The 56,863-nt window shown below is 71.4% G+C and carries 50 protein-coding genes (2 of these 50 cut by a window edge); 23 read left to right on the forward strand and 27 right to left on the reverse strand.

Annotation, left to right across the window (positions count from 1 at the left end; all coding sequences use genetic code 11):
* The 6 genes from IE311_RS09860 to IE311_RS09885 all read right to left on the reverse strand — a co-directional run.
* Positions 1-1,059, reverse strand: partial view of a DUF6357 family protein gene (locus IE311_RS09860; protein ID WP_189831204.1) — the 5' portion only. It extends 207 nt beyond the left edge of the window; the window shows 1,059 of its 1,266 coding nt (coding positions 1-1,059); the start codon lies at positions 1,057-1,059; the stop codon falls past the left edge of the window.
* A 72-nt stretch (positions 1,060-1,131) separates the two neighbouring features.
* Entirely contained in the window at positions 1,132-1,785 is a 654-nt protein-coding gene (locus IE311_RS09865; protein WP_189831205.1) for a hypothetical protein, read from the reverse strand.
* A 134-nt stretch (positions 1,786-1,919) separates the two neighbouring features.
* Positions 1,920-2,792 (reverse strand): hypothetical protein, encoded by an 873-nt coding sequence (locus tag IE311_RS09870; RefSeq protein WP_189831206.1) that lies wholly within the window; start codon positions 2,790-2,792, stop codon positions 1,920-1,922.
* Between the two features lie 239 nt (positions 2,793-3,031).
* A complete protein-coding gene (locus tag IE311_RS09875) occupies positions 3,032-4,018 on the reverse strand; it encodes an MBL fold metallo-hydrolase (RefSeq protein WP_189831207.1) in 987 nt (328 codons plus the stop codon).
* Positions 4,015-4,473, reverse strand: coding sequence for a PaaI family thioesterase (locus tag IE311_RS09880; protein WP_189831208.1), 459 nt, complete (start codon positions 4,471-4,473; stop codon positions 4,015-4,017). Before IE311_RS09880 ends, IE311_RS09875 begins: the two co-directional genes overlap by 4 nt.
* A gap of 48 nt (positions 4,474-4,521) precedes the next feature.
* Positions 4,522-5,139, reverse strand: a complete 618-nt coding sequence (locus IE311_RS09885) for a LysE family translocator (protein WP_189831209.1) — start codon at positions 5,137-5,139, stop codon at positions 4,522-4,524.
* Between the two features lie 111 nt (positions 5,140-5,250).
* Here IE311_RS09885 and IE311_RS09890 point away from each other — a divergent pair, with 111 nt between their 5' ends.
* From IE311_RS09890 to IE311_RS09900, 3 genes are all read left to right on the forward strand, one after another.
* Positions 5,251-5,703, forward strand: a complete 453-nt coding sequence (locus IE311_RS09890; RefSeq protein WP_189831210.1) for an Lrp/AsnC family transcriptional regulator — start codon at positions 5,251-5,253, stop codon at positions 5,701-5,703.
* Between the two features lie 207 nt (positions 5,704-5,910).
* Positions 5,911-7,032: a glutamate--cysteine ligase gene (locus tag IE311_RS09895; protein WP_189831211.1), complete on the forward strand. Its 1,122-nt coding sequence runs from the start codon at positions 5,911-5,913 to the stop codon at positions 7,030-7,032.
* Positions 7,033-7,446: 414 nt separating this feature from the next.
* The gene (locus IE311_RS09900) at positions 7,447-8,556 is read left to right on the forward strand and encodes a nucleotidyltransferase family protein (protein WP_189831212.1); all 1,110 of its coding nucleotides are present in this window, start codon (positions 7,447-7,449) and stop codon (positions 8,554-8,556) included.
* Positions 8,557-8,594: 38 nt separating this feature from the next.
* Here the strand turns inward: IE311_RS09900 and IE311_RS09905 are convergent, their stop codons facing one another.
* The 5 genes from IE311_RS09905 to IE311_RS09925 are packed head-to-tail and all read right to left on the reverse strand — an operon-like array spanning position 8,595 to position 13,131.
* Complete coding sequence (locus tag IE311_RS09905) at positions 8,595-8,798, reverse strand: (2Fe-2S)-binding protein (protein WP_189831213.1); 204 nt, start codon at positions 8,796-8,798, stop codon at positions 8,595-8,597.
* Positions 8,795-10,123, reverse strand: coding sequence for an aminotransferase class III-fold pyridoxal phosphate-dependent enzyme (locus IE311_RS09910; protein WP_189831214.1), 1,329 nt, complete (start codon positions 10,121-10,123; stop codon positions 8,795-8,797). Before IE311_RS09910 ends, IE311_RS09905 begins: the two co-directional genes overlap by 4 nt.
* On the reverse strand, positions 10,120-11,085 hold the full coding sequence (locus tag IE311_RS09915; RefSeq protein WP_189831215.1) for a nucleoside-diphosphate kinase: 966 nt from the start codon (positions 11,083-11,085) through the stop codon (positions 10,120-10,122). Before IE311_RS09915 ends, IE311_RS09910 begins: the two co-directional genes overlap by 4 nt.
* Positions 10,991-11,923 (reverse strand): formyltransferase family protein, encoded by a 933-nt coding sequence (locus IE311_RS09920; protein WP_189831216.1) that lies wholly within the window; start codon positions 11,921-11,923, stop codon positions 10,991-10,993. Before IE311_RS09920 ends, IE311_RS09915 begins: the two co-directional genes overlap by 95 nt.
* Positions 11,920-13,131 carry a hypothetical protein gene (locus IE311_RS09925; protein ID WP_189831217.1) on the reverse strand — a complete coding sequence of 404 codons (1,212 nt, stop codon included), beginning with the start codon at positions 13,129-13,131 and terminating at the stop codon, positions 11,920-11,922. The genes IE311_RS09920 and IE311_RS09925 overlap by 4 nt, the downstream gene beginning before the upstream one ends.
* A 240-nt stretch (positions 13,132-13,371) precedes the next feature.
* Between IE311_RS09925 and IE311_RS09930 the strand changes: the two genes are divergently transcribed.
* The 10 genes from IE311_RS09930 (at position 13,372) to IE311_RS09975 (ending at position 24,624) form a co-directional block, all read left to right on the forward strand.
* Positions 13,372-14,052 carry an HAD family hydrolase gene (locus tag IE311_RS09930; RefSeq protein ID WP_189831218.1) on the forward strand — a complete coding sequence of 227 codons (681 nt, stop codon included), beginning with the start codon at positions 13,372-13,374 and terminating at the stop codon, positions 14,050-14,052.
* Positions 14,049-14,939, forward strand: a complete 891-nt coding sequence (locus IE311_RS09935; RefSeq protein WP_189831219.1) for an HAD hydrolase family protein — start codon at positions 14,049-14,051, stop codon at positions 14,937-14,939. Before IE311_RS09930 ends, IE311_RS09935 begins: the two co-directional genes overlap by 4 nt.
* A gap of 172 nt (positions 14,940-15,111) precedes the next feature.
* Complete coding sequence (locus IE311_RS09940; protein ID WP_189831220.1) at positions 15,112-15,816, forward strand: dTMP kinase; 705 nt, start codon at positions 15,112-15,114, stop codon at positions 15,814-15,816.
* A gap of 60 nt (positions 15,817-15,876) precedes the next feature.
* Complete coding sequence (locus IE311_RS09945; RefSeq protein WP_189831221.1) at positions 15,877-16,578, forward strand: hypothetical protein; 702 nt, start codon at positions 15,877-15,879, stop codon at positions 16,576-16,578.
* A 59-nt stretch (positions 16,579-16,637) separates the two neighbouring features.
* Positions 16,638-17,423: a hypothetical protein gene (locus tag IE311_RS09950; RefSeq protein WP_189831222.1), complete on the forward strand. Its 786-nt coding sequence runs from the start codon at positions 16,638-16,640 to the stop codon at positions 17,421-17,423.
* Positions 17,424-18,449, forward strand: coding sequence for a Gfo/Idh/MocA family protein (locus IE311_RS09955; RefSeq protein ID WP_189831223.1), 1,026 nt, complete (start codon positions 17,424-17,426; stop codon positions 18,447-18,449).
* Positions 18,446-19,216, forward strand: a complete 771-nt coding sequence (locus IE311_RS09960) for an SDR family NAD(P)-dependent oxidoreductase (protein WP_189831224.1) — start codon at positions 18,446-18,448, stop codon at positions 19,214-19,216. The genes IE311_RS09955 and IE311_RS09960 overlap by 4 nt, the downstream gene beginning before the upstream one ends.
* Entirely contained in the window at positions 19,213-19,905 is a 693-nt protein-coding gene (locus tag IE311_RS09965; RefSeq protein ID WP_189831225.1) for a pyridoxamine 5'-phosphate oxidase family protein, read from the forward strand. Before IE311_RS09960 ends, IE311_RS09965 begins: the two co-directional genes overlap by 4 nt.
* A 190-nt stretch (positions 19,906-20,095) precedes the next feature.
* On the forward strand, positions 20,096-22,807 hold the full coding sequence (locus IE311_RS09970) for a xanthine dehydrogenase family protein molybdopterin-binding subunit (protein WP_189831226.1): 2,712 nt from the start codon (positions 20,096-20,098) through the stop codon (positions 22,805-22,807).
* Positions 22,804-24,624 carry a ferritin-like domain-containing protein gene (locus tag IE311_RS09975; protein WP_189831227.1) on the forward strand — a complete coding sequence of 607 codons (1,821 nt, stop codon included), beginning with the start codon at positions 22,804-22,806 and terminating at the stop codon, positions 24,622-24,624. Before IE311_RS09970 ends, IE311_RS09975 begins: the two co-directional genes overlap by 4 nt.
* A gap of 121 nt (positions 24,625-24,745) precedes the next feature.
* Here IE311_RS09975 and IE311_RS09980 read toward each other — a convergent pair whose 3' ends face one another.
* Together IE311_RS09980 and IE311_RS09985 are read right to left on the reverse strand one after the other, a co-directional pair.
* Entirely contained in the window at positions 24,746-25,336 is a 591-nt protein-coding gene (locus tag IE311_RS09980; protein WP_189831228.1) for a snapalysin family zinc-dependent metalloprotease, read from the reverse strand.
* A gap of 296 nt (positions 25,337-25,632) precedes the next feature.
* Positions 25,633-27,561, reverse strand: a complete 1,929-nt coding sequence (locus tag IE311_RS09985; protein WP_189831229.1) for a propionyl-CoA synthetase — start codon at positions 27,559-27,561, stop codon at positions 25,633-25,635.
* A 312-nt stretch (positions 27,562-27,873) separates the two neighbouring features.
* Between IE311_RS09985 and IE311_RS09990 the strand changes: the two genes are divergently transcribed.
* Positions 27,874-29,571 (forward strand): right-handed parallel beta-helix repeat-containing protein, encoded by a 1,698-nt coding sequence (locus IE311_RS09990; RefSeq protein WP_189831230.1) that lies wholly within the window; start codon positions 27,874-27,876, stop codon positions 29,569-29,571.
* A 113-nt stretch (positions 29,572-29,684) separates the two neighbouring features.
* On the opposite strand, the gene IE311_RS09995 is transcribed toward IE311_RS09990, so the two are convergent.
* The 6 genes from IE311_RS09995 to IE311_RS10020 all read right to left on the reverse strand — a co-directional run bounded on the left by IE311_RS09995 (position 29,685) and on the right by IE311_RS10020 (position 38,701).
* Entirely contained in the window at positions 29,685-31,136 is a 1,452-nt protein-coding gene (locus IE311_RS09995; RefSeq protein WP_189831231.1) for a UDP-glucose dehydrogenase family protein, read from the reverse strand.
* An 84-nt stretch (positions 31,137-31,220) separates the two neighbouring features.
* Entirely contained in the window at positions 31,221-32,243 is a 1,023-nt protein-coding gene (gene galE, locus IE311_RS10000) for a UDP-glucose 4-epimerase GalE (RefSeq protein WP_189831232.1), read from the reverse strand.
* 40 nt (positions 32,244-32,283) lie between these two features.
* Positions 32,284-34,173 carry a glycosyltransferase family 2 protein gene (locus IE311_RS10005; RefSeq protein WP_189831233.1) on the reverse strand — a complete coding sequence of 630 codons (1,890 nt, stop codon included), beginning with the start codon at positions 34,171-34,173 and terminating at the stop codon, positions 32,284-32,286.
* Between the two features lie 172 nt (positions 34,174-34,345).
* Positions 34,346-35,437 carry a UDP-glucuronic acid decarboxylase family protein gene (locus IE311_RS10010; RefSeq protein ID WP_189831234.1) on the reverse strand — a complete coding sequence of 364 codons (1,092 nt, stop codon included), beginning with the start codon at positions 35,435-35,437 and terminating at the stop codon, positions 34,346-34,348.
* A gap of 413 nt (positions 35,438-35,850) precedes the next feature.
* Complete coding sequence (locus tag IE311_RS10015) at positions 35,851-37,965, reverse strand: SpoIIE family protein phosphatase (protein WP_189831235.1); 2,115 nt, start codon at positions 37,963-37,965, stop codon at positions 35,851-35,853.
* A gap of 67 nt (positions 37,966-38,032) precedes the next feature.
* A complete protein-coding gene (locus tag IE311_RS10020; RefSeq protein WP_189831236.1) occupies positions 38,033-38,701 on the reverse strand; it encodes a TetR/AcrR family transcriptional regulator in 669 nt (222 codons plus the stop codon).
* A gap of 53 nt (positions 38,702-38,754) precedes the next feature.
* Between IE311_RS10020 and IE311_RS10025 the strand changes: the two genes are divergently transcribed.
* Together IE311_RS10025 and IE311_RS10030 are read left to right on the forward strand one after the other, a co-directional pair.
* Entirely contained in the window at positions 38,755-39,735 is a 981-nt protein-coding gene (locus IE311_RS10025) for a GNAT family N-acetyltransferase (protein ID WP_189831237.1), read from the forward strand.
* A gap of 205 nt (positions 39,736-39,940) precedes the next feature.
* Positions 39,941-40,642 carry a 2-phosphosulfolactate phosphatase gene (locus IE311_RS10030; protein WP_189831238.1) on the forward strand — a complete coding sequence of 234 codons (702 nt, stop codon included), beginning with the start codon at positions 39,941-39,943 and terminating at the stop codon, positions 40,640-40,642.
* Positions 40,643-40,757: 115 nt separating this feature from the next.
* Here IE311_RS10030 and IE311_RS10035 read toward each other — a convergent pair whose 3' ends face one another.
* A complete protein-coding gene (locus IE311_RS10035; protein WP_189831239.1) occupies positions 40,758-41,153 on the reverse strand; it encodes an ArsR/SmtB family transcription factor in 396 nt (131 codons plus the stop codon).
* A gap of 96 nt (positions 41,154-41,249) precedes the next feature.
* On the opposite strand from IE311_RS10035, the gene IE311_RS10040 reads away from it, so the two are divergent.
* Positions 41,250-43,319 (forward strand): HAD-IC family P-type ATPase, encoded by a 2,070-nt coding sequence (locus IE311_RS10040; protein WP_189831240.1) that lies wholly within the window; start codon positions 41,250-41,252, stop codon positions 43,317-43,319.
* A gap of 73 nt (positions 43,320-43,392) precedes the next feature.
* On the opposite strand, the gene IE311_RS10045 is transcribed toward IE311_RS10040, so the two are convergent.
* Together IE311_RS10045 and IE311_RS10050 are read right to left on the reverse strand one after the other, a co-directional pair.
* Complete coding sequence (locus tag IE311_RS10045) at positions 43,393-44,343, reverse strand: LysR family transcriptional regulator (RefSeq protein WP_189831242.1); 951 nt, start codon at positions 44,341-44,343, stop codon at positions 43,393-43,395.
* Positions 44,344-44,548: 205 nt separating this feature from the next.
* Positions 44,549-45,244 carry a type 1 glutamine amidotransferase domain-containing protein gene (locus IE311_RS10050; RefSeq protein WP_189831243.1) on the reverse strand — a complete coding sequence of 232 codons (696 nt, stop codon included), beginning with the start codon at positions 45,242-45,244 and terminating at the stop codon, positions 44,549-44,551.
* Between the two features lie 520 nt (positions 45,245-45,764).
* On the opposite strand from IE311_RS10050, the gene IE311_RS10055 reads away from it, so the two are divergent.
* From IE311_RS10055 to IE311_RS10070, 4 genes are all read left to right on the forward strand, one after another.
* Positions 45,765-46,175 carry an SAV_915 family protein gene (locus IE311_RS10055; protein WP_189831244.1) on the forward strand — a complete coding sequence of 137 codons (411 nt, stop codon included), beginning with the start codon at positions 45,765-45,767 and terminating at the stop codon, positions 46,173-46,175.
* 14 nt (positions 46,176-46,189) lie between these two features.
* Positions 46,190-47,560: a diaminopimelate decarboxylase gene (lysA, locus tag IE311_RS10060; RefSeq protein WP_189831245.1), complete on the forward strand. Its 1,371-nt coding sequence runs from the start codon at positions 46,190-46,192 to the stop codon at positions 47,558-47,560.
* 244 nt (positions 47,561-47,804) lie between these two features.
* Entirely contained in the window at positions 47,805-48,638 is an 834-nt protein-coding gene (locus IE311_RS10065) for a maleylpyruvate isomerase family mycothiol-dependent enzyme (RefSeq protein ID WP_189831246.1), read from the forward strand.
* Positions 48,639-48,792: 154 nt separating this feature from the next.
* Positions 48,793-49,092 carry a DUF1876 domain-containing protein gene (locus tag IE311_RS10070; RefSeq protein ID WP_189831247.1) on the forward strand — a complete coding sequence of 100 codons (300 nt, stop codon included), beginning with the start codon at positions 48,793-48,795 and terminating at the stop codon, positions 49,090-49,092.
* Between the two features lie 36 nt (positions 49,093-49,128).
* Here IE311_RS10070 and IE311_RS10075 read toward each other — a convergent pair whose 3' ends face one another.
* A complete protein-coding gene (locus IE311_RS10075; RefSeq protein WP_189831248.1) occupies positions 49,129-49,761 on the reverse strand; it encodes a CBS domain-containing protein in 633 nt (210 codons plus the stop codon).
* A gap of 212 nt (positions 49,762-49,973) precedes the next feature.
* On the opposite strand from IE311_RS10075, the gene IE311_RS10080 reads away from it, so the two are divergent.
* Positions 49,974-51,128 (forward strand): YncE family protein, encoded by a 1,155-nt coding sequence (locus IE311_RS10080; RefSeq protein WP_229901826.1) that lies wholly within the window; start codon positions 49,974-49,976, stop codon positions 51,126-51,128.
* Between the two features lie 109 nt (positions 51,129-51,237).
* On the opposite strand, the gene IE311_RS10085 is transcribed toward IE311_RS10080, so the two are convergent.
* From IE311_RS10085 to IE311_RS10100, 4 genes are all read right to left on the reverse strand, one after another.
* Positions 51,238-53,322: a discoidin domain-containing protein gene (locus tag IE311_RS10085; RefSeq protein ID WP_189831249.1), complete on the reverse strand. Its 2,085-nt coding sequence runs from the start codon at positions 53,320-53,322 to the stop codon at positions 51,238-51,240.
* Between the two features lie 147 nt (positions 53,323-53,469).
* The gene (locus IE311_RS10090) at positions 53,470-54,063 is read right to left on the reverse strand and encodes a TetR/AcrR family transcriptional regulator (RefSeq protein ID WP_189831250.1); all 594 of its coding nucleotides are present in this window, start codon (positions 54,061-54,063) and stop codon (positions 53,470-53,472) included.
* A gap of 49 nt (positions 54,064-54,112) precedes the next feature.
* On the reverse strand, positions 54,113-54,691 hold the full coding sequence (locus tag IE311_RS10095) for a 3'-5' exonuclease (protein WP_189831251.1): 579 nt from the start codon (positions 54,689-54,691) through the stop codon (positions 54,113-54,115).
* 120 nt (positions 54,692-54,811) lie between these two features.
* On the reverse strand, positions 54,812-55,597 hold the full coding sequence (locus tag IE311_RS10100; protein ID WP_189831252.1) for a hypothetical protein: 786 nt from the start codon (positions 55,595-55,597) through the stop codon (positions 54,812-54,814).
* Between the two features lie 186 nt (positions 55,598-55,783).
* On the opposite strand from IE311_RS10100, the gene IE311_RS10105 reads away from it, so the two are divergent.
* Positions 55,784-56,863 carry the 5' portion of a DMT family transporter gene (locus tag IE311_RS10105; RefSeq protein WP_189831253.1) on the forward strand. The gene runs 399 nt beyond the window's last position, so the window shows 1,080 of its 1,479 coding nt (coding positions 1-1,080); the start codon lies at positions 55,784-55,786; its stop codon lies beyond the right edge, outside the window.

A 56,863-nucleotide genomic window follows, 5' to 3' on the forward strand; every position in this document is an offset into this window, starting at 1 on the left:
GGCGATGGAGTCCGTGTAGAAGTGGAGCTGGATCCCTTCGCCCCTCTTCTCGTCCTCGATGGTGAACACTTCGTTGTCCCCGGCGGAGCGATCGCCGACGAACTCCCAGAACTCCGCGGCGGCGGTGCGGGGACCGTCCTGCAGCCACTTCTTCTCGACGCCCTTGTCGTCGGTGAACGTCAGGGCTGTCTTCCTCGCACTCCTGTCGAAGTCGGCGCCGTGGCCGGCGGCCTCCTCGTCGTCCTCCATGGGTGTGCTCCTGGAGCGGGCCGCGGCCTCCGAGCACATGAGGAAGCTCACGGTACGCACCGCGTCATCGACGAGCTCCGGGTGTGCACGGCGCACGGCCGCTCCGACCGCCGTCTCCATCCGAGCCCAGTCGTGCTTGTCCGTGGCGCGGTTTCCCCGTCGCGGATCGCGGCCGATCCGCATTCCGGCGCACGCCCGCTCCGCGGTGCCGATCACCCGCGTGACCGCGGGCAGCAGTGAGGGGTCGACGGCATCGGGGATCCGCTTCGGCACCGTCGCTCCGTGCAGATACTGGCCCGTGTATCTCAGAATCGCGGCGTCGAGTGGACCGAGTACCGCTCCGCGCTCGGCGCGACGGCGGTCCGCGTGGTGCTCCTGAGCCCGCTTCTCGTTCGGCGTCTCCGTCGCCGTGCGCATCGCCGCGTACACCTGACCGCGTTCGAGCAGACCGCTGTCGGCGCCGTGGGCGATGAGCCGGCTCCTGTCCCACGGGATGCGCCGGAAGATCGTGTCGACGTCTGCGGGCGCGGCGAGGAGGATCGGATCCAGGAGCGCGACGGCACCGTTCTCGTCGAGCCGGCCACGGGTTCCGGCGGCGTCGCACAGCGGAAGGACCGCACTCCACAGCAGCAGGTGTCTGGCCAGGTCCTCCTGGATCACCCCGAGATGGGCTTCGCTGATCGAGAACGTGAACGTGCGAGGCTCGTGGTTGGCGTCCGCCCCGGCACCGAGCAACAGCTTCAGCTCGCCGTCCTCGCTGACGACGCTGGGGATCCAGCCGCTGTTGCGTGTGAAAACGATGTCTCTCATGGAATCAGTCTTTCCCGGGGCGGCACCGGCCGGCATCACGGCGATGCTGCAGCCCCGCCTCGCACCGTCCGTTCACGACCACCGTGCACATTCGACGTCGAGGCGTGGGTCGGTGCGCACCCAGACTTCGCCCCCGGCGGCCCCGGCCGGGGCCTCGACCCGTTCGATACCGAGGAACTCGATCAACTTGAGCAGTGCGGCTCGTTCGGCTCGGTCGTCGTCGACGCCGTGCGAGTCGAAGAAGACGTAGTACTGGTCGCTCGGGTCCACGTAGCCGGAATCGGCCCAGATCCGGGCGACCTCTTCGATCGCGGCCGCTTCCGTCGTGATCGCGGCGGCGCGGGCGGCACCACGAGTCTCCGGCGACGCGTCGAGATCGGCGAGGTCGGAGAACCACTGGCCGAAGCGGTCCAGGCCGGCGTATCCGTTCTCGAAGAACAGCATCGCGCTCGGAAGGTAGCGATTGCCCCTGTCGACCTGGAGGTATTCGGAGCGAGGCTGGTCCGTATCCCTGATCCGGGAGATCACACCCTGCTCCGGCATGAGGACCAGACTCTGCCCCGACGGTTCATCAGTGATGACGTAGGTGTCGGACTCCCGACCACGGAAGAACGCGGAGAACGCCACGTAGGCCTCCTGAGGGTCGCCCACGGAGACCTGCTGGTCGTTGCCGTCCCCGACAGCGAAGACGAACTGCTTCGGTCCGGGGTTGTAGGGGCGAGCCATATGCGTCCTTCGTTCACGGGTGATGGCTCCACCAGCGTAGACGAGCCGAACCGGAGCGGACGGGCCGTCCCCATGCCACTCGCTCCCTGCACACCGAGGCCCTGGCCGGCGCCCGACAGGTCGGCGACCTCGCCTCAAGGCCTCATGCCTGCCCCTCCTGGCGCCCACACGACCCGGGCGCGGTTGCGGGCCCGGAGCGCCAGGCGCTCCGCGGCCTCGGCGAGTACCGCGGATCTGGTCTCCTCTCCGGTGCCGAACGCCGCCGGGGAGAAACGGTCGCTGACTTTCGCGTGTCGTTCCCAGTCGTCCTGCCAGAACTCCACCGTCCAGCCCGGCCACGACTCCGCTACCTGGTAGGCCTGCGGCGAGGAGTAGAGGGACCACCAGCCCAGCCGGCGGTGTTCCGGGTCGAGGTGGATGCCGGCGTTGACGTGCAGGTGGCAGCGTCCGTGCTCCGGGGCGTCTGCCAGGCGGTCGAGCAGGGCGGCGCCCTCGTGGACAGGGTGGTCGAAGGCGTCGGAGGCGACGTGGCAGCGGCCGGTGCCGACCGTGATCACCACACCGCCCGGGTCGGGCCCGGTCAAGTCCTCGTCGTCGGGGGCGAGGAACGGGGTCGAAGCAGGGGCCGCATCGCGACAGCGGACGTACTCCGGGTCCAGCCCCACGTACGCACGCAGTTCGGCCGGGCCGTCGTACAGCCGGCGGACCTCCCAGCCCGGCCACGCGGCTCGGATCAGCTCGAACACGGCCGCGCGGTGGCGGAGCTCAGTGCTGGGCCCTTCCCAGGCGAAGAACAGCAGCACCTTCCGGCCGAGGTCGAGCAGGATTCCGCCCTGGGCCATGGTGTCGTCCAACCACCAGCCGTCCTGCCGGAGTTCGGGAAGCATGGCGAGAACCGGCGTCGGCCCTTCCAGCAGGTCGAGGTCGATGCCGACCGCCCAGCCGGTCCGGTACAGCTCATGCGCGCCGTTCTCGCGCACCACGACGACGTTGGCTCTGTCTCCCATCGGGTCAGGATGACCGGCCGGGTAGGCCGTCGGCCACCCGATTCCGCGGCTCCCGGCCTCCGGCCTCCGGCCTCCGGTGTCCGGAGAACCTGTTTCCCTTCGGGCGAAGAGTTGGGCGCGCGCCGAGGAGACAGAGCTGCTCCACGATCAGCGGTCCGCTCTCCGCGGCACCGTGAATCGCGCCGGGACGACGCGCTCGACACGGTGATTTCCTGCGGGGCAACTCGGGTCAACTCGGGTCAGCGCGGCTCGATGGCCGGCCAGGCTCGGGGGTGGGGCACGCGCAGCGTCTCGGGCGTCACGGGGGTGTGTTCGGCGGCGGCGTGGACGCGGCCGTCGCGCAGGACGACGGCGCCGCTGCCGAGCATGTTCGCGACCAGGTCGGCGGCGAGGATCTCGGGTTTCACGTTCAGGAGACGCGCGGCGTCGGCCAGCCAGTCACGGGCGTGGAGGTACGGCTCGACCTCGGCCGCCGGGATGCCGTCGCGGATCATCAGGGCGAAGGAGAGAATCCGGCGGGCGCCGTACCAGACCGCTCCGGCCGGGTCGTCGACGAGCCGCTGCGCCCGGCGCAGAGCGGCGGCGAACGCGGCTGCGGGGTCGGTGGGGATCGGACCGTGGGAGGGGAGGATCAGGCGGGGGCCGAGGTCGGCCATCCGTGTGAGGGAGGCGAGCGCGGTACCGGCCGCGCCGGGGCCGTCGAGGGCGAGGTTGACCCAGCCGACGTCGTAGTCCGACAGCGCGTCGCCGACCACGAGCAGCCGCTCCTCCGGCTGCCACAACGCCAGATGGCCCGGAGTGTGGCCGGGGGTGCGGACGACCTCCCAGTCGGCATCGCCCAGCCTGAGGACCTGGTGGTCGTCGAGCGGGACCTCCACGGTGTACGGGGCGACGGGCTGGTCCAGGTACTCGGCGGCGCAGCAGCCAGGGTCCCGGCGGGTGATCGCGTCGGCCTCCGGGGTTCCGGCGGCGACGGCGGCGCCCTGGGCCTGGAGGAGGGCGTTGCCGCCGACGTGGTCCGAGTGCCAGTGGGTGTTGACGACCAGGTCGATGCTCCCGGCGTGCGCGCGTGCCCAGGCGGCGGTCTCGTCGGCGTGTCCGACGAAGCCCGTGTCGACCAGGGCCGGGTGCCGTCCGGGCAGCAGGAGGGTGTTGGCGTCGGGGAAGGGACGCTGCCACCACGTCAGCCACGAAGGCAGGTCCGGAGCCGACCGCTGGGGGCTCATGCGGCGGGCCTGTTCACCCGGATCAGGGTCTGCTGCCCGTTGGCGACGAGCTTCCGGGCGCCGTCGGCCTGGACGCCGTAGACCTCCAGTTGGCAGACGGTCAGGGTGCGTCCGGGCTTGAGGACGGTGCCGATCGCTTCGAGGTGGTCGCCGGAGGCGGGCGCGAGGAGGTTGATCTTGTACTCGACGGTGAGGACCTCGGAGTCCTCGTCGAACAGCGTGAGCGCGGCATAGCCGCCGGCGCTGTCGGCGATGGCGCTGGTGGCACCGGCGTGGACGTAGCCGTGCTGCTGGGTCACCTCGGGGCGAGCCGGGAGCACGATGTGGACCCGGCCGGGGCCGATGTGGGCGAGTCTCGCGCCGAGGTGGGACATCAGGCCCTGGAGGTCGAAGCTGTCCTGGATGCGCTTCCGCACCGCGGGGCCCGCCTGTTCCTGCCGCGTCCCGTCTTCCACGGGCGTGCTCTCCTTCGGGTGCGTGTCGGGTGGAGCAGGACGGGTGCCTCAGCCGGCCAGACGTTCCGCCAGCAGGAAGACGCCGATGGCGATCATCATGGCACCGCTGACGCGGGTGACGGCCAGAGCGGCCGAGGGCCGGGTGCTCAGAACCGTGCGGGCCAGAACACCGACGGCGAGGTAGACGACGGCGCACGCGGTCAGATGCATCGTGCTGAGCAGACTGGTCTGCGCGGCGACCGGCCAGCCCGTCGCGGGGTCGATGAACTGCGGGAACAGCGAGAAGTACAGCAGTAGCGCCTTGGGGTTCAGGCTGCTGATCCCCGCACCCTTGAGCAGTACCTGCAGGCTGGAGCTGTCCGCCTGCTCCCCTGCGGCCGTCGGCACGGCCGGGCGCCGCAGGACGCCCCAGCCCAGCCACAGCAGGTATCCGGCCCCCACCACGGTCAGGGCGGTGAGAGCGGCCGGGGAGCGCGCCACGATCACGGCCAGGCCCGCGACGGCCACCAGCGCATAGGCCGCGTGCCCGGCGATCAGCCCGGTGACGGCCGGGACGACCGAGCGTCCCCGTACCCCGGCGGAGATCGCGTAGGCCCAGTCCGCACCCGGGGTGACCACCAGCAGCAGATCCACAGCCAGGAAGGCCGCCAGCGTCGTCGTATCCATCGATCGTTCCCTCTCACATGTCGTGCTCCGGTGGGAAGGCTAGGTCGGAAATGCCCGAAAGTGTTTGCGTCCTTACCCCGTGATCGCACGATGTGAGGGAGAATCTTCTCCATGGACGCCCTGGACCGGAAGATTCTTACCGAGCTGCAGCTCGACGGCCGCCTGACGGTCACCGAGCTGGCCGCTCGCGTGCAGCTCAGCGTCTCGCCCTGCCACCGCCGGCTGCGCGATCTCGAACGCGAGGGCGCCATCCGCGGCTACCGTGCCGTCGTCGACCCCGGCGCCGTCGGCCTGCACTTCGAGGCCCTTGTCTTCGCCACCCTGCGCTGGGAGAGCCCCGACACCGTCACCGCCTTCGAAGAGGCCGTGGCCGCCGTCCCGCACGTGCTGCAGGCGCAGCGCCTGTTCGGCGAGCCCGACTATCTCCTGCGGGTCGCCACCGCCGACCTCGCCGCCTTCCAGCTGCTCTACGACCAGCAGCTCGCCCGGCTGCCCGGCGTCCAACGCCTGACGTCGACCCTTGTCATGAAGAACGTCGTCCAGGACAGACCGCTGCCCGAATAGCCCGCGCTCCCGATCTTCGAGGTCCCGCCCGCCGGTCGCGTTCGGCTCGGTCACGGCCGGTCCGCAGGTCGGGGAAGCGTCCAGGGGCTTCCTCAGGTTTGCCGGTCGGTATGCTGGTCAGAACCTCATATGTGCGGGTATCTCCGGCCTCGCGCCCAAGGACATGGGGCGAACGGCGGCGGCCGAACGAGAAGCGGCGGTGGCTGAATGAGAAGCGTCGGCGTGGAAGAAGAGCTGCTTCTCGTGCACGCCCGCACGGGGGAGCCCCTCGCTCTGGCCAGTGCCGTCCTCGCGGCCGCGGACCGGTCCGCCGAACAGAGGCCGCACGGGGACGGCGCGCCAGGACACGCCTTCGAGAAGGAACTGCAGAAGGAGCAGGTGGAGTTCGCCACCAAACCGGTCACGGAGATGGGCGAACTCGGGGACGAGGTCACGCGATGGCGCGCCGAGGCCGGTCGGCACGCCGCCTCCGCGGGCGCCCTGGTGGCCGCCCTCGCCACGTCGCCGCTCCCCGCCCAGCCCTCGCTGAACCCGGGCAGGCGATACGCGTGGCTGGGCGAACAGTTCGGCCTGACCGCACAGGAACAACTCACCTGCGGCTGCCATGTCCACGTCTCGGTCGAGTCGGACGAGGAAGGTGTCGCCGTACTCGACAGGATCCGGCCCTGGCTCGCCGTTCTGACCGCGATGAGCGCGAACTCGCCCTTCTGGCAGGGGCAGGACAGTAAGTACGCGAGCTATCGAAGCCGGGTGTGGAACAGGCTGCCCTCCGCCGGCCCGTTGCACGTCTTCGGCTCCGCCGATCGCTACCACGAGCAGGTCCGCGCCATGCTCGACACCGGAGTCCTGCGCGACGAGGGGATGATCTACTTCGACGCCCGGCTGTCGGCCACCTACCCCACGGTGGAGGTCAGGGTGGCGGACGTATGCCTCGAAGCGTCGACGCCCGTACTCCTCGCCGCCTTGGTGCGCGCCCTCGTCGAAACGGCCGCCAGGGCCTGGCGCGCAGGGGATCCTCCCTCCCGCGTCAACACGGGTCTCCTTCGACTGGCCGCATGGCAGGCCGGCCGGTCGGGCCTGGACGGCCCTCTCCTCCACCCCGAAACCATGGCTGCGGCACCGGCGGCGGAGGTCGTCCGGGCCCTGTACGCCCATGTCCGAGAGGCTCTGGTCGAGAGCGGCGACGACGAACGGGTCCGTGAGGGCGTCGACGGTCTGCTGGAACGGGGCAACGGAGCCCGCATCCAGCGCGAACTGCTGCGTGCCCACGGCAGTCTCACCTCGGTGGTCACCCGATGCGCGCGCATCACGATCGACTCCCGAGCCTGAGGCGCGCCGGCCGGGAGGTGTGAAAGGGGGGTGGATACCGCTTTCGCCCGGGCAGGCCTGATCAGCGTGTCGATGATGTCCACACCGGCGGGCATTGTAATTTGTCAGCAGTCCGCCCGCCGAAACCGGCACACATGAGAGCGGATACAGACGGAAAAGGAGAGAATTCAGTGGGCGAAGAGTCGAAGTCCAGGTCACCCATCTCCGCCAGAGTTTCGCTCAGCGACCCCGCCGCCGTTTCCACGCTCGTGTCGTCGCTTCAGGGCGTCGACGGGTTGACGGATTCCGCCGTAATCTCGGTCCGTGGCTCGAAGGAAATGGTCGTCGGTCTCCTGTCGGAACTCGGCGACCGGGCCGGTGACATCTCCGCCGACATCTCTCTGATGGGGAATCGCCCTGCCCAGCGATAAGAAGGTGTCGAACGCGGAAGCGGCGTTTCGGCTCCTGCAATGGTGCGCCGATCGCGCGACGCCCGCGGACTTCGACCTGGCCGGCGCCGGCGCGGATGAGGGGGTCCGATCGTTCCTGAAGTCGAGGAACATCGACTCCCTGGCAGCTCTGGCCTCGGGCGGGGCGGAGGTCCGGCAGGCGGCGTACGACATCGTCTGGCAGCACCAGCTCGCCGCTCTGCTGCAGGTGCTGGAGGCGTTCGAGGGCGCCGGAGTGCGCACGCTCACCTTCAAGGGAGGAGAGCTGCTTCCGCGGCATTTCCCCGGTCGCTCCATCGGTCTCGTCGGGGATGCCGACGTACTCGTGCCGCGCGACGAGATCGAGACGGCCAAGTCGATCCTGTACTCCCTCGGGTTTCGCCATGCGTACTTCGATGCGGACCAGGGCGCCATGCGGAACCGTGACCTGCGGAATGTGGCGGACATCGAGCTTCGGCATTACGAGCTCGCTCCGTTCGTCAAGACCGTCGAAGTCACCGATCCGGTGGTCGTGCAGGTGGCGAAGACGTCCGAGGCCGATCCGCTCCGATTCGTTGAGGATCGAGCTCTCGTCGTCATCGCGATCGACGTTCACCACAATGTGGCGTCGGACGCCGACCCGTCGATGCTCTTCGAGCGCGCGGTGCCGAGTTCGCTCGGGGTGGGGGAGACGCTCTCCTCCGCCGATCACGTCTGGCTCAATCTCAGCAGGTACTACAACGAAGTGGCCATTCACGGTGGGCTCTCGTTGCGACCCTTCGCTTACACGATTCCCGAGGTGGCCGCGGGAACCGTGGACTGGGGCGTCGTCGAGCAGGCCGCACGCGATCTCGAACTCGGCCCGACACTGTCGTACTTCCTGCGGTTCTGCGACCGGATCGCCCCGGACCGGATTCCCGCATCCACCCTCCGGGCGGTCGAGGCATCGACGAACACCCGGATCCGGGACTGGGGTTGGCAGCTCGGCAAACTGTTCGACTTCCACGAGCGTTTCCCGGACTACGCGTTCGAACCGTCGGCGTTCGCGTCGATGGTCGACATCGGTCCTCCGGGACCGAAGCGCGACGATCGCGAGTCGATCGGCAACCGGCGGTGACCAGCGGCGCGGCAGACCCGAAGGGATGCCGCGCCGTTCTACGTCGCCGGTTCGGCAGCGGATTCCTGGTCGAGGATCTCCTCGAGATCCGTCAGACAGTCGCCGCAGCCGGCGTTGGCCCCGGTGGCCCGGCGGAGGGACGCGATGTCGCGGATCCCCGAGGCCTTCGCCGCCAGGACGACGCTCTCCAGGACCCGTCCGCACAGGCAGATCAGTGGGTCTTCCACGGGGCCCGAGCTCATGAGCGAGCCTCCTGACTCTCCCGGAGGAGGCCCAGGGCGCGGTCGAGGACCGTTGTCATGACATCCAGGTCCCGCTCCTCGACGACCAGGGGCGGATGGATGTTGATCACGTCGGGGGCCATCCCCGTCGACGCGACGACGAGGCCGACGTCCGGGTCGGCCGTCAGGCACAGCGAACGCAACTCGGGTGCGTGGTCGCCGGTCAGCACGAGACGAGCGGCGGCCCCGAAGGCCTGGTGGCCGCTCACCAGGTCGGGGTGGGCGGTCCGGAGCTGCTTCAGGCGGCTCGTCAGCCGGCCCGCGAGCAGCTCCATGTCCGTCGTCGGATCGGCCCAGGCGTCCCACCGGTCCAGGACGGCCCGCGTGACACCCAGCGCGTGCGGGATGCCGATGTAGGTCGAGGAATGGCTGCCTGGACGGTAGGTCCCCGGAGCCGCCAGTGGATCGCGTGCCCAGACGGCGCTGAGTGCCGCGGCGCCGTTGGTCAGGGCCTTGCTGGCCACGACCACGTCGGGGGTGACCCCGGATCGCTGAAAACCCCAGCGCGGGCCGGTCCTGTGCATACCGGTGAAGATCTCGTCGGCGATGACCACCGCGCCGTTCCTCCGGGCGTGGTCGACGGCTGCGCGCAGCAGGGTGGGATCGGGTTCGCACATGCCGCCCACGTTCTGCACGGATTCGAAGACGAAGGCGCTCACCTTCCTCGCGAAACCGGCGCCGCCGACCCCGGAGAGCTCGGACCCCCAGTTGGTGGCTGCCGCGACGCATCCCTTCCCGCAGGCGGTGTCCGGCGCGGGGGCGTGCGGGCACCGTCCGCAGTCGGGGCTGGGCAGCCGTACGACCTCGAGGCCCCACGCTGCCAGCAGTTCGCGGTAGCGGGGGCTGCAACTGAGCATGCCGGTCACCCCGGACCTGCCGTGGAAGGCGCCTTCGAACACCACCACGGTGCCGGGGCCGACGGCGCTGAAGGCGATCCGCAGGGCCGTCTCCATGCCCTGGGCGCCGCCGAGGTCCAGCTCGACGCGGCCCGGGGTGCCCGTGGCTTCGCCGAAGAGCCGCTCCAGTCGCTGGAGCACGTCCAGGCGCAGGTCGGATTCGCAGAACGACGGCAGCGCGGGCAGGTTCTCGCAGTAGGCGAGGGCGTCGTGCAGGATCCGCTTGTCGTAGCCCCAGGCGACCGTGCCGTTGGCTGCCTCGGCATCGAGGTAACGGCGCCCGTCGGCGGATTCCAGGTAGCTTCCTTCGGCGCTGACGAAACGCGGCACCCGGTCGGCACGGTAGATGAGGTTGCCGGCTCCCGCGAACGGGGGAATGGCTGTGGTCATGCGTAGGTCACTTCCTGCGTCGCTACGTGCGCCGTCCCGGTGCGCCAGGCGTCGGCCGTTCCGGTGGCGAGGATCGGGAGGACCCCTTCCTCGTTGCAGTCGATCCAGCTGGTGAGGACCGTCAGGACGTCCCAGCGGGCACTGCCGTCGGGAAGAGGTGTACGGCGCAGCAGGCCGAGCCAGTCCTCGACGTGACCGGGCTCCGGCCAGTCGCGGGCGCACGCTCCCCACGGTCCCGGCCGCTGGGCGAGTCGGCGGATGCAGGCCGCGAGGTCCAGGTCATGGGCGGGGGTCTCGGCCTCCAGTTCGGCGAGCAGTGACATCACCTTCTCCCGGGGGTCGGCCGTGCTCGCCGCCGTGCCGAAGAGGGGATCCGCGCACCAGTCCCATCCCGACTGGTACGAGAAGAGCTGCAACTCGCGCACCACGTCGGCGGGTTCATCGGCGGTGTGCATGAAGTTGAACAGGCCGTTGATCCGGCCGATCCTGGTGCGCAGGTCACCGCTGTGTGCGGCGGATGGCTCTGCCGAGCCCTTGGCCGCGGTCAGGCGGACGCTGGCGGGCAGCCAGGTCGGCCGGTTGCGGTCCTCGAGCAGGATGAGCAGACTGCGGCCCGAGGACAGCAACGGGTCCACGACGGCGATGCGTTGTGCGGACGCGGCGTTGAACTGGTAGCGCCACAGTTCGCGGACGAGCAGCGGGTCGAAGCGCACGGTGGTCGCCGCGACCGGATGCCAGCCCTTCGACCGCAGGATTCCGAGGATGAGTTCGCAACGGCGTCCGGCGACGGCGTCGGGCTTCAGGACGACGAAGGTGTACCGGTTGAGCACGTCGGGGTCATGCATCCGGGCCAGCGAGCCGAGCCCCTCACGCATGTAGGGGTCGAGGCGGTAGGCGTCGGCCTTCCGGGGATCGCGTGTCAGGGGATCCAGGACCTGACTTCCGATCGCGGTGTACAGCACGGCTTCCCATCCCCTCCGGGGGTGTTGCTTCTGCGGTGAGTTGTCTGCCGCCCAGTGGCGTGGGGACGCCGTCGACCAGGACGGTGCGGCTTCCGTCGGGGTGGGTGGTTCCGGCGAGCGCGAGTGATCCGGCGGCGAAGGCCCGTACCGTCCACTCCAGACACGGGCGGTCGCTGAGGCTCTTCTGCTCCCGTTCCTGTGCCCGGGAATCCACGGCGCGCCGGACGGGGACGGGAGGTCCCTGGCACAGCACCGCCCCGCCGTCGTGGCTCTCGTCGACGAGGAAGCAGGAGGTTCGGGTGGTGGTGTGCCCGAGCTCCATCGCCGTCGTCACCGGGTCGTTGCCGACCAGTACCCGGCGGTGCGCGTCGTCGAGCACGGTCAGATCACCGGGGTGCTGATTGATCATCCGACCGTGGTAGCGGCTGAGCAGCTCGCCCTCGATCCAGCGGTGGTACGCCAGGACGACGAGGTCCAGAGGGTCGTTGTCCCTCTCCCAGGCGGCGATCCGGGCGTTCAGTCCGTCGTGCCACTGCCGGGCCCGGCGCCGGTACTCGGCGCGTTCGGTGACACCGGTCGCGCGCGAGGCCGTTCCGCAGCGGGCGTCGAAGTCGCCGGGCCAGCTCTCGATACCGTGGTCGCCGGCGACGTCGAGCGCCTGGGACCTGGTGCCGTGCGAGGCGACGAGGGTGACCCGGTAGCGGTCGGGTTCCGTGTGCTGCATGTCGATGAGCGTGCGGAGATTGGCGCCGGTGGCCGAGACGAGGACGCCGATCCGCAGAGGCCCGTCGGAGCCGGTCCGGCGCAGGGGGAGCACATCGTGACCGGTGTCGTTCATGCGACCGGTGCCTGTTGCCCCGCGGTGTCCTCGGCGTCGAGGAACGCCCATGCCTCGTGGTGTGCCGCGATCATGGCGTCGGGGAGCTGGTCGGCCCGGAGAGCGGTGAGGCCGAAGGCGCGGTGGGCCGTGCCGGAGGCCAGGTCCCGGAGCGGTCCGCCCTCGATGCCGCAACCCGTCGCGTTGCGCATCTGCCGGGCCAGGGGCTGGGAGCCGGCGGCGACGATGCCGCCCGGCTGGTACCAGAGGCCGTTCTCCTCGCCCCGGGTCAGCTCCTGGCCGCCGAGCCGCGCGGAGTCGCAGCGGTCGGTCATCATCATCGAGTTCTCCGGGCCCATCAGGCTGACGGCGCGGCCGGCGATGGCCAGGTCGACGTGCTCACCGTCGAAGTTGACGCAGGCGGCGATCCGGCCCGCGGCCGCCTCGCGCATGATGGCCGCCGGTACCGGACCGGCGATCTCGTCCATGGCGTCCAGCGTCCAGCCCGGCAGGTCGTACGAGGCGAGCGTGGCCTCACGTGTCGAGCGGGCCCGTGTGGTGCGAAAGGCGTGGCGGATGAGGAGCGGCATGTCGTTGAACAGGTGGTCGGTCACCACCCGGGTCCCCAGGCCCTGCCACTCGGAGTCCCAGGCGATGTCGACGATGTCCTCGACCGACCGGGCGCTGAGGAGGGGGTCGGCGCGGTTGAAGTGTCCCAGCGCGGGACGGACACCGTGACCGAGCAGCATCGGCACGATCCACTCGAAGCCGGGGTGGCGGTCGAAGGTCTGGCCGTGGAAGTGGGAGGCCGGAGAGAAGGCGTCGGGGGAGACGACCATGTAGCAGAGGCCGTGCTCCCCGAGGCGGGCCAGCCGCTCCCACTCGGAACGGGTCGGCGCCCACACGGTGTCGGCGGGGGTGCCACCGTGGCTGGAGAGCAGCGGCCCCTCCAGGGCGACACCCACGACGTGCGGCACGCGTCCGGCGCGGCGCATCGCGTCGTAGCGGTGCATGAATTTCTCGAACTCGCCCAGCCGGTCGTGGTGCAGGTACAGGGTCGGGATGCTCAGCACTCCCTCCCGCGCGCAGACCCGCTCCAGGAGTTCGAGGTCGAGCAGGGAGAACTCGGAGAAGTCGACGCCCGCGAAGCCATGGCAGTGGACCTCCACGGGGAGCAGGGGGGTGCGAATCTGCTCGCGCGAGCCGGACGGGCTCTCCATCTCATTCATCTCTCTCCACATTTCTGCCAGGATGCGAGAAATTACGATTACCGGAATTCAACGAATTGAAGGCGGATATCGACGATACCATCGGGGTCGCCCGGGGGAAGGGGCTCCAAGTCGATCCGATTAAGTGATGAGCGGAGATGTGGATGTTATTCGCGAGAGGGGTCGAGTAATTCTTGACACGGATTTCCGCGATACTTATGTTGGGCCGGGCGAATCCAGTCGACTGAGCCGGAGGGCCGGGTGGAGCACGAGCTGGTCATCTTCGACAACAGCGGTGTGCTGGTGGACAGCGAGGCGCTCGGCAACCTCCTCCTCGCCAGGATGCTGACCGACGAGGTGGTGCCGACGGCGTTCGCCGACGCCGTCGAGCACTACATGGGGAAGTCGTTCGCGGATGTGGTCGAAACCGTCCACCGGCGCACGGGCGCGGTCCTCCCCGCCGGCTTCGCCGACCGGTTCCACGCCCGGCTCTACCGGACGTTCGAGCGCGAACTCACGGCGGTGGAGGGGGCGCACGACGTGCTGGACGGACTCGATGTGCGGGGCATCCCCTACTGCGTCGCCTCCAACGACACCGCGGACCGGGTGGCCCTCTCGCTCGAACTGACCGGCCTGGCACCGCGGTTGGCCGGCCGGATCTTCGGTGTGGACCAGGTGGCCCGCCCGAAACCCGCGCCGGACCTCTTCCTCCTCGCGGCACGACGCTCCGGTGTCGCACCCGGGGCATGCCTGGTCGTGGAGGACAGCGCACGGGGAGTGGCCGCCGCCCGGGCCGCGGGTATGACAGTGTTCGGGCTGGCTGCCCTCACGCCCCGCGCGCGTCTGGGGGACGCCCACCGGATCCTCGGTTCCCTGGCGGAGTTGAGCGAACTGATTCCCACCCTCTTCCCGCAGAGGTTCCCGACGGAGGCCTGCCGATGAACCACGACCGCCGCGACGGCCTGCACGTCTTCGATCTCGACGGAACGCTCCTGCGTTCCGACGCCACACTCAGCCGCTACGCCCGGGAGGGGCTCAACAAGCTGGTGGACGAGGGCACACCGCTCTCCGTGGCCAGTGCGCGAAGCGCCGTCGCCATCCGCACCCTGCTGGCCGGAGTGCGGCTGACGCTGCCCGTCATCGAGCTCAACGGCGCGTTCCTCACCGACCTCGCCTCGGGCCGTCACCTGGCCCATCGGACGCTGGACCCGGCGGTGGCGGTCATCGCGCTGGACGCGTTCGGGCGACTCGCCGCCGAACCGGTGCTGACCACGTGGGACGGCACCAACGACCGCGTCCTGTACGGTCCCTGCGGCAACCCCGCCCTCGCCTGGTACGTGGACGAGAAACGAGCGTACGGCGACCCCCGGCTGAGCCCCTACGCCGATCCGTACGCCGAGGTCGCCGGCACACGCACCGCCGCCGTGATCGGGTTCGTCCCCGACGAGGAGGCGAAGGCCGCGGTGGTCGTCCTCGAAGCCGCCCTCGGCGACACGGCTCATGTGCTGGCGGCCGCCAATGCCTATGTGCCGGGCTGGAGCGAGATCCAGGTCGCCCATCCGAAGGCCGAGAAGGGAGTCGCCGTACGCGAGCTCGCGCAGACCGCCGGACTCGGGGACGCGCGGCTGACGGTGTACGGCGACCACCTCAACGACCTGCCCATGTTCGCGGTGGCAGACCGTGCCGTCGCCCCCGCCAACGCCCATCCGGACGTCCGTGCCCGGGCCGCCGCCGTCACGGCCGCCAATGACGAGGACGGAGTCGTCCGCTACCTCCTCGACGGGGACACTCCGTCGGGGGCGGGCGCGCCCCGAATTCCGGGAGACTGACCCAGAGAGGTGAATTCTTCCGGCCCTCGCGTCCGAGCCGACAACCGTGCGTCCGGACTGTATGGAATCGTCGCCGTGGGCCGTGACAGATGAATGGCCGTGTGCACCGATTCATTGCCGCCGCGGCATCGCCGGCGGAATGGAATGCAACGCAGGCAGAACAGGATGCCCCATGTTCATCGTGATCGAAGGCATTGACGGCAGCGGAAAGACGACCGCGGCGCGGCTTGTCGCGCAGCGTCTCAACGGTGCGGAATTCCCTTTCCGTGGAAAGTCGGAGATCGCGGCCGACGACGAGGAGACCCTCGCGCGAGCCGGCAGGCTGCGCGACCTCATCTGGGCCTCACCCGAGTCGGCGGGCGACACGTTCGGCGCGACCCACTGGATCCTGCTGATCGCCTCCTGGTACGCGGGCCTTGCCCGACTGCGCCGGGACCTGACGTCGGGGCACGGCGAAGTGACCGTCATGGACGGCTGGTACTACCGCAACATCGCCAAGACACTGATCCGTGAGCCGCTCGATCCGCTGTGGGTCGAATCCTTGTTCGCGCCCGTCCCGGAACCGGACCTCACCGTTCTGCTGGACACGCCGCCCGAGATCGCCTGGCAGCGGCGTGAGGGGTTCAAGGACACCGAACTCGGCCGCTGGGACGGATTCCACGGACCGCCCGCCGAGTCGTTCCACGCCTATCAGTCCGTCGTGCGCGAGCACCTTCGACGCATGGCGCGGGAGCGCGGCTGGCTCGTCCTGTCGCCCGACCCGACCCGATCCCCCGAGGAGATCGCGGACGCCGTCGTGAGCGAGTTCCGGGCGCGGTCGGCCCGGCTGCCCGCCGCCTCGGACGGCCCCGGCCTCCAACCGGTCACGACGGGTTAGACGCGGGGCGCGGCGCCGGGCGCCGCACCCTCTTCACCTCACGGACAAGGAGGCACCACGGTGCTCGACCACCTGGACCGGCTCACCGTCGACTGGAGCGACTTCGAGGACGCCGGAGAGATCACCCGCGATCTCGTGCACAAGCTCGCCGACGACAAGGAATCCCTGCGCAAACTGGTCTACGACGTCGAGCACAGGCCGGAACTGCTCGCCATGTGCGAGCGTCACCAGCTGCTGGACTACATCGTCCTGTACGACGCGCTCGACAGGGGCTTCCGTCTGCGGCTGCACCTCTCCACGGAGGACCACCACGACCGTCCGCACGACCACAGGTTCTCGTTCTCCAGCCGAATCGTCGCGGGCGGATACACGCACACGTGGTACCACCTGGACGGCGAGCTCTACGAGGGTCCCGACCCGGAAGCCCGCCAGTACCTCAGCAGGCACCACCCCGACCCGCGCGGCGCGTCCCACCTGGACCGGCTGACCCCGCACCTCACGCGCTGGGAAGGGCCGGGCAACTGCTACACCCTCCACCACAGCGCGATCCACACGACGTTCACGACACCCGACACCGTTTCGCTGTTCCTGCGGGGGCCGGTGGAGAAGGACCGTTCCGTGATCATGGACCCGGCCGAGGGCACCCTCTGGTGGCGCTTCGGACGACAGGACGAGCCGGAGCAGCGGCGTCGGCAGAAGTCCATGGGCACCGAGGCGTACCGCCGGATCCGTGAGCGTCTGGAGGAGCTGGACGTCATCTGACGTCAGGTGGCAGACACCGCATCTCAACCACGGGGTCCGACAGAGTAAGGATGCATCGCATGGCCTTGGACACAGTCGACCGGGTCCACGTCACCAACACCCGGGTGGAGCTGTTCGAGAGTATCGAAGGGATCGACTGGGAGGACCTGCCGGCCGCGGCCGCACTGACCCAGCCCCTGATTCGCAGGTTCGCGCAGGACAAGGCCCTCTTCCGACGGCTGCTGCTCGCGGTCGAGCACGACCCCTATCTGTGGGCCAAGTGCGAGGAGGACGTCGTCGAGGACAAGATCGTCCTCTGGGACGACATCGAGAAGGGCCTGCGCATCCGACTCCGGATGTCCACCGACCACCAGCAGCAACTCGCCCACAACCACCGGTTCTCGTTCACCAATCTGGTGCTGCGGGGCACGTACCTGCACCGCAACTACCTGGCCCGGGGCGGCTTCGACGAGAACACGCTGCCCGAGGACGTGCAGCCGGTCATGCTGCACGAGGACCGGGCCGGGGACTGTTTCACCATCCACCACAACGCCCTGCACTCGACGCCGTTCACCGAGCTGGGCACCATCTCGCTCGTCCTTCGCGGCAACCCCGTCAAAGAGCGGGCCCCCGTGATGTTCAAGGAGGCCCGCGGCCGGGACGAAGCGCTGCGCCGGATCCGGACGGGCGGTGCCGGAAGCCGTGGTGAGCTGTCCGAGACCGAGCCCGACACCGCCGAGGTGGGCACGATGTTCTGGCGGGTCGGCGAGGACCGCGAATCCTCCGAGCGGCGTGCCGAACGGCAGATGTCCCTCGAGAAGTACCACTACTGGTGCGGCCGACTGGAAGAACTGGGGATCCTCTGAATGCTCCTGCAACCGCCCGCGTCCGCGACCGCGACCCTGCGCTTCGGACTCGTGGGCCCTGGTGAGCACGCGCAGGAGAATCTGCTCCCGGCGCTGGCCGGGCTGGAAGGAGCACGGCTGACCGCCGTGGCGGCCCGCACCATGGACGCCGCGGCCGCCGCCGCGCGGCGCTGGAACGCCGAAGGCTGCACCGACGACTGGCGGACGCTCGTGACGAACGGCGACGTCGACGCCCTCGTCGTGGCCGCCTCGCCCGCCCTGCACGCCGAAGTGGTGGACCACGCCCTGGCCCACGGGGTCAGCGTCTTCGTCGAGAAGCCGCCCGCACCGGACACGGCGACACTGGAGGGACTGGTCGCCCGCGAGCGGAACGCGGCCGACGGCGCGATCGCCTTCGTCGGGTTCAACTTCCCCTACGGCGACTCGTACCGCACCCTGCGCACGGCCCTGGGCCGGCACGGGCAGCTGCGCGGCATCGAGGTGCGCATGGTCTCCTCCAAGCCGACCAGCCCGGTCTGGGGCTGTGCCACGGTCGTGGAGAGCCTGCTGCAGGGACTCGGCACCCATGTCGTCGACATGGCCCTGCGGGAGATGGGGCCGCCGGAGGGCGTCAGCGCGTACCGGACGGTCATCGACGCGCGGCGGTGCGCGATCCGGATCCTGCTCACCTACGCCGACGGACGGACGGCCGCGCTGCTGATCGGCAATTTCTCCAACCGCCTCGAGTACCGCTGCGAACTGGTCACGGACGAGGCCGTCGTCGGCGTACTCGACCAGCACAACTCGCTCACCCTCGGCCGGCCGTCGGACGCACCGGGAGCCGGGCTCCTCGACGGCAAGGAAACCCTCCGCTACGACTGGCCCAGCCGCCGCGGCGGTTACGGGCGCACCGGATACGCCACCGCACTCGCCTCGTTCCGGGACTCCGTCGTCCACCGCCGGCCCAACTCCTCGCCGCTGTCGGCCTGCCTGGACGTCTACCGGGTCCTTGACCAGGTGCGGCGCCAGGTGGAGGAGCAGCCGTGAGCGGCACACGGCACCAGCCCCTCGCCGGGCGGACGGCGCTGGTCACGGGAGGGGCCACCGGCATCGGCAGGGCGGCGGTGGAGACGCTGGCGGCACTCGGCGCGCGGGTCGCGGTGAACCGCCCGCCGGACACCGGTCCCGCGGCGCGCTCCACGCCGGAGCACGCGCCGGACCGGCTTCCCGAGGGCTGCTTCTTCATCGACGCGGACATCCGCGACCCCGAGCGGGTGCGCGACCTCTTCTCCCGGCTGGACCGTCACTGGACACGCCTGGACGTGCTGGTCAACAACGCGGGAGTGTTCCCCCGGGCCGAGGTGCTCGACATCGACGAGGAGACCTGGGACCTGGCCCTCGACACCAACCTCAAGGGCGCGTTCTTCTGCGCGCAGCAGGCCGCCGCCCGCATGATCCCGCAGGGCTCCGGACGCATCGTCAACGTGGCGTCGACGGCCGCGTTCAAGGGCTCGCGGCTCGGCGTCCACTACGCCGCCAGCAAGGCCGGTCTCGTGGCCATGAGCAAGTCGCTGGCACGCGCGCTGGCCCGGCACGGAATCACGGTGAACGCGGTGGCCCCCGGGGTGACCGAGACCGCCCAGCCCGGACTGGACGCGGACGGGTTCGCCGCCGAGGGGCGGGAGATCCCGCTGGGCCGGGTGGCCCGGCCGCAGGACGTCGCGGATGCCGTGGCGTTCCTCGCCTCGGACGCCGCGGGCTACATCACCGGGCAGACCATCGGGGTCAACGGAGGGGCCGTGATGCTGCCATGAGCGGTCGAGCGCGGACACCGGCCCGGGCTCCGGAGTCGGCTCCGGCCGGCGAATCGGTCCACGAGCTGGTGACCGTGCGATCCGGACCCCCGCTCGACCGGGTCCGGAACAAGCTGTCGCCGGTCCTTCATCCGTGGCTGCGGCGGTTCATCGCGCTGTCACCGTACGTGGTGCTGGCCACGTCCGATCGGGACGGCAACTGTGACGCCTCACCGCGAGGCGGAGCACCCGGCTTCGTGCGCGTGGTCGACGAGCGGACGCTGTTCATCCCCGAGGAGTCCGGCAACCGGCTGCACCAGACGCTTCGCAACCTGAGGGAGAGCCGGGGGATCGGACTGCTCTTCCTGCTTCCCGGTATGCCCGAGACCGCCAGGGTGAACGGCACGGCGGAGCCGGTGGCCAGTACCGATCCCCGCTGGACGGAGCTGGCGCTCGGCGACACCGAACCCGACAGCGGCGCGGGGGCCGGCACCGGCACCGACACGAGGGCCGGCTCCGACGCCGGGGCCGGTCCGGGTCCCGGGGAGTTCCGTTGGGGGACGGCTGTCCACGTGGTCGAGGCGTACTACCACTGCGGCCGGTCAAGCCGCTTCGCGGGCCTGTGGGACACCAGCGCGATCGCGAGGAACCAGGCCGACCCGCCCCTGCCGAAGCGCCCCGCACAAGGTCCGCCGCAGCGGCCCCGGTGACCGCGGTGACCAGGGGACGACCGGCAGGACAGGGCCCTTCGGACGCCGCCGACCAGGACCGATGGGCCCGTCCCCGACGGGCGCGCTCGCGTTGCCGGGCCGTTTCGCCCGTGTTGGAGTGGGGGCACGGCGGCGGTGACCGCAGATTCTGTTCAGGCGGGACGCGGGACGAGGTCAGAACGTGAACAGTATGGACACACGGCTTCGGAAGGTCACCGGCGGGAAGGTGTACGCGAGCGACTTCAGGCCGCGTGACCTCGCCGAGGAAGGCTGGCCCTCCGACTGCGCCCACGCCCTTCTGCTGCGCAGCCGGTACGTCGACAGGCCGTTCAAGGGCCTCGACCTCACCCTGCTCCCCGCCGACCTGCGGCCCGACTCGGTCGTCACCGCCAAGGACCTGCCCCAACCGCCCTACCGCAACCAGGTCTCCGCCAAGAACGTGCAGGCCCTCCTGCCGGAGGGGGAGATCGCCGACTACCTCGGGCAGCCCGTCGCCATCGCCCTCTACGGCGACTTCGTGCGGTTCCGCCGTGCGGCGCAGGAGTTGCGCGAGGACGCCGGACCGGTGATCTACGGGCCGCCCCCGGCGGCGGCCGCATCGTCGGGAACCGACCCCGGGACGGCGACCGAGCAGCAGGCCATCGAGGCCGACCTGAACGAGTGGACCCACCGGCGGTTCACCGGACAGGTGCGCCAGGCGCACTACCTGCTGGACCACACGGAGTCCGACGGCTACTCGGTCTGGAACCGGGGACGGATCGACAGGTTCGACGGCACGTCCTTCATCCGCGACGACCGTCCGGACATCGAAGCGGATCAGCTGTTCCAGTCGATCGAGGCCGAGACGGCCGACCCGACGGGCACCCAGGTCGAGACGACGACCTTCACTCAGCAGACCGACCCCGCGTTCCTCGAACCCGAGGCGGGCCTGGCGTGGCTCGACCGCACGACCGGCGTCCTGCACATGCTGCTCGGTACACAGTCGCCCAACGGCGACGTACTCGACATCCTCGCCCTGCTCGGTGGCCCGGACCACCCGATCGTACGGTCCGTCAAGCTGACGTCGACGGACTGCGGCGGCGGCTTCGGCGGAAGGGACAAGTCGCCCTTTCCCTACTTCCTCGCACTGGCGGCGGTCTTCTCGACCAAACCGGTCCGGCTCGCCTACGACCGGCGCGAGCAGTTCCAGGGCGGCCTGAAGCGGCATGGATCCGCCGTCCGCAGCTGGGTTCGCGTCGGACCCGACGGGCTGCTGCGGGCCGTGCGCTCCTTCATCGTCCTGCGCGGAGGCGTCGAGGCCAACCTCAACGGCCCCGTCCTGGGGCTCGCCGCCCTGCACGCCACCGGCCCGTACCGCGTACCGCGTGCGTCCGTGCACGGAATCGTCGTGGAGCGCGCGATCCCGGCCGTGGGGTCGATGCGCGGCTTCGGCATCCCCCAGGTCGTGTTCAACCTGGAGACCGCACTCGACCGGCTCGCGGTGACCAGGTTGCGGACCGATCCCATCGCCTTCCGGCTCGCGAACGTCCTGCGCCCCCGCGACAGCGCACACCCCGGCACGGGCGACGTCGACCTCGCCGGGACACCGCTGCGGTTCCACCTGGCGAACGCCGAGATCTGCGCCGCCGCACTGCACCACCCCCTGTGGACCGGCCGGGACGACGCGCGCGAACGCGTCGCCCGCCGCGGCGACGGCACCCTCTACGGCGTCGGGTTCGCCTGCTGCATGGAGGCCTACGGCACCACGCAGGACAGCGTGTACAGCGCCGTGCGCGTCACCGAGGACGGGCGCGCCGAGGTGTGGGGTCAGACGATCGACATGGGCCAGGGCGCGCGTCAGTCGCTGGAACACGTCGCACGCGAGGTCCTGGGCGTGCCCACCGCGGCCCGGCTCGGCGTGGTCGGTCCGTTCGAGCGGTTCGCCAAACGGCTCAAGGACCTCGGCGCGCACACCGACCCCGCGGTGAAGATCTCGCTGAATCACGGCGCGAGCAGCGCGTCGAAGACGGCGTTCTTCCACGGGCACGTCCTGCGGGAGGCGTGCCGCGCCCTGCTGCGGCTGCGGCTGCTGCCGGCGGCACGGACCCTGCTGGAGGAACCCGGTCTGTCCGACGAGATGCTGCTCGCCGCCTGGCACGACGGAGCCGTCCGGCTGGACGGCCGGCCACCGATTCCGCTGGCGGCCCTGGTGCGCGAACTGAGGCGCACCGGGCGCGAGACCTACGTCCTGGCCCACGGCTACTTCTGCAACGGCTGGTCGCAGGCCACCTTCCGGGACGGCGGGGTCGAGCACCGGGCGTTCATCGACGCACTGGCCCTGGGGCACGCCCCCGAGGACGATCCGCCCCCGCTGCCCCCGCAGGGCCCGTTGACTCCTCCTCCCTCGCGCGGCCCGGGCGGCGACACCGTCCCCCGCTCCCTGTACGCCTCGGCCGGCCACCTCATCGGAGTGGAGATCGCTCCCCGCCTGGGCACGATCCAGGTGGTCGACGCGGTCAGCTTCCTCGACGCGGGCGACGCCCTCCTTCCGTCGGCGCTCGCCGGGCAGGTGGAAGGCGGGCTCGTGATGGGGATCTCCCACGCCCTGCACGAGGAACTGCCGCCCGAGACGGGGACCGGGCCCTTCGTGAACCTGGACCGGTACCGGCTCGCCCGCTACGCCGACGTCACCGGGATCCGCCGGGAAACGGTGTTCGTACCCCTGCCTGCCGAGGGGGCGCTGGGCGCCGGCCAGCCGGTCATGCGGCACAAGGGCATCGGTGAAGCGACCATGACCAGCGTCGGGGCCGCCGTCGCCAACGCCGTCGCGCACGCCCTCGGTCACACCGACGACAGGTGCTGGCCCACCCGTACCCCGATCCGCCTCGCGGATCTTCCCCTCCCCACCGACGGACGGCGATGATGCAGGAGCCGCAGACCGACCTCGACCTCACCGTCAACGGCGTCCGGCACCACGGGAGACAGGTACCGGGCGACATGTCCCTGGTGCACTTCCTGCACGAGGACCTGGGACTGACCGGCACGAAGATCGGCTGCTCGATCGGCGAGTGCCGTGCCTGCACGGTCGCCGTCCGCATCCGGCCCGGTCTGCCCCCGGTGACCCGGCAGTCCTGCATGACGAGCATGCGGCACGCACGCGGTTGGGAGGTGACGACGGTCGAAGGGCTGGAGACGGACGGTGTACTGCACCCGGTCCAGCAGGCGTTCCTCGACGGCGACGTGTTCCAGTGCGGATACTGCGCCGCCGGGTTCGCGGTGGCCGGGAGCGTCGTCGCCGAGCACGCGCGGCGGAAGCGGGACGAACGGGAGAACGGGCAGGGCGGGCAGCCCGAGGAGGACGGAGAGGGGCGCCAGGAGGAGGGCTCGCAGGACACGCGGGACCTGGTCGACACCGTGCTCGGCCCGCATGTGTGCCGGTGCACCGGTTACGAACGCTACCGGGAGGCCGTCCACGCCGTGGCGCTCGCCGCGCAGGACGGACACCGGGCGGGCACCGCGACCGCCGAGCGCCCCCCGGCGGTCACCGGCACCCCACCGACGGCGGCCCCTCCGCTCGGCAACCGTGCCGTGAGCACCGTGCCCAGGCTCTCCGCGGAGGAGTCCCAACGGCTCGGATACACACCGATGTTCGACGATCCGACGCTCGAACTGATCCGGCTGCTGCGCGACGGGGCCGAGATCGAGCATTCCCTGCTCGTCCAGTACCTGTACGCGGCGTTCTCGGTCAAGGTGCCCCGCTTCCTCCAGCTCGCCGGCTGGCCCAGCCATCGGTACGGGGGCCGCCCGCTGCATCTGATGGGCGTGGCGATCGAGGAGATGACGCACCTCGACATCGTCAACTCCCTGCTCGTCGCACTCGGTTCGGCGCCGCACCTCGGGCGCCAGCAGTTCCCGTACGAGCAGGACATCTACCCCTTCGACTTCGTACTCGAGCCGCTCAGCCTGCACAGCCTGGCGAAGTACGTGTACGTCGAGGCCTCACCCAGCGCGGTCGATCCCGACCAGCAGCACACGCCCGAGGACCGCGCCTTCGTCACACGGCTGTACGAGGTGCTCGGATCGGGTCCTGCCCCCACCCCGCCCCCCAACCAGGTCGGCAGCCTCTACCGCAAGGTCACGCGCGTCCTCGAACTGCTCCAGCGAAGGGAGCCGGACCGACTGGACTACCCGGCCTGGTTCGCGCGTCTGGACGTTCTGCGGGAGGAAGGCGAGAGCGAGCACTTCACGCTGTTCCGCGCACTCTTCGAGGGCACCCACCCCGCCCTGCTCGGCGGCACGGACGTGTGGAATCCCGACAGTCCGGACCACCCGGTCCTCCCGCTGCACCACGCGAGTGGCCTTCCGCCGTCCGGTCAACCCGTGCCCGACGAGACCGTACCGGTGCTGCGGCACCTGTCGAACCTGCACTACTGGGCGGTCTGCATGCTGCTGGACCAGTCCTACCGGCGCCGAGGACAGTTCCACAACGCGGCCCGCCGGCACATGACGGGCCCTCTGCGCAGTCTCGGCACCGCACTCGCGCAGCGAGGCGAAGGCATCCCGTTCGACACGTTCGTCGCCGGGTACGCGCCCGGTCTCGGCGACGCCGAGAACCTCCGCCTCTGCCAGGGCATGGTCCGCCAGGCCGCGGTCGCCCAGGAGCGCTACGCACGCCACCTCCCGGCCGACTACGCCCACACGTGCGCGCTCGAGACCCTGTGGGAGCTGTCCACGGCGTGAAGAGCCGGACCGGAGACCCGGGGCGAAGGCGGGCGTGGAGGTCCGGTCACCGTGCAGGGCGCCCGATCGGGGACTCCGATCGGGCGCCCGGTTCTTGGGGCTCGGGTGGCGGGTTACCGGGTTACGGGGCGTCCACCAGGGTCCGGCCGTCGGTCACGAAGCGTGAGGCGGCGCCATTGGCGTACGCGGACTCCACGCGAGCCTGCTCGGTGGCGTTGGGGATGGCGTTCACGCACGCGGTGCCGGCACTGGATCCCGACATCAACTGTGAGCACGGGCCGGGCTTGGTGTCGGGGAGGCCCAGGCTGTGGCCGAGTTCATGGGCGGCGATACGGGTCTTGTCGTAGCCCTGGCTCACCGCCTGGCTCCCGAGTTCGACACGGACCTGCCTGCCCGGGCGGACCGGCCCGAGCGTGGCCTGGGGCCAGCCGGTGGTCGCCACGATCACGATCTCCGCCCGGGTGCCGGGCGCGGCCTCGACCAGCTTGACGTTGTCGACGTTCGCGTTCCACGAGGCGACGCCGGCGGCTATAGCGGCCTCCCAGCCTCCGGCCCGACTGTCGTCGTAACGAAGTGTCACCACCGCCGCCGCGCTCGACGCGGAGGGTTCCGCCGCCGGCGCGGGTGCGGCGTTCGCCGTGGTGGCCGATGCCGTGGCCAGGACGACGGCCGCGCCGACGGTGGCCGTCTTCAGCCAGGTGTAGAGCGACATGCTGCTCCTTCACTTGTGGGGGGCCCGGAACTCGGGGGGAACCGGGAGTGCGGGAGGAGGGGCGTCGACGCCGGTCGACCTGGTGTCGGATCGCCGATCCTCCGGGGCGCTCCGACGGTATGCCCCCGAGGCCCACTAAGTCATGCACCTGACAGGTCAACTTTGCTCAACTCGTCTGGCTCAAAGCCAAGTTGTGAGAGACGTGCGGGTCCTGCGTCGGGCCGGTCGGGCCTCATGCACGGACGAAGGAGGGCCCGAACCAATCGGGCACTCCTTCGTCCGCGCATGAGGGGTCATCAGGTGCGATCGGCGCGCCCGGTCTGATCGGTCTGGTCGGTCTGACCCGTGTGGCCGGGGCGTCGGAGAACGGGGCGCAGCGTGTCGATGACGTTCGCGTCGTCGATCGTGGAGGGGATGGGTTCGTCGAGGCCGTCGGCGATGCCGCGCATCGTCCTGCGGAGGATCTTTCCCGAACGGGTCTTGGGGAGGGCTGCCACGACCGCCACGTCCTTGAGGGAGGCGACCGCGCCGATGCGGTCGCGCACGAGTTGGACGAGTTCGGCCTCGATCTCGGCCGGTTCGCCCTCGGTGCCCGCCTTCAGGACGACGAAACCCCGCGGCACCTGCCCCTTGAGGGCGTCGGCGACGCCGATGACGGCACACTCGGCGACGTCGGGGTGGGCGGCCAGGGCCTCTTCCATGGCTCCGGTGGAGAGCCGGTGCCCGGCGACATTGATGACGTCGTCGGTGCGGCCCATGACGAAGACATAGCCGTCCTCGTCGATGTGCCCGCTGTCGCCCGTGAGGTAGTAGCCCTCGTAGGCGGACAGATAGGAGGCGACATAGCGGTCGTCGTTCCAGAGGGTGGGGAGCGCTCCGGGCGGCAGGGGGAGTCCGACCACGATCGCGCCGTCGACGCCCTCGGGTACCGGCTCGCCCGTGGGATCGAGGACGCGGACGTCCCAGCCGGGCAGGGGGCGGGTCGGGGAGCCCGGCTTGACGGGGGCGGCCTCGATCCCGACCGGGTTGGCGACGATGGGCCAGCCGGTCTCGGTCTGCCACCAGTGGTCGATCACCGGGACCTCCAGGAGGGCGCTCGCCCAGCGATAGGTCTCGGGGTCGAGCCGCTCGCCCGCGAGGAAGAGGTAGCGCAGATGGGAGAGGTCGTGGGCCGCGGCGAGGGTGCCCTCCGGGTCCTCCTTGCGGATGGCCCGGAAGGCGGTGGGTGCGGTGAACATGGTCTTGACGCGGTAGTCCTCCGCGACCCGCCAGAACTGGCCCGCGTCCGGGGTGCCGACCGGCTTGCCCTCGTACAGGACGGTCGTGGCGCCGACCAGCAGCGGTGCGTAGACGATGTACGAATGGCCGACGACCCAGCCGACATCGGATCCGGTGAACATCGTCTCGCCCGGGCCGATGTCGTACACGGCGCCCATCGACCAGTGCAGGGCGACCGCGTAGCCGCCGCAGTCCCGTACCACTCCCTTGGGTTTTCCGGTCGTGCCGGACGTGTAGAGGATGTACAGGGGGTCGTTCGCGGGTACGGGAACGCACGCGGCCGGCGGTGAGCCGGCGACCAGGTCGGCCCAGTCGAGGTCGTCGGGCCCCAGCTCGGCCCGCGCCTGCGGACGTTGCAGGATCACGGTCTTCTGCGGCTTGTGGGCGGCGAGTTCGATCGCCCGGTCGAGCATCGGCTTGTAGGCGATGACACGTTCGCCCTCGATGCCGCAGGAGGCGGAGACGACCACCTTGGGTGCGGCGTCGTCGATGCGGAGGGCGAGTTCACGCGGGGCGAACCCGCCGAAGACGACCGAGTGGACCGCGCCGATGCGGGCGCAGGCCAGCATCGCGACGGCGGCCTCCGGAACCATCGGCAGGTAGATCACCACGCGGTCGCCGTGCCCCACGCCGAGCCGGGCGAGCGCTCCGGCGAAGACCGCCACCTCGTCCCTCAGCTGCGTGTAGCTGTAGGTGCGCCGGGTGCCGGTGACGGGGGAGTCGTAGACGAGGGCCGGCTGGTCGCCGCGGCCGGCTTCGACATGCCGGTCGAGCGCGTTGAAGCAGACGTTGAGCCGTCCGTCGGGAAACCAGCGGTAGAAGGGGGCGTCCGAGGAATCCAGTGCCCGTCGCGGAACGACATCCCAGTCGATGCCCCCGGCGGCGTCGAGCCAGAATCTCTCCGGGTCCTCTGTGCTGGCGCGGAAGACATCCTCGTACAGTCCCATCGCGGACTCCTCTGTGGCATCAGGGTTCCCTCGTCGCGGGGTCGGCCTGCGGCTGCGGCTGAGGTGGCGGCGTACAGCGTGGGGCGGACCACGCCTACCGTATGTCGGCCGACGCGGGCGGGCGGAACACCGTGACACGAGTCCCGGCAACGGGCCGGTGCCCCACCGAGGCCGGCCGGCCGGACGGGGTCGGCCGCATCTGTGACTCGGTTGCTGTGCCGTCGTCGGCGTTTCGCCCTTCCCTCTTCTGGCAGTCTGTCCACTTATGGGTGCATGTCTTGTGAGAACGGCTCTTAAGGGGTGTACGTGAAGGTGGAGAAGCGGACTCGGACGTCGAGGGCCGCCGCCGGAGTCTCGGCCGCGGTCCTTCTGTTGCTGACGGGGTGTGACGTACCCGGTGTCTACCGGCCGGCCCGCCCTGCCACCGGCGGTCCGTTCACGTTCTACGTCAGCCCCGACGGGGACGACGAGAACGACGGCATGTCGCCGGAGAGGGCGTGGCGGACCCTCGACCACGCGAACAGCGCACGCTTCCGGCCGGGCGACCGGCTTCGGCTCGAGGGAGGCGAGCGCTTCGCCGGCACGATCACCCTGGACGAGGGCGAGGCGGGCAGCGGGACGAAGCCGGTCGTGATCGAGTCCTACGGCGCCGGCCGCGCCACGATCGCCCCACGGGGAACGTCCGGCATCACCGTGCGCAACACCGCCGGGGTGGAGATCAGGGGCATCAAGCTCGTCGGCGACCGCACGTCACGGCGCGAAGGGGTCGGCATCGCCCTCCGCAACAACCTGCCGGGCACCCGTCGGCTCGACCACGTCAGGATCACGAACGTGGAGGCGAGCGGCTTCCAGAACGGGATCAGTGTCGGCGCCGACGAGGGCGCCGACGTCGGCTACAGCGATGTGCGGATCACCGATGTGTCCGTGCACGACAACCTCGAGACCGGGCTCGTCGTCTACGGCCCCGAGTTCCGGGCCGAGCGCCCCGCCTACGCACACTCCGGACTCCGGATCGAAGGCGTCAAGGCGTACGCCAACACGGGTGATCCGAAGAGCGTCGAGCGGAACACCGGCAGCGGCATCTCGCTCGGCAGCGTGCTGGACGCGAAGGTGGTGCGCTCGGTGGCCCACGACAACGGTGCGAGGTCCGCCGCCGACGCGGTGGAGGGACCGGAGGGCATCTGGGTCTACGACTCCTCCCGTGTGGTCCTGGAACGCAACAAGTCCTACCGCAACCGCACCGGCTCACGCGTCGACGGCGGCGGGTTCGGCCTCGACAACAACGTGTCCTCCTCCGTCATGCAGTACAACCTCGCCTACGGCAACGACGGTCCCGGCTTCCTCGTCTACTCCGGGAAGCCGACCGGCGCCCACAAGAACAACATCGTCCGCTTCAACATGAGTTGGGACGACGCCAGGAAGCTGCCCGAGTACGGCGGCATCGTCGCCTACGGAACCCGTATGAAGAGCCTGGACATCCACCACAACACGGTCGTGATGCGCACCGAGGGTCTCGCCTCCACGGCGCAGGCGGGCCTCAGACCCCCGGCGCTGCGGCTGCGCGACGGCATGACCGGCGTACGCGTCTTCAACAACATCCTCGCGACCGACGGCGGCCCCCTGGTCGAGGCCCAGTCGCCGTATGTCCGGAGCAAGGTGCTGCTCCAGGGCAACGACTACTACAGCACGGGCCGTTGGGCTCTTGCCTGGGGCACGGACCGCTATGCCTCCCTGACCGGCTGGCGCGCGGCGTCGGACCAGGAGACCCTGGACGGCCATCCGACCGGCTTCAGCGCGGACCCGTGCCTGAGCGGTCTGACCGAGCCGGTCACGGAGGTCGCCGGCGCCGCCGCCGGTGCCGAGAACCTGGTGCCGGAGTGCGAGGGCCAGGTGCCCCTCGGAGTGGAACCGGAGACCCTGGGCGTCGAGCTCGGCCCCGTCGACTACTTCGGCAACGAGGTGCCGTCGTCGCCGGTGGTCGGGGCCGTCCAGCCCCTCGACACCGACTGATCCCACCCGTCGGTGACGGCGATCCCGGCCGGGCGCGCAACGGCGCTGCCCGGCCGTGGCGGTCGGTGACCGTCAGGGCCGGGCAGTGCGCGGTGCTTGCCGTCGTGGTTTCGCTACGCCCCGCTGACCGGGCCGGCGGGCAGTGTGCCGGCCGGCACCGCGGCCGTCTCCGGACCGGTGGCCGGGGAGGCGATGACCGTCCGCAGGGCTTCCACGGCGGGCGCGGCGGACCGCCGCTCCTCCGGCGACGGCGCCGGGCGGCCCAGCGCCTTCACGGTCCAGCCGGCCGCGCGCCACGCGTCGTGCGGGAGTGCGTTGCGCCCGTCGATGAGACGGGGGGTGCGGACCACGCGGGCCAGCTTGTCCGGATCCACCTCGCGGTACTGGCTCCACTCGGTGAGGTGCAGGACGAGTTCCGCGCCCTGGCATGCCGCGAGCAGGTCCGCGCCGCACCACAGCTCCGGGTGGGCGAGCGAGGCCCTGGCCGCGCCCTCCGGGTCGTGCACCCGGACCTGGGCGCCCTGCCGGTGCAGCTCGGCCGCCACGGCGAGCGCCGGCGAGTCCCGTACGTCGTCGCTGTTCGGCTTGAACGTGGCGCCCAGCACCGTGACCCGCGCATCGGTGAGGTCGCCGCCGAGCATCCGCCGGGCGAGCAGGACGGTCCGGCTCCGCTGCCGCTGGTTGATCTCGTCGACCTGGTCGAGGAACGCCACCGCGGGCCCGGCGCCGAGCTCCTGCGCGCGGGCGGCGAACGCCCGGATGTCCTTCGGCAGACAGCCGCCGCCGAAGCCCAGCCCCGCGTTCAGGAACTGCCGGCCGATCCGGGTGTCGTGGCCGAGCGCGTCGGCGAGCGTGACGACGTCCGCGTCGGCGGCGTCGCAGACCTCGGCCATCGCGTTGATGAAGGAGATCTTCGTGGCGAGGAAGGAGTTGGCCGCCACCTTCACCAGCTCCGCCGTGTTCGGGTCGGTGCGGATGTAGGGGGTGTCCGCCGCCAGCATCGGGGCGTACACGCGGCGCAGCGTCTCGTCCGCCTCCGTGCTGGTCACACCGGTGACGATCCGGTCCGGCCGGAGCGTGTCGTCGACGGCGAAGCCCTCGCGCAGGAACTCGGGGTTCCAGGCGACCTCCGCGCGCACCCCCGGAGGCGTCAGACGGGCGATGCGGGAGGTCAGGCGGGCGGTCGTGCCCACCGGGACGGTGGACTTGCCGACCACCAGGCAGGGCCCGGAGAGGTGCGGGGCCAGCCCGTCGACGACGGCGTCCACGTACCGCAGGTCGGCGGCCCGGGAACCGGCCTGCTGCGGCGTTCCGACACAGATGAAGTGGACCTCGCCGTGCGCCGCCGCCTCCCGGAGGTCGGTGGTGAAGCGCAGACGCCCGGAGGCGAGGGACCGGGCCAGCAGGTCCTCGAATCCCGGCTCGTAGAAGGGCGGTCGGCCCCCGGCGAGGTCGGCGATCTTCGCGGCGTCGACGTCCACACCGAGGACGTCGTGTCCGATCTCGGCCATGCATGCGGCGTGTACGGCTCCCAGATAGCCCGTACCGATGACGGTCAATCGCATGCGTTGTGCTCCTGTCGGGAAGAGGGGGTGGGGGAGGGGAAGGAGAGAGGACGGGAGAGGGCGGGGTGGTGCGGGGCCGGCGGCTCAGGGGGCGTAGCCGAAAGGGTTCTGCTGCTGGAAGCGCCAGGCGTCGCGGCACATCGCGGCCAGGTCGCGCCGGGCGGTCCAGCCCCAGGCCGCGGCGACCTTCGACGGCTCGGCGACGAGTTCGGCGACGTCGCCGGGGCGGCGGCCGGCGACGCGGTGCGGGATGGGCCGCCCGGACGCCTCTTCGAACGTGCGGATGAGCTCCTGGACGGAAGCACCGCGCCCGGTGCCGAGGTTGAAGATCCGCATGCCGGGTTCGTCGTCGATGTGGTCGAGGGCCGTGCGGTGCCCCTCGGCGACGTCGACGACATGGATGTAGTCGCGGATCCCGGTGCCGTCCGGCGTCGGGTAGTCGTCGCCGAAGACGCTCAGCTCCTCGCGGCGGCCCACGGCGATCTGCGCGAGGTACGGCATGATGTTGTTCGGTACGCCGCGCGGGTCCTCGCCGAGCAGTCCGGTGGGGTGGGCGCCGGCCGGGTTGAAGTACCGCAGGGCCAGTACCCGCAGCTCCGGGACGTGCCGGCACGCGTCCGCGAGGATCCGCTCGCAGGTCCACTTGGTGGTGGCGTACGGGTTGGTCGGTGCCGTCGGTGACTCCTCGGTCAGCGGAACGGTCGTCGTGTCGCCGTAGACCGAGCAGGACGACGAGAAGACCAGCCGGTGCACCCCGTGGTCGTGCATGGCCGAGACCAGGGCCGTCGTGCCACCGACATTGATGTCGTAGTACGTGAGGGGAATCCGCACCGACTCCCCGACGGCCTTCTTCGCGGCGAAGTGGATCACCGCGTCGATCGGGTGGCTGCTGAAGACCTCGTCCAGGGCCCGGCGGTCCCGTACGTCCGCCACGTGCGCCGCCGCGATCGGACGGCCCGCGACCTTGGCGACGCGTTCCAGGGCCTCGGGGGAGCTGTTCGAATGGTCGTCGAGGACGACGACCTCGTGGCCGGAGCCGAGCAACTCGACGCAGGTGTGGCTGCCGATGAAGCCGGCGCCGCCGGTGACAAGGACCGTACGGGGCACGGGGAACCTCAATTCTCGAACGGCCACGCGGGCCGGGCGGTCACCAGGCGTAGAAGCCGGTGAGGTACGTGGGGAAGACGGCGACGGCGAGTGCCAGGGGCACCAGGCAGAGCAGACCGCAGACGAGCGGCAGCGCGGCCGTGCGCACGGCCCGGAAGGCAGGGACCCCCGTCGCGCGGGCCGTCTCCCTGACGTGCAGGGCGCCGATCGCGAGCGTCACGACGGCGTACGAGGCGGCGCCGAAGAGGCAGAGGAAGACATAGCCCACGGCGGGGCCGGTGAACTGGCCGACGAGTGCCGCGACGGACAGGAACGTCGTGATCAGGAGGTACGGGGCGACGGTGCGCAGCGGGAGCCGCTCCAGGCCGTCGCGCTTCTTCGGGGTGACCTTGAAGGTGATCTGGCGGGGCCGCAGCTTCTGCCACACGGCGGCGAGCACACCCCAGGCCACGTAGGGCCAGCGGGAGAGGCCGAACAGCCAGATCTCCCAGCTCAGGACCGCTGAGTCCTGGGGGCGCAGCAGCCCGCGGCGACGGCAGAGCAGCGTCAGCAGGATCAGCCAGACGGACATGCTCCAGAAGTGCCCGAGGAACTCGAAGTAGTTGACGTTGATCCAGGGGGTGCCGGTGAGCGCGGCGATCGGCGGCAGCAGGATGCCCATGACCGTGGCCGCGGCGAGCAGCGGGTAGAACAGGAGCGCCGCGGCGAAGCGTACGCGCAGCTTGAGGGGCATCCGGCCCAGGTGGCGGGGCAGCATCCCCAGGAGCATCACCGCCAGGCTCCGGGACCACTGGAACTCCTGCGTGATCATCGCACCGAAGGTGATCGGACCCTCGCCGTGCGCCTCCGCGTCGATCGCGAACGCGCCCTGCCAGCCGGCCGAGTTGAGCAGGAACGTGGTGGAGAAGTCCTCGGCGAGCTCGGGCCCGAGGCCGCCGATGTCCCGCAGGGCCACCGTGCGGACGGCGTAGTGGGAACCGATGCACACCGGAGCCAGACCGGCCGAGTGACCCAGCTGGACGGGCCCGTGGAACATGGCCTCACGCTGGAGCCGGCCGCGGGCCGCCCAGGAGCCGGCGGCGTTCGAGTCGCACACGCTGGGCGCCGCGACATAGCCGATGGCCGGATCGGCGAAGGGGCGGACGACTTCGGTGAGGTACCGGGGCCCGGGGACGTGGTCGCAGTCGAGCTGGGCGACCACGTCGTAGTGGGTGTAACCCCAGTGGTCGTAGAAGAAGGCGAGATTGCCCTCCTTGCAGCGGGTGCGCCGGGGCCATTCGGCCCGGTGGTAGTCGGCGCGACCGCGCCGGCAGGAGACGGCGACGCCCTGGTCCCGGCACCAGCCGAGGATCTCCTCGGTCGGGTCCTCGTCGCACAGCCACACGTCGTAGGCGTACGGGTAGTCCTGGTCGAGCATCGCCTCCAGGGTGGTGCGGGCGATGTCCCAGCTCTCGGAAGGAGCGCGGGTGACCACGAACGCGGTACGGAGCCCGGGCACGCCGACGGCCGGATCGAAACGGCGCATCCGGATCAGCGCGACGAGGAAGTGCACCGGCAGATAGGTGAGATAGAGCAGCAGGGCGCTGTTGACGACGAGTCCGAGCCAGCCGATGCGGTGGGACGGCTCGAGCCACCAGGCCCAGAACCAGACCAGGCAGGCGGCCCAGCCGAGGGACATCAGGACGACGACGACGCGGTCGGAACGCGAGAAGGACCGGACGAAGCTCGTCGGGAGCGTACGGAGCCGGCGCGACGGCCGGGCGAGGACCGGGCCGTCGGGGCCGATGGAGGCCACGGAGCCGTCGGACAGGGCTCGGATCTCCGCGCCGAGGGCCTCCCATTCCTCCGGTGAGCCGGGGGCGGGGGAGAGGAGGGAGGGATCCTGGGTTGTCCCGAGTGCGGGGGCGGAACCTTGCTCCAACGACGTCATGTCAGCGATGTCTCCGGGCGGTGCGTCAGCGGGGTGGGGGATGGGGAGGCGGCGGGAACCGGGGCCTCCGGCGGTGCGGGGCGGCGGCCGGAGGGGACGCGGCGGGGCGGCACCGGGGTGTCGCCCCGCCGCGGGAGCGCACACGGCGTGACCGGTGCGCCCGTCGTGCCGATCAGCCGCCCGACGCGGACGGACCGGCGGCCGTCGCGGGCGTCACCCCGACGACGGCGGCCGCCGGGCCGGGGATCGTCTGGGCCACCGGGCCGGTCGCCGCGGCCAGGGGTACCGTCTCGTCCTGGCTGCCGCGGATCGCGGCCGCGGACGCGACGAGTCCGTCCGCCCGGGCGGCGAAGTGCGCGACGGTCCTGCGCAGGCCCTCGACGATGTCGATCTCCGGCTGCCAGCCCAGGACCTCCTGGGCGCGGGTGATCACCGGGCGGCGGCGGACGGGGTCGTCCGTCGGCAGCGGGTGGTGCTTCACCTCGGAGCAGGACCCGGTCATCGCCAGTACCGTCTCGGCGAGTTCGGAGACGGTGCGCTCGACCGGGTTGCCCAGGTTGAACGGGCCCATCTCGGAGGAGTCGAGGAGTGCCAGCAGGCCGCGGACCAGGTCGTCGACGTAGCAGAAGCTGCGGGTCTGCTCCCCGTCGCCGTAGATCGTCAGGGGTTCGCCGGTCAGGGCCTGGGTGATGAAGCTGGACACCACCCGGCCGTCGTGCGGGCGCATCCGCGGGCCGTAGGTGTTGAAGATGCGGGCGATGCCCACGTCGAGGCCGTGGGTACGGCGGTAGGCCGCGGAGACCGCCTCAGCGTATCGTTTCGCCTCGTCGTAGACGCTGCGCGGGCCGATGGAGTTGACGTTGCCCCAGTAGCCCTCCTCCTGCGGGTGGACCAGCGGATCGCCGTAGATCTCGCTGGTCGACGCGAGGATGAAGCGGGCGCCGTCGCGCAGCGCGAGTTCCAGGGCGTTCTCGGTGCCGCGACTGCCCACCATGAGGGTTTCCAGCGGTTGGCGCAGGTAGTCGGGAGGCGACGCGGGGGACGCGAGATGGGCGACGGCGTCGACGCGGCCGGTGACCTCCACCGCCACGCTCACGTCGGCGTGCAGGAAGGTGAAGCGCGGGTGGGGGAGCAGGGGGGCGATGTTCTCGGGATCGCCCGTCGAGAAGTTGTCCAGGCACACCACCGAGTCGCCGCGCCGCAAGAGCGCCTCGCACAGATGTGACCCAAGGAATCCACCGCCACCGGTCACGGCAACGCGCATTTGTTTCTCCAGGGATGGGGAGCGGAATGGCCTCACGCTCCGCTGGCGTGGACGGCCGGAATGGAGACAATCGAATGAGTCGACAATCTCCGCAGTCTCGGAAATCGCAGCGAAAGAATATGGCCATATCGGCGCATTTCATCGGAAGTGAATCGGCGGCTGGGCTGTTCGGCCGAAGCCTTCCCATGGCCGTTCCCCCGGGCTGTTCCCCGAGCTCCGGGCCCTGCGCCGTCGCCCGGTCCGATCGCCTCCGTCACACGTATGTGTGAGTGCGGGCCGTGTGGTCGGAGGGTCGACCGCATCGGTGAACAGGTTTTCTGGGAGTACGCGTTCGAGGGGTGTGCGGTAGGACCCAGCCCCCATCCGGCCGGCCTCCTGCTCACCCCGATCGGGGACGCAACATCGGTCCGGCTTCAGCCCCGGCTGTCCGGCTCGGGTCCGGGGTCCGGGCGCCGGATCCGGGCGAGGACGACGACGGCGTCGTCCCCGGGCGGCTCGGGGAGCAGACGGGCCAGGATGCCGTCGGCCTCCTCCTCCAAGGTGCCTTCAGCGCCTCCGAGTTGCGACCGGAGCGTTGCGACGCCCTCGTCGATGTCGACGCCGCGCGCCTCGACGAGACCGTCGGTGTACAGCACGAGGGTGTCGCCGTCGCGGAGTTCGATCTCGGTCGTCAGGAAGGGCACGCCGCCGACACCCAGAGGCACGCCCAGCACCTCGTCGAGCGTCTCGACCGAGCCGTCCCGCCGGCGGAGCAGAGGCGGCAGGTGACCCGCGTTCGCGATGCGGGCCAGGCCCGTCGCAGGGTCGTAGCGGATGTAGAGGCAGGTGGCGTACGCGATGCCGGCGTCCTGCGCGCACGCGTCGAGCTCCCTGAGGAGGCTGTCGGGTTCCAGGTTCTGGCGGGCCAGGGCCTTGGTGGTGATCCGGAGGCGGCCCATCGCGGCCGCCGCGGGCACGCCGTGTCCCATGACGTCGCCGACCACCAGGGCCACCCGCCCGCCCGGCAGGTCGATCACGTCGTACCAGTCTCCGCCGACCTCCGTGGCGTGGCTGCCGGGCAGGTAGCGGTGGGCGACGCGTACGGACGGACTGTCCGCGAGGGCGGTGGGCAGCAGCTCCCGCTGGAGGGTGAGCGCGATGTCCTGGACCCGGCTGTAGAGCCGCGCGTTGTCCAGGCACAGCGCCGCCCGCGAGGCGAGCTCGCCCGCCAGGCTGAGGTCCTGCTCGGTGAAGGGCGGCCAGCCGCCGGAGCGGCCGAACATGGTGATTCCCTGCACCGTCCCCCGTGCGATGAGCGGGGCGATGAGCAGGGACGTCAGACCGCTGTCGACCAGGAGCCGGGCACGCGCCCGGTGGATGACGGTCCGGACCATGAAGGCGTCGTCCACCGGGACACAGACGGGCCGCCCGGTGCGGAGCGCCTCGTGGATGGCGGAGCCCGGCGGATAGGTCACGCTCTCCAGGCCGCCGACCAGCTCGGGAGCGGGTGGCGGCAGGCAGGTGCGGGCCGCGATCCGACGGGTGACCAGCGCCGATTCCGGATCGAACACCTCGCGCTCGTCCTTCCACTCCACGACCTCCACCACGGAGCCGTCGCAGAAGTCGGGAACCGCGACCTCGACCAGTTCGCGGGCGGTGACGTTCACGTCGAGGGTGGTGCCGATCCGGGCGGCGGCCCGGTCCAGCAGTGCCAGACGCTGCCGTCCGGCGGCCGCTTCGACGAGGGCCTGCTCACGGTCGGTGACGTCCACGACGAGTCCGCCGACGCCGGCGCGCGTACCGACGGCCCGGCTCAGGGGGAAGAAACTCACGGAGCGCACATGGTCCCGGTCCGGGCGGCCGGGCGTCCGCAGGACGACCAGCGTGCTCACGACCGGCCGGCCCTCGTCGGCGACGGCCCGCAGCATGCGCCGGTACTCGCCCCCGTCGGACGTGATCATGAACTCTTCCATGGTCCGGCCGATGTGGTCCTCGATCGGGATCCCGTCCATGTCGGCGAGCGCCTGGTTGAGATGGACGTAGCGCAGGTTCTCGTCGAGCATGACCAGGCCGATCGGGCACGTCTCGAAGAGCGCGTCGAGAAAGGCGAGGTTGGTCTTCACCCGGTCGAGTCCCACGCTCTCGCTCGCCAGCCCGAGGATGACGGAGCGGCCGTCGTCGCCGGTCACCGGGAAGACCCGGAAGCCGCAGTCGAAGACCCTGCCGTCCCGGTGCAGCGTGGGCACCCGTGCCCGCCAGTAGCCCAGCGTGCGGCCGCGCTCGGCGAGCCGCTCGGCCGCGGGCGGCCCGTCGAGCGGAGCGGCGGGGAACAGGACGTCGGCCGGCCGGGACAGGACGTCCGCCGCCTCGTGGCCGAAGAGCCGCTGCGCACCGGGCCCCCAGTAGCAGATCAGGCCCTCCTCGTCGATGCCGAGCACGGCCACGGCCACGTGCTCCAGCAGCGTCCCGGGCTCCGACCAGAGCGGCCCGGGAGCCTGCTCGTCCCACGGGGAACCCTCCGGTGGACCCCCCGGTCGCGGAGCGGACACCAGGCCCCCTTTCAGGGCGCGGACGCGGGGCGAGCGCGTCACTCGCCGGTGGAGCGGGACTTACCCGTCAATTCTGCCCGTGCTCGGTGGTTCGGACATCACGGAGGCCGGGCGGGTGGGAGCCGGATCCGCCGTGGAGCCGGCCGGGCCGTGCCGTCGACGCGAGGAAGTCGTCGAGCATCGCGGTCTGCGTGGCCTCGGGGAACCGGGCGGGGTCGAAGAGGGCCTGGACGACGAGGCCGTGCGTGAAGGCGACGACGGTGGCGGCGAGCTGTTCCGGGTCGGTGTCTCCGGGGAGCTCGCCGAGCTCGCGCGCGGCTTCCAGATGGGGGACGAGGGTCGAGCGCAGCCGGGTGTAGCGGCCGGCCTGCTCGGCGGCGAGGTCGTCGTCGGCGAGGGAGAGGTCCCAGGAGCCGACCCAGATGCGGTTGCGCGCGGTGTCGCCCGGGGTCAGCGGGAGGATGTCCAGAAGCATGGCCCGCACGGTGGCGAGCCCCGCGGCGGGGCGCGCCCGGCGGGGACGCTCCGCGGTGCGTTTCTCCAGCAGTTCGAGGGCGTGCGTGATCAGGGCGCGTTTGGTCGGGAAGTAGTGCATGAGCATCCCCGTCGAGACACCCATCGCGGCCGCGACGGCGCGCAGTGTCAGGCCGCCGAACCCCTTGTCGGCGAGCACCTGGAAGACCGTCTCGGATACGTCCTCGCGGCGGGCGGCGCGGTCTCCAGGTGCGGGCGGCATGCTGCTAGCTTACGTACCGAACGCTTGTTACGCACCGAGGGAGCGATGCCCGCATGTTCACCCTGCCCATCGGCGACCGTGCCCGGCTCGCCCCTCTCGAGCCCTGGCGGGCGCCTGAGTTCCTCGCCCACATCGACCGCGCCCGGGACACCGTCGACCCGTGGATCCCCTGGGCGACCTTCAGCACCGACCTGCCCACCGCCACGGCGACCCTCCAGCGCTATGCCGACCGGCGGGCCACGGACACGGGCGGGATCTTCGGCATCTGGCTGGACGGCACCCTCGTTGGCGGTGTCATGTTCACCCGCTTCGACACCGCCTCCGGGGTGTGCGAGATCGGCTGCTGGCTCGAGAAGGCGGGAGAGGGACAGGGGCTGGTGAACCGGGCCTGCCGGATACTCGTCGACTGGGCCTTCACGGAGCGGGCGATGAGCCGGGTCGAGTGGTGGGTCGCGGCGGGCAACGCCCGCAGCATCGCCGCCGCCCGCCGGCTCGGCATGACGCGCGACGGTGTGCTGCGGCGGCATTCGCCGTACCGAGGGGTGCGGCACGACATCGAGGTCTGGTCGGTCCTCTCCGAGGAGTGGCCGACCACGGGGGAGACGTCCTCCGCGTCCGGGGTGCAGGACGAGCTCGACCGGCTGATGGACGTGTTCGTCGGTGCCTTCACCAACACCGGAGGCGTTCGGCCCGACCTCGATGTCATCCGCGAGGTCTTCATCCCGCAGGGGAGGATCATCTCGAACGTCGGAGGCGAGCCGGTGATCCACGATCTCGACGCGTTCATCGAACCCCGCCGGAGGATGCTCACCGACGGGACACTGACGGAGTTCTCGGAACGGGAGGTCACCGCGCGCACCGAGATCTTCGGATCGATCGCCCAACGGTTCAGCGAGTACCGCAAGTCCGGCTACCTCAACGGCGACTGGTTCGAGGGCTCCGGCCACAAGACCACCCAGTACCTCCTGACCCCGGCGGGATGGAAGATGTCCTCGCTGGCCTGGGACGACGTGCCCGCCACCGTCAACGAGTGACGGGCGCGGGCCGGAGCGGTGGAGCGCACGCCGGGTGCGCCGCGGCCGTGTCGCCCTCCCTTCGGCCCGCGTCCGCGAGCGCGGACCGGCGGCGTGACGCGCGTCAACTCCCCCAGGAGAGAGCCGGTTTCGTACGCGGGCCCCGTTGATGTGATGCGTGACACCTGCAGGGTGCTTCAGGTCGGGCATGCGTGATCATGACTGGATGGACGCTCGTTTCCTCGGCATTCCCGAGCTGGCCGAAGCCCCCTCCGTGGCGGTGGTCGTCGATGTCATGCGCGCTTTCACCGTGGCCGCCTGGGCCTTCGCCCAGGGGGCGGAGAAGATCGTTCTCGCCGAGTCACCGGATGAAGCCCTGGCGCTCAAGGCGCGCCACCCGGACTGGGTGGCGCTCAAGGACGGTCCGCCCGCGCCCGGCTTCGACGCCGTCAACTCACCCGGCCTGCTGCGGTCCCTCGACCTCGGCGGACGGACCGTCGTGCAGAAGACCACGGCGGGCACGGTCGGCGCACTCGCCGTGAAGGAGGCCTCGCTGGTGCTGTGTGCGAGCTTCGTGGTGGCGGAGGCGACGGCGCGGCTCCTGCGGTCCCGTGACCGCGGCGGCGTGACGTTCGTGGTCACCGGCGAGGACGGGCGCGCGGACGAAGACCTCGCCTGCGCCCAGTACATCGCTCTGCGGGCCGCCGGTTCGGAGACGGACGCGGCCGACTTCCTCCGTCGCGCCGGCGCGTCACGCGCCGCCCACGAACTGGCGGAGGGCATACGCCAAGGCGTCCATCCGGACGACGTGGCACTCTGCCTCGAGCTCGACCGGTTCCCCTTCGCGATGGTGGCGACCCTGGAGGACTCGCTGATGGTCCTCCGTCCGTACGCCGTTCCTTCGCCGACCGACGCGGGAGTCCGCTGACCGAGCGTCCCTCGGCGGCGGCCCGGACACGGGGGCCCTGCTCGTCGACGGAGGAGCGGGGAAGAAGGCGAGCGACGCCCCCGGTGCCGGAGCTCCCACCGCGTACGGGCGTCGGTCAGGGCCCGCCGTCGCTGAACCGGCTGCCCGCCGCCGAGGCCGTGTCGGGAACGCCGAGGCGGAGGTGCTCCACGTGGTACAGGGCCTGGTCGAGAAGGCCCGCCACGTGGTCGTCGTGGAGGGCGTAGACCACCGAGCGTCCCTCGCGTGTGCCGGTGACGAGCCCGAGGTTGCGCAGGAGGCGCAACTGGTGGGAGCAGGCGGACTGCTCCATGCCGACGGCGGCGGCCAGTTCGGTCGCCGCGCAGGGGCCTTCGCGCAGCCGGGCCAGGATCAGGAGCCGCGACGGCGTGGACAGCGCCTGGAGGGTGGTGGCCACCTGCTGCGCGTTCTCGGGGGTCAGGCGGGTGCGCGGTGCCGCGCTGCTGTCCGGTGCGTTCACTCCGTGGCCCATGGGTGTCATCCTACGGAGATGAACACATGAATGGATGTTCAAGTATTCCTGTACGGTGACGGCGTACGACTCCTCCCGTGAAGGGCTCCCTCTGTCATGGCCTCCACCCTGACCAAGCCCGCACCGCCCCCCGCCGCATCCGCGGCCGTCCGGCGGCGCACCCGTGTCCTGGCGCTCCCGGAGGCCCGCTGGGCGCTCGCCGCCCTGACGCTGTTCCTCCTCGGGCTTCCCCCGGCTCTGCTCGGCGCCCCGGCATGGGTGTGGGGGACGCTGTTCGCCGCCACCTACGTCACCGGCGGCTGGGAACCGGCATGGGAGGGTCTGAAGGCGCTGAGGAACAGGACCCTCGACGTCGATCTGCTGATGGTGGTCGCGGCCCTCGGCGCCGCGGCCATCGGGCAGGTCCTGGACGGGGCGCTGCTGATCGTCATCTTCGCCACCTCCGGCGCACTGGAGGCGGTGGCGACCGCCCGTACCGCGGACTCGGTGCGCGGGCTCCTCGACCTCGCTCCGGCCACCGCGACCCGGCTCCTGCCCGACGGCACCGAGGAGAGCGTGGTGACCGGGAGCCTCGTGATCGGGGACGTCGTCGTGATCCGCCCGGGGGAGCGGGTCGGGGCCGACGGTCGCGTGCTGGCCGGGGCGAGCGAGGTCGATCAGGCCACGATCACCGGCGAACCCCTGCCGGTGCTCAAGGAGACCGGCGACGAGGTCTTCGCGGGCACCCTCAACGGCACCGGCGCGCTGAAGGTCGAGGTCGCGCGGGACGCATCGGACTCGGTGATCGCCCGGATCGTGCGCATGGTCGAGGAGGCATCGGAGACCAAGGCGCCCACCCAGCTCTTCATCGAGAAGGTCGAGCGGCGGTACTCGCTCGGCATGGTCGCGGCCACCCCGGCCGTTTTCCTCATCCCGCTCGCGTTCGGCTCGGACCCGACCTCCTCACTGCTGCGCGCCATGACCTTCATGATCGTCGCCTCGCCTTGTGCCGTGGTCCTCGCCACGATGCCGCCGCTGCTCTCGGCCCTCGCGAACGCCGGCCGCCACGGTGTCCTGGTGAAGTCCGCCGTGGTGATGGAGCGCCTCGGGCAGGTCGACGCCGTGGCCCTGGACAAGACCGGCACGCTGACCGAGGGGACGCCACGCGTCACGACCGTCCGTGCCCTGGCCGGACACGAGGGGGGCGAGCGCGGTCGGGACGAGGACGAGGACGAGGGCGAGTGCCGCCGGGTCGGGGACGCCTACGGCCCCGGGGGAGAATGCCGGGGCCCGGACGAGGATGGGGTCCTCGCCCTCGCCGCCGCCGCCGAGCACCCCAGTGAGCACCCGCTCGCCCGCGCCGTCGTCCTCGCCGCCCACGCCCGTGGTCACCGGCTCGCGCCCGCCGAGGAGTTCGGCTCCACCCCGGGCGTCGGCGTCACCGCCGTCGTGGACGGTGACACCGTCGAGGTCGGCGCACCGGCCCGGCTCCTGAGCGGAAGCGAGGACGCCCTCTCCGTCCGTGCCGCCACCGTCTCCGCCGCATGGGAGGCCGAAGGGCACACCGCCGTCCTGGTCAAGGTGAACGGGATCCCCGCCGGCGTCCTGGGCATCGCGGACCGGCTCCGTCCGGACGCCACCGCCACCGTCGCCGCCCTGACCCGGCTGACCGGCACCGCCCCGACGCTCCTCACCGGCGACAACCCGCGTGCCGCCGCCCGCCTGGCGGCCGAGGTCGGCATCACCGATGTCCGCGCCGGACTCCTTCCGCAGGACAAGGTCGCCGTCGTCCGCGAGCAGGAGGGGGCCGGACGCAGGGTGCTGCTGATCGGCGACGGCGTCAACGACGCCCCCGCCCTGGCAGCGGCCCACACCGGCATCGCCATGGGCCGTGTGGGCTCCGACCTCGCTCTGGAGACCGCGGACGCGGTGATCGTCCGCGACGAACTCGCCACGGTCCCCGCGGTCGTCGCGCTCTCCCGCCGTGCCCGCGCCCTGGTCGTACAGAACCTGGTCGTCGCGGGAGTGTTCATCACCGGCCTGGTGCTCTGGGACCTCGTGGGCACTCTGCCGCTGCCCCTCGGGGTCCTCGGCCACGAGGGCTCCACCGTCCTCGTCGGCCTCAACGGCCTGCGCCTCCTCCGCGAGGCCGCCTGGCGGCGCGCCGCCGTCGCGGCCACCGGCTGATCCGCCGTACGTACGACGCCGGCGCGCCAGCACGCACCGCGGGCAGGGGCGTCGGGCCCGCCCCGGCCCCGCGTCACCAGTGCCGTCCCGCCTCGATCAAGAGGTCGCGGACGCGTGTGACGTCCGGGTTCGCGGGGCGGCCCGGGCGTTGGGCGAGGTACGCGGTGTTGATGGGCGGGTCCTCCGGCCGGCGGAGGAGGACGAGTGCGCCGGAGGAGAGTTCGGCCTCGCAGAGATAGCGCGGCAGGACGGTGAAGCCGCCTCCTGCGGTCACCGCGGCCAGGACGCCGCGCAGATCGGGGACGGTGACGGCGGCCGGGCACGACAGCCGGGCGCCGAAGACATGGCGCCAGTAGCGGCGGGCGATCGGCAGGTCCTCCGCGTAGGTGATCAGCGGGACCGTGTGCAGTGCCGCCGGGCCCTCCTCGGTCAGACGCTCCCCGACACGGTCGGCCCAGACGGGGGCGGCGACGAGCACGAACTCCTCGTCCATCAGCGGCACCGCCGTCAGGGCGCGCCCGCGCGGCCGGAACGTCGCGATGACCAAGTCGTGGCGGCCCGCGCGGAGTTCGTCGAGGAGCGGTTCGGTGAGGCCCGGGGTGATCCGGAGCCGCACCCCTTGGGCGGTGAGCGGGGCCAGTGCCGGCAGGACGCGGGTGCAGAGCAGCTCGGCAGGGCCCGCCAGATGGACGGGCGCGGCCCGCTCGTGGGGTGCGGTCTCGTGGCCCGTCGCGGCGGCGAGCGCGTCGAGGGGAGGGGCGACACGGGTCGCGAGGTCGTGGGCGACGGCGGTCGGGGCGACGCCGCGCGGCAGCCGTTCGAAGAGCTCCCGGCCAGTCTGCCGTTCCAGCGACCGGATCTGTGTGGTGACGGTGGGCTGGGACAGGCCGAGGAGTCCGGCTGCGGCGGTGAAGGAGCCGGAGCGGTAGACCGCCAGGAAGGTACGCAGCAGATTCAGGTCCGCCGCGGGCGCCGTCCCCGGTCGCGCACCGCCGCCCGACCCATCGGAATCCGTATGTCTCACACGGAAAGACTACTTGTATTCCTATGGCGGAACGGGGGTGGTCGGGGCCGGGACCAGGGGCGGGACCGGATGCGATGGGGCGAGGTCGCGTGCGGACGTACGGGACGCTCGGACGGCCGGACACCCCGCACCCTTACGGGGTACGGGGTGCGGGCACGGGGCGAGGGTCCGCATCCGGCCCGACGTCCGGCGGGTGACCCCGGCGTCAGCCCAGCTTCTTCAGGACCTCGGCGGCGAGGGGAGCGGAGGACGCGGGGTTCTGACCGGTGATCAGGTTGCGGTCCACGATCACGTTCGGCACCCACGGCTCACCGGCCCGGACGTCCACGCCGGCCTCGACAAGACGGCTTTCCAGGAGCCACTTCGCCTTGTCGGCGAAGCCGGACTGGGTCTCCTCCTCGTTGGTGAACGCGGCGACCTTGTAGCCCGCGAACGCGTTCGTGCCGTCGGAGTCCGTCGCGGCGAGCAGTGCCGCCGGGCCGTGGCAGACGACGGCCAGCGGCCTGCCGGAGCGCAGGGCGTCGATCAGCAGCCTTCCGGAGGTGGCGTCGACGGCGAGGTCCTCCATCGGGCCGTGGCCGCCCGGGTAGAACACGGCCGCGTACTCCGCCAGGTCCACGTCGTCCAGGGCGACGGGGTGCCGGAGCGCGTCGATCGAGGCGAGGGTGGCCTCGACCTTGTCGGCTCCCTCCTGGCCGCCGTTGAACTCCGGGGCGAGGCTGCTCCGGTCGACGGTGGGGACGACACCGCCGGGGGTGGCGACGACGACCTCGTACCCGGCGGCCGTGAACGCCTCGTACGGCGCCGCGGCCTCCTCGGCCCAGAAGCCGGTCGGGTGCTTCGTACCGTCGGCCAGGGTCCAGTGGTCGGCGCCGGTCATCACGAAAAGGATCTTGGACATGCGGGTTCTCCCGGGAGGTACGGGCCAGGGTCCGGCCCGGAGGGCGGTGATCGCACACCAGGGGCCCCGGTCCGGGACCGCCGGTGTGGCGATGTCCCCGAACGTAGCCCCGTCCCGGGCGGCTTTCCAATGAGGAAACCAATGGCTGCCATGGGACTTCCGATGGGTCCACGGGAATATCCACCGGGCCCCGGCCACGGCCCTGGCCTGCGGAAAGGCTCAGACGGTCGAAGCCTCGACCGGCATCGTCGGCGTGCCGCGGAAGGTACGCCGATAGGCGAGCGGAGTGACCCCTATGGGGGAGAGCCGTCGGGTGCTCTCGGGCGCCGAGCGGGCCCGCCGCCCCGCTGACGCGGGTGCTCTCGTGCCCGCTCCGGTGTCAGCGGGGTGTATGCATTCGGGCCCGGCGCGTCAGGGGCGTGTCAGGAGGGGCCCGGGGGCGGTGTGCACCGGGCATAGCGTCGAGGACAGCCCCGGCGCGACCGTGCCGGGAGCGTGCATCGTTCCTCGGGAGGAACCCATGGCAGACGCCCTGTACGGAGACGATCCGGAGCCCGGAGAACAGCTCCCGGCCGGACGGCTCTGCGTACCCGTCCGGCCGGGCACCCGCGACTGCGCGATCCGGCTGTTCCGCACGCCGGTCGGCGGCAGGACCGCCGTCGCGTTCACCGACCCGGCCCGGCTGAGGGCCGTTCTGGGGGCGGATCAGCCCTGGATCCCGATGGCGGAGCCCGCGCTGCGGGCGCTCGTGGAGCCGCTGGACGTCCGGGAACTCAGGATCGATCCGGCCCTCACGGCCCCGGCGCCGCCCACCTCCGTCGCCGCCACCGCCCCCGTCCCGGGTTCTGTCCCTGTGTCCGTCCTCATGGCGGAGTCGCAGTCGCGGCCCGAGCCGCGGCAGCCGCGCCCCCTGACGACGCTCGCGGGCTGAAGGGAGGGCACGAGATGACCACGCTTCCCCTGACGGGTGCCCCCACGACCGGCGCCCGGCCCCGCCGCGCGGGCGAGGCCGGGCCCGTCGACACGCTCTCCGTCTGGCCCGCGACCACCACCGAGCAGCCCCACGGCCGACTTCTGGTCGGCGGCGTCTCCCTCGCCGAACTCGCCGGGAGCCACGGCACCCCCGTCTACGTCCTGGACGAGGCCGAGGTGCGCGACCGCTGCCGCACCTACCGCAGCGCCTTCCCCGACGCCGGGATCCACTACGCGGCCAAGGCCTTTCTGTGTCGCGCCGTCGCCCACTGGGTCGAGGAGGAGGGGCTCGGCCTGGACGTGTGCTCCGCCGGCGAACTGGAACTCGCCGTCACGACCGGATTCCCCGCCGACCGGATCCTGTTCCACGGCAACGCCAAGTCGCCCCAGGACCTGGAGACCGCGCTGCGCCTCGGTGTGGGCCGGATCGTCATCGACACCCCCGCCGAGATAGCGCGGATCGCCGCCGCCGTCGGCACCGGAGGCCATCAGAAGGTCATGGTCCGGGTGACGCCCGGTATCAGCGCGGGCGGTCACCGGAAGATCCGTACCGGATCGGAGGACCAGAAGTTCGGCCTCTCGCTGCGGGACGGTCACGCCCAGCACGCCATCGCCCGGATCCTGGATCAGCCGCAGCTCGAACTCACCGGAATCCACTGCCATCTGGGCTCACAGATCACCGACGTCAAGCCGTACCTCGTGGCCGTGCGCCGGCTCGTGGGCCTCATGGCGAGGATCCGCGACAGCCATGGCGTCACGCTGCCGGAGCTCGATCTCGGTGGCGGTCACGGCATCGCCTACCGTCCCGGCGAACCCTCGCTCGACCTCACCACGCTCGCCCGCAGGCTCCGCGCCGAACTCGCGGAGAGCTGCGCGGCGGCCGGACTTCCCGTGCCGCACCTGATCGTCGAGCCGGGGCGTGCCGTCACCGGCCCCGCCGGAGTCGCCGTCTACCGGGTGCTCGCGGTGAAGCGCACTCCGGAGCGGACGTTCGTGGCGGTGGACGGAGGGATGAGCGACAACCCGCGCCCCGCTCTGTACGGGGCGCGTTACGCCCCACGGCTGATCGGCCGCCACTCGCCCGCCGATCCCGAGCGGGTGACCGTCGTCGGCCGCCACTGCGAGGCCGGGGACATCCTGGCCGAGGACGTGCCGCTGCCCGCCGACGTCCATCCGGGCGACCTGCTCGCGACTCCGGTGGCGGGCGCGTACCACCTGTCGATGGCGTCCTCGTACAACCTCGTCGGCCGGCCGCCGGTGGTCGCCGTGCTCGACGGCCGGGCCCGGCTCCTGGTGCGCAGGGAGACCCTGGAGGACCTCAGGGTGCGGGACGTCGGTCTGTAGGACCACGAGGCAACGCGCCGACGAGGCCCAGGCGGCCCACGACGCCCACGAGGCCCACGACGCCCGGGCGACCCACGAGGCCCACATCGCCCGCACGGCTCGCGGCCCCCGAGGGATCCCGTGAGCCGTCGGCGACGTGACCGGTGCCGACGTGACCGGTGCCGTCGGAGCTACTCACTGGTACGGTCCCTGACCAGCCGGTGCTCCGCGTGGGACCGCCGGGGTCGGTCGGAGGGGCGGAGCGATGGTGCGAGGAACGGGCGGGGTACTGCCGGAGGGGCTCGCGGAGGCGATACGGGGGACTGCCGGCGACATCGCCACGGTGCTGCGCGCGGCCCCGGGCGCGGACGGTGCCCGCGGGCACGGCGCGGGCCTGCCCGTACCCCGGTCCACCTGGAGCCTCGGTGAGGCCGCCGCCCACCTGGCGCAGGCCAACGCCCTCATGGCCGACCTGGCCGCAGGTCGGGAGCGCCCCTACGGCGACGGCAGCCCCGGGAGCCTGGCCGAGGCCAACGAGCACGCTCTCGCCGCCTTCGCGGAGCGGGAGCCCGGCCCGCTCGCCGAGATGATCACCGCCGAGGCCGAGGCCTTCCTCGCGTCCGTGGAGGGGCGTGACCCGGACGGCCTTCTCGCCACCCCGCTCGGCGCCATGCGCCCGGCCGTCCTCGGTTCGTGCCTGCTGACCCACATGCTCGGCCACGGCTACGACCTGGCCCTCGCCGTCGGCCGCCCCCACATGCTCGACGCGCCGCGCGTCGACCTCACCCTGCCGTTCATGATCGAGGCGATGCCCCGGGTGACGGACCCGGCCGCCGTCGCCGGTCTGACGGCACGGTTCGCGGTGCGGCTCCGGAGCGGCCCGAGCTTCGGAGTTCTCGTCACGGACGGCGAGGTCGAGGTCACCCACGAGCCGCCCGCGCGGCCGGACTGCACCATCCTCACCGAGCCGGTCGCCTTTCTCCTCCTCGGGCTGGGCCGGGTCGACCCCTGGCCCGTGATCGCCCGGGGAAAGGCGCTCGGGTGGGGGCGCAAGCCCTGGCTCGCGCCCCGCTTCCCGCGCCTCTTCCGCGCCCCCTGAGGCGTCGGCGGGGCGACGTACCCGTATCCGTACCCGTACGGTCCCTTTCCCTTTCCCCGTCCCCGTGCGCCCCGGCCCCGGCCGATGGATCCTTGAGGGAGAGGAAGGGGCCGCGTCCCGGTGCCTCGCGGTCCCATGTGCGAGGAGGCAGACCATGACCCGCACCCTGGAATGGACAGTCGACATGGAACTGGTCGAGGAGGACGGCAGGACCAAGGCCGAGGCCCGGCTCCGGACCGGCAACTCGAGTCTCACGGGCCATGGCTCGGCCCGTTGCAACCCGGGCGACGTGGACGTGCCGGCGATCGGTGACGAGCTCGCCGCGAGCCGGGCGATGAAGGACCTGGCGGGCAAGCTGATGCGGGAGGCCAACCGCGAGATGGAGGCGGTGGGGGCCGGGACGGTGCCCCAGCACACCGGTCCCGGATACGGCTGGCCGGAGGCGGTCTCCTGACGGGACCGCCGTTCGGGCCGGGGGCCCGGTGGGGCGTCACTCGCCCGCCGGGCTCCCCTCGGCGTCCGCCGCGCCCTCGTCGTCCGCCTCGTACGTGAGCCGGTCCTCGACCTCCACCACTCCGTCCACCGTCTCGCAGAGCCGGACGATGATCGGGCCGAGACCGGGGCGGTCCAGCGTGCCGCTCAGCGTCACCCGGCCCTCGTCGACGTCGATGTGCACGGCGGAGGGGGAGAGGCGCAGGATGCGGACGACCACGTCCTCCCTGATCTCCTCCTGGATCGAGCGGTCCCGGCGCAGGAAGAGCTGGAGCAGGTCGCTCCGGCTCAGTACCCCGATCAGTCGCCCCTCCGCGTCCACCACCGGCAGCCGCTTCACACGGTGTCGCTCCATCAGGCGGGCCGCCTCGACCGCCGTCCACGACGGCCGGGCCGTGACGACGGGGCTGGACATCATGGCCTCCGCGGTGCTCGGCCCGTCCTTCGCGGTGTGTCTCCGCAGCAGGTCGGCCTCGGAGACCACGCCCACCGGCCGGTTCTCGTCGTCGACCACCGGGACGGCGGTGATGCCGTACTCGTCGAGGAGCCGCGCGATCTCCTTGAACGACGTCCCGGGCTGCACCGCGACGGCGGTCGGCGTCATCAGGTCGGCGACACTGCGGTGCCTCATCGTCCGTTCCGTCCCTTCTGGGTTCCGGATCCCATGATCTCGCACCGGGGGCCGGAACGGGGCCAGAGGGCCCCTCTCCCCGCAGGTCGACCACCCGCCCCCGCCGCCTCGCCGCGGCCCTCGCGGTCGCCCTCGCCCTCGTCGCCACCGCCGGCGCCACCGGATCGGCGGCTCCCGAAGGCCCCGCCGCCGACTCCGCACCCGGGGGTTCGGTGCCCGCCGGGCTCCGCGAGGCGATGTTCGTGGGCAACAACTGGGACGGAACGGCGGACGTCATCGCCGCCCGCGGCGACTACCGCCGCATCGGCCGCGTGAACGTCATCCCCGACAAGGAGGAACGCCTCCGCGAGATCTATCTGAACCCGATCAAACTCGCGTTCTTCCTCGGGGTCCGCAGCGGCCCCGGGGAGGGCCACGACCAGTTCGTCGACGACATGTACGCGAGCCCCGACGGTTCCTCCATGGTCGTCTCGCGGCCCAGCTTCGCCGATGTCGTCTCCCTCGACCTGCGGACCGGCCGGATCAACTGGCGCTTTCCCGTGGCTGGTTACCGAGCCGACCACATGGCCGTCTCGCCCGACGGCACGCGGGTCGCGGTCTCCGCCTCCACCGCGAACACCGTGCACGTCCTCGACATCGGAACCGGCCGCGAACTCGGCTCCTTCAAGACCGGTGACAAGCCCCACGAGAACGTCTTCACCTCCGACGGACTCCTGTGGAACATGTCCATCGGCGAGGTCACCACCGCCCTCGACGCCCCTTGGCTCGACTGGACCAAGGGCGATCGCCGGATCACCGTCGTCGACGCCACCACCTTCAGGACCGTCCGCGTCATCGACATGCGGGGCCGCCTCGACGCCTTCGGGCGCGGTGACCTCTCCGACGCCGTGCGCCCCGTCGCCTTCACCCCGGACGAGCGGAAGCTCTACTTCCAGGTCTCCTTCTACAACGGCCTCCTGGAGTACGACATCGCCACCGACCGGATCACCCGGGCCAAGGTCCTCCCCGGCAACCCGGCGACCGACCCCGACCGCACGACCTGGGTCAACGACTCCCGCCACCACGGCCTTTCGATGAGTCCCGACGGCACCAGGCTCTGTGTCGCGGGAACGATGGACGACTACGCCACGGTGGTCGACCGGGCCACCCTCCAGGAGGGTCCCCTCGTCGAGGTGTCCAAGCCGTACTGGGCGACAGTGAGCGGCGACGGACGGCACTGTGTCGTCTCCGAGAGCGGCGCCGACCGGGTGACCGCGATCGACTTCGCCACCGGCCGGCGGGTGGCGTCGGTGGACGTCGGCGACCACCCCCAGCGGGTGCGGCTCGCCCGCGTCCCCGCCGACTGGACGGGCCCGACGGGGAGCTGAGCGACGGAGGCGGGGCCGGCCGGATCGGAAGGCGATCCGGCCGGCCCCGCTCCACGTCGACGGCCCCGGCCCAGGCCCTCGGGCTATGGCTCGTCGGTCCGTAGGTCCGTCAGGCCCTGTGGACCGCGACCTCGTAGAGCGAATAGCCCCACTGGGTCGCCCGCCGCTCGCCGTGGATCCGCACGTACCGGGCGGGGGTCGACGCGAACTCCGCCGTGTCGTACCCGCCGTCCCCGGCGTCCGTGGACCACACCGTCCGCCAGTCCGTGCCGTTCTCCGACACCTCGATGCGGTACTGGCGTGCGTACGCGCGCTCCCAGTCGAGGGTGACCCGGCCGATCGGACGCACGGCCCCGAGATCCACACCCAGCCACTGGTCGTCCGACCAGTCACTGGCCCAGCGCGTGCCCACGTTGCCGTCGAGGGCGCGGCCCGGCGCGTAGCTGGTGAACGGGTTCCACTCCGAGGAGCTCGCCGAACCGGGCGCGCCCGCCGCGAGGTTGACCCCCGGCTCGTGGTTCTCGGTCGCCTTCCAGGTGGTCAGGTACGACTCCGCGCCGCGGGCCAGCTCGTTCACGACGCCCTGGCCGCCGCCGGTGAGCCGCACCTGCTCGATCCAGTCCGGCACCATGCCGTTGTGCGAGGCGCCGTCGGTGTTGACGTCCCAGGTGCGCTCTCCCGTCACCTGGCGGTCGATCATCGATCCGCCGTCGGCGCTGCGGAAGGGGTACTTCACCGCGTTCGGCGCGTCGGCGCCGACCGGCCCCGGCCAGCCGCCGACACCGTTCATGTCGGTGCCGTAGCCGAGACCGACGTTGTACTTGGCGCGCAGCGCGGCCTTCTGGCCCGCCTCGCCGACGAAGCCCTCGCCGCCGTTCATGTACTGGGCGACGAAACCGCCCAGGCGGTAGAGCCGCTCGGTCCAGTCGAGGTCCATCCAGCTGTGGCTGGAGAGTACGCCCGGGTACTCCTGGGACTCCAGGATGTCGAGCGCCCGCCCGGCGGCCTTGACGCTCATGTGGTCGAGCTCCAGCATCATCCCGCGGTCCATCATGCCCCGCAGGGCGTACTCGCCGAGCCGGGTGAGACCGCGGGTGTTGCACTTCGCGTCGGAGGCGTACGAGGGGACGCTCACCCCGACCGGCAGCTTGGAGGCCATCACCGGGGCGGCCGCGAGCCCGATCGGGTTGTCGTGCTGGGGGCCCGCGCACTTCTCCGTGGCCCAGAAGGTGCCCGTCGACAGGAACTGGCCGATGTTGACCGCCGTCCCGATGGTCCCCGAGTCGAAGCGCACACCGCACAGCGCGTTGTCGAACTTGTGGCAGAGGAACATGCTCCGCACCCCGAGCCCGTACAGCTCGTCCAGGCCGCGGTCGATGTCCTCCTTGCTGCACTGGGCCACATCGAGGATCTGCTTGCAGCCGAACGGCTCCGAGGTCTCCACGCCCAGGACGACGGCGAGCTTGCCCTGCTCCACCACCGAGCGCGCCTGCGCGGCGGAGGTGACGATCCGGAACCAGCCCTTGCCGGGGCCGCCGTACATCCCGTCGACGTACTCTTGCAGCTCGTAGGTCTTACGGGCCTGGAGGCGGATCGACGTCATCTCGTCGCAGCTCCGGTCCCGCGGCAGGATCGAGCAGATCAGACCGTTCGTCACCAGGTCGTTGACGAGCACCCGCTGCCCGCCGCGCCAGGCACGCTCCACCCACGCGTAGTAGTTCTGCTGGTGGGTCAGGGAGTTGTGGGCCGGCCAGTCCTTGAACGTCGGCCAGCCGACCGGGTCGTGGTGGCCGTCGGCGCCGCCGGTGATGTTCTCGAAGAGCGCGCCCGAACCGTCGGGGTAGTGCTCCGGACAGTCCTTGAGCGCGTCGGCCACACCACTCGTGGAGAAGGTCTGGCCGCAGATGAGGCGACCGCCGAAGCCCTCGTTGGACATCAGGTGGTTGTGCGCGTCGACGAAGCCGCGGACCTTGCCCTGCGCGTCCGTTCCCGTGAACGGCGCGCCGGTGACATTGATCTGCGAGTCGGCCGCGGGCCGGGATGTGGGCTCCCACCACGAACCGCCGGTGGCGGCCGCGGGGACGGGGGCGGAGCCGAAGAGGACGGCGGCCAGTGCCAGGAACAGCGCCAGGAGGGCGGATCTGCCGCCGGTCCCGCGCGCATCAGGTCGTATCCGTGAAATGGGTCGAGTCATCGTGGGCGACGCCTCCGGTCGGTGGGGGTGTACCGGGCGCCCCGAGGATCGCGGTGTTGACGGAGTGAGTCAATAGTCCGGGACAGATGACCTACTGAAGACGGAGGCGGCCCACCGGCGGCGCCTCCGGCCGACCCTCCGGAGGTCCTACCCCTCGAACATCAGCATGAGTTGATCGGCCGTCAGATCGAGCTGGTCGGAGGCCGTCTTCTCGTCGCCGAGGACCAGGAACTGCAGCGTGAGACCGTCGATCACCGCGGCCAGGTACCGCGCGATCGTCTCCACCGGCACCCGCGGTTCGAGGCCGCGCTGCGCGCGGACCTGTTCGACCATCGCGCCCGCCGACACCACGTACTGCTCGTACTGGGCCCGCGCGAGATGCTCGAACCCCGGCTCGCGCAGGGCGTACTGGGTGAGGTCGTACGTCAGCATGTGCTCACGGGGGTGGGCCGTGACATGGTCCCAGTACGTCTGCAGTGCCCCCCGTACGGTCTCGCGCAGGGTGGCGCCCGGCTCGACCGCCGACAGCACACGCGTCACGTAGTTGCCCGTGATCGTCTCGATCGCGGCCTCGAGGAGGGCCTGCTTCGAATCGAAGCAGTAGTGGAAGACGCTCAGCGAGACACCCGCCTCGGCACAGATCGACCGGGTGGTGGTCCGGGCGACACCGTCCCTGGTCATCGCCCTGATCGCCGCCTCGACCAGTTGCCTGCGTCGTTCGGCCGACGGCATCCGCCCCATGGTTCCTCCTCGCGTCCGGCGCCAGGGTAGCCCCCGGCGACGGCGCCTCCTACGGAACGGCCCCGGCCCCCTCGGCCGGCCAGGCGCCGCGCTCCGCGAGCCGCAGGACGAGTGCCGCGATGTTCCAGGCATCGTCCTCGCCCCGGTGATGACGTCCTTCGAGGGGGAGTCCCGCGCATTCCAGGGCGCGCGCCATGCCGGGACGCCTGCGCAGGCCGTACGCCTCGGTGAACACGGCCTTCGCGTTGGTGTGGTGACGCCCGAACGGGTACCGGGTCCCGGTGACCCGGCACTGGTGGGTGAACTGGTTGCGGTCGTAGTCGCCCCAGCTCGCCCACGGGCGCGTACCCGCCTCGTAGGTGGTCGCGAGCAGCCGGCACGCGGCGGCGAAGTCCAGACCGGTGTCGACCTCCTCCTGGGTGAGACCGGTCAGTTCGGTGCAGAACGCACTGACCCGCGAGCGGGCCGGCCGGACCAGGATCCGGTGCCGGGAGACCCGCTCGCCCGCGGCGGGGTCGACCACGGTCAACCCGATCTCGATGATCTCGCTGACCGCGCCCGGCGGCCGCGCACCGTCCCAGCAGGTGGCCTCGACGTCGACGACATTGATCAATCCCCCGTGATGCATGCCGAGGAGCCTAGGAGTCGTCCAGGGCTCCCGGCATCCGAATTACGCGGGGGAGCGTGCGTCCCGGGACCGCCGAGGCCCCGCATGAGAGGTGCGTCAGACGGTGTGTCGGGCCGTGTGTCAGGGGGTGTACGGGGCGTCACTGTGGTGGAGCTCGACCATCGCGGGCTCCGCCACCCGGTAGACGGCGGTGCGGCGGATCGTCACCACGGCGGCCGGATCGTCGTCACCCCGGGTGAGGTAGACGACCGTCGCCCGTCGCGTCGGCGAGGAGACGCCGATCGACACCACCGGAGTGCGGTCGCCGAGCGAGTCCACGGCGGCCGGTACGGGGGTCCCGGCGTCGTTGCGCCAGGTGACGAGACCGAAGAAACGGCCCGTGCCGCCGGTGGTGACCTTGACGGCGGCCACGGCGTCCGCCGCCGGGTCGCCGGTCACGTCCCCGATGCCGCACTGCGACTGCAGCTCGACCACCACGCCGTCCCCCTCCCAGCGACCGTCCGTGAAGGCGATCGTCCCCTCCGGGGCGTCGGGGAACCTGAAGGACGAGTTCTGCAACTCGGCGTTCCGCAACTGGTCGCAGGTGAGCGCTCCGGCCGTGTCGCCGCCGCCGGGCTTCTTCGTGGGGCCGGGCTTCTTGCCGGGAGTGGGCTTCTTCGTGGAACCCGGCTTCTTCGACGAGTCCGCCGAAGGCTTGGCCGATTCCTTTCCCTCGCCCTTCCCCTTGTCGGTACCCCCGCCCGCGGTGTCGTCGGGCGTCTTCGAGGAAGCGGCGGGCTTGCCGGGCCCGCCCCCCGCACCCGGACCGCCGTCGTCCGGGTCCTGGCAACCCACCGCACCCGCCGCCAGCACGAGGGCCGCGACCAGCCATGTTCCCCGTGCCGACCAGCTTCTGGTTCCGTTCACCGCAGGTTCCCCCTTGCCGAGTCCCGCCGACCGTCGACCGGCCGACAGGGGCGAAGACGCGCCACTCGGCGGCGCGGTTGCGGATGTCGGCCGAGTGGAGACCGAGCGGGAGGGAGCTCTGCCATCGGTCGCATCGATGGCCATAATGAGACCCCTTGACCTCTCCACTCCCCGAAGAGCGCATCTGTGATCGACAGCACCACTTCTCTCCAGGCCCCCGAACGGGCCGAGATACGCGCCGAGCGCCGGCGGATCGTCGAGTCGATCCGTGCACACCGACGGCTGCTCACGGCGCGGCGGCCCTTCGAACTCGCGGACCGGCGGCGACTCCAGCGCGAGGCCCGGGAACGGGACCGTGCCGACGCACGGCGCGGAAAGTCCCTGCACCGCATCCACGAGAAGCGGACCAGACGCGAACGGTCGCTGACGAACAAGCTGAACGGGCTGGACGGGAAGCGTGCCGGGCGGGAGCGGCAGGCCCTCGCCGTCCTGCGCCGCGAGTCGATCGAACGGTCCTTGCGCGGCACCCGGCTGACCGCGAGCCAGGTCAACGGCATCGGCAGCGGACTGGTCCGCGACCTGGCCGCCCAGGGCATCACCACCGCGGCCGACTTCCGGCGCGTCGCCTGGGGCAAGGCCCCCAACGGCCGTGGCGGCGACGTGCTGTACATCTACCGTACGCAGGGCCGGAAGGTCCACATCAACGGCATCGGCGAGCATCGCGGCCGACCGCTCATGGAATGGCGGAGGGCAGCCGTGGCCCGCGCGGAGGCTCGGGCGCCGCATGAACTTCCGGCGGACGAGCGGCACCGCATCGAGGAGATCATCGAGAACGAGCGGATCCGTCTCCAGGGGGAACTGGACGAGCTTCCGGGGACGGCGGATGCCGCACGCGCGGAAGTCGAAGAGGCGCACGCGGAGAAGCGGGCGGAGCTGACCGCAGCCGAACGGGAGAAGCAGGAGGAGGCCGACCGGCGAAGGGCCGAGTTCGACACGATGGGGGAGCGGCTGCTCGCCCTCCAGGCGGAGCTGGCCGCCCATGTCGACAGGTACGGAGACCTGGGGATGCGTGACCGCCGGGCGCGGTCCCGGGCGATGCGCGCGGCACCGGCCGTACCGCCGGCACCCGCGGCCCCGGCGGTCGTTCCGGCGCCTCGCTCGGAGGCTCCCGGCGCGGCGGCCCCCCGCTCACCGGAGTCCCGGGAGAGCAGCGAGGACAGCCCTGGCGTTCCCGGCGTTCCCAGCCTTCCCGGTGTTCCCGGTGTT

This window comes from Streptomyces zaomyceticus (assembly GCF_014656215.1).
GTDB lineage: Bacteria > Actinomycetota > Actinomycetes > Streptomycetales > Streptomycetaceae > Streptomyces > Streptomyces zaomyceticus.

What these genes read in the sequence shown, in the direction of transcription:
- IE311_RS10020 (WP_189831236.1), bottom strand. Translation starts at nt 38,701, where the DNA reads ATGCCGCCCGCACCTGGAGACCGCGCCGCCCGCCGCGAGGACGTATCC.
- IE311_RS09940 (WP_189831220.1), top strand. Translation starts at nt 15,112, where the DNA reads ATGTTCATCGTGATCGAAGGCATTGACGGCAGCGGAAAGACGACCGCG.
- IE311_RS10025 (WP_189831237.1), top strand. Translation starts at nt 38,755, where the DNA reads ATGTTCACCCTGCCCATCGGCGACCGTGCCCGGCTCGCCCCTCTCGAG.
- IE311_RS09970 (WP_189831226.1), top strand. Translation starts at nt 20,096, where the DNA reads ATGGACACACGGCTTCGGAAGGTCACCGGCGGGAAGGTGTACGCGAGC.
- IE311_RS10070 (WP_189831247.1), top strand. Translation starts at nt 48,793, where the DNA reads ATGACCCGCACCCTGGAATGGACAGTCGACATGGAACTGGTCGAGGAG.
- IE311_RS10035 (WP_189831239.1), bottom strand. Translation starts at nt 41,153, where the DNA reads ATGGGCCACGGAGTGAACGCACCGGACAGCAGCGCGGCACCGCGCACC.
- IE311_RS09910 (WP_189831214.1), bottom strand. Translation starts at nt 10,123, where the DNA reads ATGACCACAGCCATTCCCCCGTTCGCGGGAGCCGGCAACCTCATCTAC.
- IE311_RS09870 (WP_189831206.1), bottom strand. Translation starts at nt 2,792, where the DNA reads ATGGGAGACAGAGCCAACGTCGTCGTGGTGCGCGAGAACGGCGCGCAT.
- IE311_RS09950 (WP_189831222.1), top strand. Translation starts at nt 16,638, where the DNA reads ATGGCCTTGGACACAGTCGACCGGGTCCACGTCACCAACACCCGGGTG.
- IE311_RS09885 (WP_189831209.1), bottom strand. Translation starts at nt 5,139, where the DNA reads ATGGATACGACGACGCTGGCGGCCTTCCTGGCTGTGGATCTGCTGCTG.
- IE311_RS10040 (WP_189831240.1), top strand. Translation starts at nt 41,250, where the DNA reads ATGGCCTCCACCCTGACCAAGCCCGCACCGCCCCCCGCCGCATCCGCG.
- IE311_RS09995 (WP_189831231.1), bottom strand. Translation starts at nt 31,136, where the DNA reads ATGCGATTGACCGTCATCGGTACGGGCTATCTGGGAGCCGTACACGCC.
- IE311_RS09905 (WP_189831213.1), bottom strand. Translation starts at nt 8,798, where the DNA reads ATGAGCTCGGGCCCCGTGGAAGACCCACTGATCTGCCTGTGCGGACGG.
- IE311_RS10030 (WP_189831238.1), top strand. Translation starts at nt 39,941, where the DNA reads ATGGACGCTCGTTTCCTCGGCATTCCCGAGCTGGCCGAAGCCCCCTCC.
- IE311_RS09965 (WP_189831225.1), top strand. Translation starts at nt 19,213, where the DNA reads ATGAGCGGTCGAGCGCGGACACCGGCCCGGGCTCCGGAGTCGGCTCCG.
- IE311_RS09920 (WP_189831216.1), bottom strand. Translation starts at nt 11,923, where the DNA reads ATGAACGACACCGGTCACGATGTGCTCCCCCTGCGCCGGACCGGCTCC.
- lysA (WP_189831245.1), top strand. Translation starts at nt 46,190, where the DNA reads ATGACCACGCTTCCCCTGACGGGTGCCCCCACGACCGGCGCCCGGCCC.
- IE311_RS10085 (WP_189831249.1), bottom strand. Translation starts at nt 53,322, where the DNA reads ATGACTCGACCCATTTCACGGATACGACCTGATGCGCGCGGGACCGGC.
- IE311_RS10095 (WP_189831251.1), bottom strand. Translation starts at nt 54,691, where the DNA reads ATGCATCACGGGGGATTGATCAATGTCGTCGACGTCGAGGCCACCTGC.
- IE311_RS09875 (WP_189831207.1), bottom strand. Translation starts at nt 4,018, where the DNA reads ATGAGCCCCCAGCGGTCGGCTCCGGACCTGCCTTCGTGGCTGACGTGG.
- IE311_RS09935 (WP_189831219.1), top strand. Translation starts at nt 14,049, where the DNA reads ATGAACCACGACCGCCGCGACGGCCTGCACGTCTTCGATCTCGACGGA.
- IE311_RS10050 (WP_189831243.1), bottom strand. Translation starts at nt 45,244, where the DNA reads ATGTCCAAGATCCTTTTCGTGATGACCGGCGCCGACCACTGGACCCTG.
- IE311_RS09975 (WP_189831227.1), top strand. Translation starts at nt 22,804, where the DNA reads ATGATGCAGGAGCCGCAGACCGACCTCGACCTCACCGTCAACGGCGTC.
- IE311_RS10065 (WP_189831246.1), top strand. Translation starts at nt 47,805, where the DNA reads ATGGTGCGAGGAACGGGCGGGGTACTGCCGGAGGGGCTCGCGGAGGCG.
- IE311_RS09955 (WP_189831223.1), top strand. Translation starts at nt 17,424, where the DNA reads ATGCTCCTGCAACCGCCCGCGTCCGCGACCGCGACCCTGCGCTTCGGA.
- IE311_RS09980 (WP_189831228.1), bottom strand. Translation starts at nt 25,336, where the DNA reads ATGTCGCTCTACACCTGGCTGAAGACGGCCACCGTCGGCGCGGCCGTC.
- IE311_RS09890 (WP_189831210.1), top strand. Translation starts at nt 5,251, where the DNA reads ATGGACGCCCTGGACCGGAAGATTCTTACCGAGCTGCAGCTCGACGGC.
- IE311_RS10005 (WP_189831233.1), bottom strand. Translation starts at nt 34,173, where the DNA reads ATGACGTCGTTGGAGCAAGGTTCCGCCCCCGCACTCGGGACAACCCAG.
- IE311_RS09895 (WP_189831211.1), top strand. Translation starts at nt 5,911, where the DNA reads ATGAGAAGCGTCGGCGTGGAAGAAGAGCTGCTTCTCGTGCACGCCCGC.
- IE311_RS10055 (WP_189831244.1), top strand. Translation starts at nt 45,765, where the DNA reads ATGGCAGACGCCCTGTACGGAGACGATCCGGAGCCCGGAGAACAGCTC.
- IE311_RS09865 (WP_189831205.1), bottom strand. Translation starts at nt 1,785, where the DNA reads ATGGCTCGCCCCTACAACCCCGGACCGAAGCAGTTCGTCTTCGCTGTC.
- IE311_RS09925 (WP_189831217.1), bottom strand. Translation starts at nt 13,131, where the DNA reads ATGAATGAGATGGAGAGCCCGTCCGGCTCGCGCGAGCAGATTCGCACC.
- IE311_RS10010 (WP_189831234.1), bottom strand. Translation starts at nt 35,437, where the DNA reads ATGCGCGTTGCCGTGACCGGTGGCGGTGGATTCCTTGGGTCACATCTG.
- IE311_RS10090 (WP_189831250.1), bottom strand. Translation starts at nt 54,063, where the DNA reads ATGGGGCGGATGCCGTCGGCCGAACGACGCAGGCAACTGGTCGAGGCG.
- IE311_RS09985 (WP_189831229.1), bottom strand. Translation starts at nt 27,561, where the DNA reads ATGGGACTGTACGAGGATGTCTTCCGCGCCAGCACAGAGGACCCGGAG.
- IE311_RS10075 (WP_189831248.1), bottom strand. Translation starts at nt 49,761, where the DNA reads ATGAGGCACCGCAGTGTCGCCGACCTGATGACGCCGACCGCCGTCGCG.